This is a genomic window from Rhizobium sp. PRIMUS64 (assembly GCF_023006465.1).
GTDB classification, from domain to species: Bacteria; Pseudomonadota; Alphaproteobacteria; order Rhizobiales; family Rhizobiaceae; genus Rhizobium; species Rhizobium leguminosarum.
In genome coordinates, this window is record NZ_JALBGX010000051.1 from 1 (window position 1) to 46,507 (window position 46,507).

General features: G+C 61.4%; 48 protein-coding genes, 3 pseudogenes and 1 riboswitch. Of the genes and pseudogenes, 34 read left to right on the forward strand and 17 right to left on the reverse strand.

Annotation, left to right across the window (positions count from 1 at the left end):
- Together MOV76_RS20190 and MOV76_RS20195 are read left to right on the forward strand one after the other, a co-directional pair.
- Positions 1-660, forward strand: a 660-nt coding sequence (locus MOV76_RS20190) for a helix-turn-helix transcriptional regulator (protein WP_247265147.1), incomplete at its 5' end; no start/stop codon positions are given.
- Between the two features lie 286 nt (positions 661-946).
- Positions 947-2,488 (forward strand): Ig-like domain-containing protein, encoded by a 1,542-nt coding sequence (locus MOV76_RS20195; RefSeq protein ID WP_247265148.1) that lies wholly within the window; start codon positions 947-949, stop codon positions 2,486-2,488.
- A gap of 59 nt (positions 2,489-2,547) precedes the next feature.
- On the opposite strand, the pseudogene MOV76_RS20200 reads toward MOV76_RS20195, so the two are convergent.
- Positions 2,548-2,757, reverse strand: a pseudogene (locus MOV76_RS20200) (cell division protein FtsZ); the annotation flags it as partial.
- Positions 2,758-2,961: 204 nt separating this feature from the next.
- On the opposite strand from MOV76_RS20200, the gene MOV76_RS20205 reads away from it, so the two are divergent.
- Positions 2,962-3,240: a hypothetical protein gene (locus MOV76_RS20205; protein WP_018074348.1), complete on the forward strand. Its 279-nt coding sequence runs from the start codon at positions 2,962-2,964 to the stop codon at positions 3,238-3,240.
- Between the two features lie 103 nt (positions 3,241-3,343).
- Here MOV76_RS20205 and ftsZ read toward each other — a convergent pair whose 3' ends face one another.
- A complete protein-coding gene (gene ftsZ, locus MOV76_RS20210) occupies positions 3,344-4,363 on the reverse strand; it encodes a cell division protein FtsZ (protein ID WP_012758070.1) in 1,020 nt (339 codons plus the stop codon).
- A 244-nt stretch (positions 4,364-4,607) separates the two neighbouring features.
- On the opposite strand from ftsZ, the gene MOV76_RS40360 reads away from it, so the two are divergent.
- The 4 genes and pseudogenes from MOV76_RS40360 to MOV76_RS20225 all read left to right on the forward strand — a co-directional run bounded on the left by MOV76_RS40360 (position 4,608) and on the right by MOV76_RS20225 (position 8,209).
- On the forward strand, positions 4,608-4,907 hold the full coding sequence (locus MOV76_RS40360) for a DUF6966 domain-containing protein (RefSeq protein WP_408987998.1): 300 nt from the start codon (positions 4,608-4,610) through the stop codon (positions 4,905-4,907).
- Between the two features lie 248 nt (positions 4,908-5,155).
- Complete coding sequence (locus MOV76_RS20215) at positions 5,156-6,829, forward strand: hypothetical protein (RefSeq protein ID WP_247265149.1); 1,674 nt, start codon at positions 5,156-5,158, stop codon at positions 6,827-6,829.
- Between the two features lie 91 nt (positions 6,830-6,920).
- Positions 6,921-7,167: pseudogene (locus MOV76_RS20220) on the forward strand (hypothetical protein); the annotation flags it as partial.
- A gap of 250 nt (positions 7,168-7,417) precedes the next feature.
- Entirely contained in the window at positions 7,418-8,209 is a 792-nt protein-coding gene (locus MOV76_RS20225; protein ID WP_247265150.1) for an HNH endonuclease, read from the forward strand.
- Positions 8,210-8,280: 71 nt separating this feature from the next.
- On the opposite strand, the gene MOV76_RS20230 is transcribed toward MOV76_RS20225, so the two are convergent.
- Both MOV76_RS20230 and MOV76_RS20235 read right to left on the reverse strand, forming a co-directional pair.
- Positions 8,281-9,651: a HAMP domain-containing sensor histidine kinase gene (locus MOV76_RS20230; protein WP_247265151.1), complete on the reverse strand. Its 1,371-nt coding sequence runs from the start codon at positions 9,649-9,651 to the stop codon at positions 8,281-8,283.
- Positions 9,648-10,316 carry a response regulator transcription factor gene (locus MOV76_RS20235; RefSeq protein WP_247265152.1) on the reverse strand — a complete coding sequence of 223 codons (669 nt, stop codon included), beginning with the start codon at positions 10,314-10,316 and terminating at the stop codon, positions 9,648-9,650. The genes MOV76_RS20230 and MOV76_RS20235 overlap by 4 nt, the downstream gene beginning before the upstream one ends.
- Before the next feature lie 145 nt (positions 10,317-10,461).
- On the opposite strand from MOV76_RS20235, the gene MOV76_RS20240 reads away from it, so the two are divergent.
- Both MOV76_RS20240 and MOV76_RS20245 read left to right on the forward strand, forming a co-directional pair.
- Positions 10,462-10,950, forward strand: a complete 489-nt coding sequence (locus MOV76_RS20240) for a hypothetical protein (protein ID WP_247265153.1) — start codon at positions 10,462-10,464, stop codon at positions 10,948-10,950.
- A 69-nt stretch (positions 10,951-11,019) separates the two neighbouring features.
- Positions 11,020-11,433, forward strand: a complete 414-nt coding sequence (locus tag MOV76_RS20245) for a hypothetical protein (RefSeq protein WP_247265154.1) — start codon at positions 11,020-11,022, stop codon at positions 11,431-11,433.
- Positions 11,434-11,553: 120 nt separating this feature from the next.
- Here the strand turns inward: MOV76_RS20245 and MOV76_RS20250 are convergent, their stop codons facing one another.
- The 3 genes from MOV76_RS20250 to MOV76_RS20260 form a co-directional block, all read right to left on the reverse strand.
- Positions 11,554-12,540: an aldo/keto reductase gene (locus MOV76_RS20250; RefSeq protein ID WP_247265155.1), complete on the reverse strand. Its 987-nt coding sequence runs from the start codon at positions 12,538-12,540 to the stop codon at positions 11,554-11,556.
- 178 nt (positions 12,541-12,718) lie between these two features.
- On the reverse strand, positions 12,719-13,255 hold the full coding sequence (locus MOV76_RS20255; protein ID WP_115157284.1) for an AAA family ATPase: 537 nt from the start codon (positions 13,253-13,255) through the stop codon (positions 12,719-12,721).
- Between the two features lie 107 nt (positions 13,256-13,362).
- On the reverse strand, positions 13,363-15,375 hold the full coding sequence (locus MOV76_RS20260) for a BTAD domain-containing putative transcriptional regulator (RefSeq protein WP_247265156.1): 2,013 nt from the start codon (positions 15,373-15,375) through the stop codon (positions 13,363-13,365).
- Positions 15,376-15,551: 176 nt separating this feature from the next.
- Between MOV76_RS20260 and MOV76_RS40125 the strand changes: the two genes are divergently transcribed.
- The 3 genes from MOV76_RS40125 to MOV76_RS20275 all read left to right on the forward strand — a co-directional run bounded on the left by MOV76_RS40125 (position 15,552) and on the right by MOV76_RS20275 (position 17,014).
- Positions 15,552-15,794, forward strand: a complete 243-nt coding sequence (locus MOV76_RS40125; protein ID WP_309506269.1) for a DUF1127 domain-containing protein — start codon at positions 15,552-15,554, stop codon at positions 15,792-15,794.
- 311 nt (positions 15,795-16,105) lie between these two features.
- Positions 16,106-16,486, forward strand: a complete 381-nt coding sequence (locus MOV76_RS20270; protein WP_047621174.1) for a VOC family protein — start codon at positions 16,106-16,108, stop codon at positions 16,484-16,486.
- A gap of 45 nt (positions 16,487-16,531) precedes the next feature.
- Positions 16,532-17,014 carry a cupin domain-containing protein gene (locus MOV76_RS20275; RefSeq protein ID WP_193443610.1) on the forward strand — a complete coding sequence of 161 codons (483 nt, stop codon included), beginning with the start codon at positions 16,532-16,534 and terminating at the stop codon, positions 17,012-17,014.
- 107 nt (positions 17,015-17,121) lie between these two features.
- Here the strand turns inward: MOV76_RS20275 and MOV76_RS20280 are convergent, their stop codons facing one another.
- The 3 genes from MOV76_RS20280 to MOV76_RS20290 all read right to left on the reverse strand — a co-directional run bounded on the left by MOV76_RS20280 (position 17,122) and on the right by MOV76_RS20290 (position 20,061).
- Positions 17,122-17,466 (reverse strand): response regulator, encoded by a 345-nt coding sequence (locus MOV76_RS20280; RefSeq protein ID WP_018242640.1) that lies wholly within the window; start codon positions 17,464-17,466, stop codon positions 17,122-17,124.
- Position 17,467: 1 nt separating this feature from the next.
- Entirely contained in the window at positions 17,468-18,940 is a 1,473-nt protein-coding gene (locus MOV76_RS20285; RefSeq protein WP_247265158.1) for a sensor histidine kinase, read from the reverse strand.
- A gap of 125 nt (positions 18,941-19,065) precedes the next feature.
- Positions 19,066-20,061, reverse strand: a complete 996-nt coding sequence (locus MOV76_RS20290; RefSeq protein ID WP_247265166.1) for an AraC family transcriptional regulator — start codon at positions 20,059-20,061, stop codon at positions 19,066-19,068.
- A 90-nt stretch (positions 20,062-20,151) separates the two neighbouring features.
- Here MOV76_RS20290 and MOV76_RS20295 point away from each other — a divergent pair, with 90 nt between their 5' ends.
- Together MOV76_RS20295 and blh are read left to right on the forward strand one after the other, a co-directional pair.
- A complete protein-coding gene (locus tag MOV76_RS20295) occupies positions 20,152-20,520 on the forward strand; it encodes a DsrE family protein (protein ID WP_018242638.1) in 369 nt (122 codons plus the stop codon).
- Positions 20,521-20,702: 182 nt separating this feature from the next.
- Complete coding sequence (gene blh / locus MOV76_RS20300) at positions 20,703-21,983, forward strand: bifunctional sulfur transferase/dioxygenase Blh (protein WP_247265159.1); 1,281 nt, start codon at positions 20,703-20,705, stop codon at positions 21,981-21,983.
- A gap of 64 nt (positions 21,984-22,047) precedes the next feature.
- Here the strand turns inward: blh and MOV76_RS20305 are convergent, their stop codons facing one another.
- A complete protein-coding gene (locus MOV76_RS20305) occupies positions 22,048-22,650 on the reverse strand; it encodes a tetratricopeptide repeat protein (protein WP_020572879.1) in 603 nt (200 codons plus the stop codon).
- A 221-nt stretch (positions 22,651-22,871) separates the two neighbouring features.
- A riboswitch (cobalamin riboswitch) is annotated at positions 22,872-23,127 on the forward strand.
- A gap of 177 nt (positions 23,128-23,304) precedes the next feature.
- Here MOV76_RS20305 and MOV76_RS20310 point away from each other — a divergent pair.
- The 4 genes from MOV76_RS20310 (at position 23,305) to MOV76_RS20325 (ending at position 26,781) form a co-directional block, all read left to right on the forward strand.
- A complete protein-coding gene (locus MOV76_RS20310) occupies positions 23,305-24,321 on the forward strand; it encodes an ABC transporter substrate-binding protein (RefSeq protein WP_130729168.1) in 1,017 nt (338 codons plus the stop codon).
- Positions 24,322-24,326: 5 nt separating this feature from the next.
- Positions 24,327-25,358, forward strand: coding sequence for an iron ABC transporter permease (locus tag MOV76_RS20315; RefSeq protein WP_205936565.1), 1,032 nt, complete (start codon positions 24,327-24,329; stop codon positions 25,356-25,358).
- Complete coding sequence (locus MOV76_RS20320; protein WP_130729167.1) at positions 25,355-26,119, forward strand: ABC transporter ATP-binding protein; 765 nt, start codon at positions 25,355-25,357, stop codon at positions 26,117-26,119. The genes MOV76_RS20315 and MOV76_RS20320 overlap by 4 nt, the downstream gene beginning before the upstream one ends.
- Before the next feature lie 98 nt (positions 26,120-26,217).
- Positions 26,218-26,781 carry a hypothetical protein gene (locus tag MOV76_RS20325; protein ID WP_018242633.1) on the forward strand — a complete coding sequence of 188 codons (564 nt, stop codon included), beginning with the start codon at positions 26,218-26,220 and terminating at the stop codon, positions 26,779-26,781.
- On the opposite strand, the pseudogene MOV76_RS20330 reads toward MOV76_RS20325, so the two are convergent.
- Positions 26,778-27,268: pseudogene (locus tag MOV76_RS20330) on the reverse strand (HIT family protein). The gene MOV76_RS20325 and the pseudogene MOV76_RS20330 sit on opposite strands and share 4 nt — an antisense overlap.
- Positions 27,269-27,489: 221 nt before the next feature.
- On the opposite strand from MOV76_RS20330, the gene MOV76_RS20335 reads away from it, so the two are divergent.
- Positions 27,490-28,413 carry an MYG1 family protein gene (locus tag MOV76_RS20335; protein WP_018447112.1) on the forward strand — a complete coding sequence of 308 codons (924 nt, stop codon included), beginning with the start codon at positions 27,490-27,492 and terminating at the stop codon, positions 28,411-28,413.
- A gap of 131 nt (positions 28,414-28,544) precedes the next feature.
- Here MOV76_RS20335 and MOV76_RS20340 read toward each other — a convergent pair whose 3' ends face one another.
- Positions 28,545-29,189, reverse strand: coding sequence for a LysE family translocator (locus MOV76_RS20340; RefSeq protein ID WP_018447113.1), 645 nt, complete (start codon positions 29,187-29,189; stop codon positions 28,545-28,547).
- Positions 29,190-29,456: 267 nt separating this feature from the next.
- Here MOV76_RS20340 and MOV76_RS20345 point away from each other — a divergent pair, with 267 nt between their 5' ends.
- The 7 genes from MOV76_RS20345 (at position 29,457) to modA (ending at position 35,274) form a co-directional block, all read left to right on the forward strand.
- Positions 29,457-29,846, forward strand: a complete 390-nt coding sequence (locus MOV76_RS20345) for a cytochrome c family protein (protein WP_018242629.1) — start codon at positions 29,457-29,459, stop codon at positions 29,844-29,846.
- Positions 29,847-29,994: 148 nt separating this feature from the next.
- Positions 29,995-30,813 carry a cytochrome c oxidase subunit II gene (locus tag MOV76_RS20350; RefSeq protein WP_018242628.1) on the forward strand — a complete coding sequence of 273 codons (819 nt, stop codon included), beginning with the start codon at positions 29,995-29,997 and terminating at the stop codon, positions 30,811-30,813.
- Between the two features lie 58 nt (positions 30,814-30,871).
- Positions 30,872-32,665, forward strand: a complete 1,794-nt coding sequence (gene ctaD, locus MOV76_RS20355) for a cytochrome c oxidase subunit I (protein WP_018447114.1) — start codon at positions 30,872-30,874, stop codon at positions 32,663-32,665.
- On the forward strand, positions 32,662-33,381 hold the full coding sequence (locus MOV76_RS20360) for a cytochrome c oxidase subunit 3 (protein WP_247265160.1): 720 nt from the start codon (positions 32,662-32,664) through the stop codon (positions 33,379-33,381). Before ctaD ends, MOV76_RS20360 begins: the two co-directional genes overlap by 4 nt.
- 11 nt (positions 33,382-33,392) lie before the next feature.
- Positions 33,393-34,112 (forward strand): heme-copper oxidase subunit III family protein, encoded by a 720-nt coding sequence (locus tag MOV76_RS20365; RefSeq protein WP_018242625.1) that lies wholly within the window; start codon positions 33,393-33,395, stop codon positions 34,110-34,112.
- Between the two features lie 25 nt (positions 34,113-34,137).
- Complete coding sequence (locus MOV76_RS20370) at positions 34,138-34,503, forward strand: cytochrome C oxidase subunit IV family protein (protein WP_018242624.1); 366 nt, start codon at positions 34,138-34,140, stop codon at positions 34,501-34,503.
- A 42-nt stretch (positions 34,504-34,545) separates the two neighbouring features.
- Positions 34,546-35,274, forward strand: a complete 729-nt coding sequence (gene modA, locus MOV76_RS20375; protein WP_247265161.1) for a molybdate ABC transporter substrate-binding protein — start codon at positions 34,546-34,548, stop codon at positions 35,272-35,274.
- Between the two features lie 158 nt (positions 35,275-35,432).
- Here modA and MOV76_RS20380 read toward each other — a convergent pair whose 3' ends face one another.
- Positions 35,433-36,470 carry an AraC family transcriptional regulator gene (locus MOV76_RS20380; RefSeq protein ID WP_047621154.1) on the reverse strand — a complete coding sequence of 346 codons (1,038 nt, stop codon included), beginning with the start codon at positions 36,468-36,470 and terminating at the stop codon, positions 35,433-35,435.
- 121 nt (positions 36,471-36,591) lie between these two features.
- Between MOV76_RS20380 and MOV76_RS20385 the strand changes: the two genes are divergently transcribed.
- The 5 genes from MOV76_RS20385 to MOV76_RS20405 all read left to right on the forward strand — a co-directional run bounded on the left by MOV76_RS20385 (position 36,592) and on the right by MOV76_RS20405 (position 41,794).
- Positions 36,592-38,043, forward strand: a complete 1,452-nt coding sequence (locus MOV76_RS20385; protein WP_247265162.1) for an APC family permease — start codon at positions 36,592-36,594, stop codon at positions 38,041-38,043.
- The gene (locus MOV76_RS20390) at positions 38,040-38,213 is read left to right on the forward strand and encodes a hypothetical protein (protein ID WP_165419709.1); all 174 of its coding nucleotides are present in this window, start codon (positions 38,040-38,042) and stop codon (positions 38,211-38,213) included. Before MOV76_RS20385 ends, MOV76_RS20390 begins: the two co-directional genes overlap by 4 nt.
- A 76-nt stretch (positions 38,214-38,289) precedes the next feature.
- Entirely contained in the window at positions 38,290-40,278 is a 1,989-nt protein-coding gene (locus MOV76_RS20395) for a primary-amine oxidase (protein WP_247265163.1), read from the forward strand.
- A gap of 75 nt (positions 40,279-40,353) precedes the next feature.
- A complete protein-coding gene (locus tag MOV76_RS20400) occupies positions 40,354-41,139 on the forward strand; it encodes an ATP-grasp domain-containing protein (protein WP_130652659.1) in 786 nt (261 codons plus the stop codon).
- 73 nt (positions 41,140-41,212) lie between these two features.
- On the forward strand, positions 41,213-41,794 hold the full coding sequence (locus MOV76_RS20405) for a dienelactone hydrolase family protein (RefSeq protein ID WP_018447120.1): 582 nt from the start codon (positions 41,213-41,215) through the stop codon (positions 41,792-41,794).
- Between the two features lie 94 nt (positions 41,795-41,888).
- Here MOV76_RS20405 and MOV76_RS20410 read toward each other — a convergent pair whose 3' ends face one another.
- Positions 41,889-42,263, reverse strand: coding sequence for a VOC family protein (locus MOV76_RS20410; RefSeq protein WP_247265164.1), 375 nt, complete (start codon positions 42,261-42,263; stop codon positions 41,889-41,891).
- Positions 42,264-42,271: 8 nt separating this feature from the next.
- A complete protein-coding gene (locus tag MOV76_RS20415; RefSeq protein ID WP_018242615.1) occupies positions 42,272-42,448 on the reverse strand; it encodes a hypothetical protein in 177 nt (58 codons plus the stop codon).
- 263 nt (positions 42,449-42,711) lie between these two features.
- On the opposite strand from MOV76_RS20415, the gene MOV76_RS20420 reads away from it, so the two are divergent.
- Both MOV76_RS20420 and MOV76_RS20425 read left to right on the forward strand, forming a co-directional pair.
- Positions 42,712-43,692 (forward strand): SDR family oxidoreductase, encoded by a 981-nt coding sequence (locus MOV76_RS20420; protein ID WP_113543563.1) that lies wholly within the window; start codon positions 42,712-42,714, stop codon positions 43,690-43,692.
- Between the two features lie 263 nt (positions 43,693-43,955).
- Positions 43,956-45,008: an AraC family transcriptional regulator gene (locus tag MOV76_RS20425; protein ID WP_113543564.1), complete on the forward strand. Its 1,053-nt coding sequence runs from the start codon at positions 43,956-43,958 to the stop codon at positions 45,006-45,008.
- Positions 45,009-45,037: 29 nt separating this feature from the next.
- Here the strand turns inward: MOV76_RS20425 and MOV76_RS20430 are convergent, their stop codons facing one another.
- On the reverse strand, positions 45,038-45,448 hold the full coding sequence (locus MOV76_RS20430) for a DUF4260 domain-containing protein (RefSeq protein WP_047621145.1): 411 nt from the start codon (positions 45,446-45,448) through the stop codon (positions 45,038-45,040).
- A 552-nt stretch (positions 45,449-46,000) separates the two neighbouring features.
- Between MOV76_RS20430 and MOV76_RS20435 the strand changes: the two genes are divergently transcribed.
- Positions 46,001-46,507: biotin/lipoyl-binding protein (locus tag MOV76_RS20435; protein WP_247265165.1), on the forward strand; the 507-nt coding region annotated here is incomplete at its 3' end.

Genomic DNA, 46,507 nt, shown 5'->3' on the forward strand with positions numbered 1-46,507 from the left:
ACCTGGCTGGAGCAGGGGCGCGGCGGTGCGCCGTCTGCCGACGTGCTCGACCGGATCTCGCGCGCGCTGATGCTGACCGATGTCGAGCGCGAGCATCTCTTCCTCATCGGCCTCGGCCGCCCGCCCGAGGTGCGTTACCACAGGCAAGAGGGCGTGACGCCGAGGTTGCAGGGCGTGCTCGATGCGCTGGACCCGAGCCCGGCGCTGATCCGCACTGCGATCTGGGACGTCGTCGGCTGGAACCGGGCGGCAACCGTGCTTCTGACCGATTACGGCGCGCTGCCACCTGAGGAGCGCAACGTGCTCCGCTTCATCTTCCTCGATCCGCGCGTGCGCGCCGCCCAATACGACTGGGAAAGTGTTGCCCGTTTCGTCGTCGCCGCCTTCCGCGTGGATGCGGCCCGCGCGGGTGCCGCGGCCGAGGTCGAGCCCCTCGTCGACGAACTCTGCCGCAAGAGCCCCGAATTCCTGGCGATGTGGCGCGACAACGACGTGCGCAGCCACGGTGAGGGCGCCAAACACATCAAACACCCCATCCTCGGCCCACTCGCTTTCGAATATTCCGTTTTCCAGGTGGATGGCCGGCCGGATCTCAGCATGGTGGTGTACAACCCGGCGACGGCGGAGGATACGGCGAAGATCAAGGGGTTGGTGGGCTGAGGCGAGGGCAATTGGTCGATCGATGATATTGCGATCTTCATCGCCTCAGTCCCGACAAATCTGCAGTCATTCTGTGGATAGGCGCGCCCAAGATTTGAGCCGCGCGGATGGGGGATTTCAATGAATTCATATCTGCCGCGGTCTTGGGCGCCGCTTCGGGCTTGCTAGCATGACAAAGCTGTGAAAGCCTAAAATACCACTCCTGCTAGAAAATTTATTGACCGACCCGGTTTCAGCTGCTTTCCTCCCGATAGACCAAGGCGAATGGAGCTTGAAGGAGATATCCATGGCAGTGCTTGCAAAACCTGTGGCGGTCGATGATGTCAGGAGCGCTTCCGAGAATGATGTGATCTCAGGCAATCTGCTGGATAATGATCTGGCAGGGGGCTCCGGCAACATGTTTCTCAACTTCTTCGACGGCGAGAGGGTGCTTGCCAAGAAGGATGGTGCGATTACCGATATCGAGGGTGAATACGGCACGTTCCACGTCAAGGCAGACGGCTCTTACACCTATACGCTGAACGAGGCGGCCAAGGCGGGCTTCGTTGACGGAATGACGCTGACGGAGACGATCGGCTACAAAATCTCCGACGGCGCCGGCAATACCGATGTCGGCCATTTCACGCTCGACATTCACGGGGTCACGAGCCCGCCGGTCGCGGTCGACGACGCCTTCTCGTTCCGCGAAGGAAGCGAGATGGCCGGCAACGTGCTTGCCAATGATCACGCTGGAGAGGCGGGCACGCTTTTCCTGCGTTCGGTCGAGGGCACGAGCATTCCTGCCGGTCAGGGGCAAGGGCAGACAACCGACGTGGCGGGTGAATTCGGCACCTTCCATTTCGCAGGAGATGGAAGCTTCACCTACGATCTCGATCCGGCCGTAAAGGCGGGCCTCAACGACGGCGAGCATATCACGGAGAAACTCCAATATTACAAGGTCTCCGACGGCGCCGGTCACGCGGATGCCGGCGTGATCACGCTGACCGTCGACGGCGTGACGGACGGGAAGTCGTTGAACACCAATCATGTCGAGGCCCAGGCGGATGTGGTGCGCCCCTTCCTGGACCATTACGAACTCCAGGGGGTCGCGATCGATCCGCTAACCGGCAAGTATTACGTCAGTTCCGGCCATGGTTTCCCAGATGGTTCCATGGTGAGCATTTACGACAACGCAGCCGCATTTGAAGCCGACAACGCCAGCGGCGCCATCTCTCTCGGCGACTATGACAAGGGCGAATATGACATCGGCGGAACCTATTTTTCGGTCCGCGGCGGCGAGATCATCGGAAGAACCAACGAGGCGAGAGGCGAGGAGGACCCTTTCCCCGATCAGACCTATCTCGCAAAGTGGGATGCCGCCGACGGATCGCTCGATCAGAAGGGCGACCCGATTCCCGGCCTTATCGGTAAGAACGGGGCGGGTACGTTCGACTGGGGTGGATACACGGCCGTCAATACGATGCAGGATTCGACCGGCATTTACGTCGTCGGCCGCATCGATGATGCTACCTGGCAGGTCTCCAAGATCGATCCCGACACGCTCAACCCGATCGAATCCAAGACCTTCGCGGCCGGCGGGCTCGGCTACGGCTTTGCCGTCGACGGCACGTTCTTCTTCGGCGATTCCTCCAGCAGCGAGCATATCGGGACGGCCTTCGACTTTGAAACCGGGGTCAAGACAGCGGTCGACGTCAACATCGCCATACCGGGAGACGACTTGATCACCAACGTGGTCTATGATTCAGCGGCGGATAATCTCTACATCACCAACACCGGGATCGACGAAATCTCCGTGGTGCACAATATCTCGGACGTCCTGTTCATCTAGCGCATCAGCCCGAAAATCGGAATCGATTTTCGGAAAGCACGATGCGAGGATTGAAAGTGTTAGAGCGTCCTTTGTGCGTCCGAAAGCAAGCACGGCGTTCTATTCCTTACCGCTCGAATGCCGACCCCGCCCGTTCTCTTCACGGCGGGGCCTTTAACGGCGGCGTGAGGCGCGGATGCGGGCAGCGGGCTGCCTTCCAGGCCGGTCGCTACCACTGAGACGCGGAACTTGCCGTCGAGGCTGCGGTCGAAGATCGCCCCGACGTATGCAGTCTTGTCGTTGCGGACAAGGCCGCTCTCCTGCCAGTACGAGGCGTCTCCGGCTGTCCTGGCAGCAAGAGCGGCGGGCCGTGCGGAACATGGATGGCGGCCGACGCCTTCAGCCGGCCGCGTGGACCGGTCTCGGCCGATGATTTGGAACCATGATCCCGCCGTACTGTTTAACAGGAAGGCGCGGAAGCGCCGATAACGGGGATGCCGATTGCCGGCCAACCCGGTAATGACGATCGGCCTTTCGGTTCGCCTATGGAGGAGCACGACATGCAAACGACCCGATCGAAAGAACTGGCGGACGAATACCTGCGGCTTGGCGGCAAACGGCTGGCCAAAATCGATGACAATATCGTCAAGATCCGCCACTGGGATGATGACACGCCGGAGGCCGAGGCCTTCTGGCAGAAGCACATTGAGCCGTTGGATGACAAGCGCCGCGTAGAGGTCGAAACGCACCTTCCGACGATCAACGACCGGTGATCGCGGCGATTTCGCCGGAGCGCAGGACATTGAAGCACGACAGCGCCGCGCGTCTGAAAAGACGCGGCAGGCTGTCGTGCTCGGATATGTCGCGCCGCTGCGCTTACTGCAGCGTGCGCGTCTGGATCTGTTCGGCGGCGTGAGGCGCGGATGCGGGCAGGGGGCTGCCTTCCAGACCGGTCGCTACCACCGAGACGCGGAACTTGCCGTCGAGGCTGCGGTCGAAGATCGCGCCGACGACGATATCGGCGTCTTCCTGCACTTCGTCACGAATGCGGCTTGCCGCCTCATCCACTTCGAACAGCGTCATATCCGAACCGCCGGAGATCGAGATCAGTACGCCCCTGGCGCCCCGCATCGAGATATCGTCGAGAAGCGGGTTGGCAATTGCCGCTTCCGCCGCCTTCATTGCGCGGCTTTCACCGGAGGCTTCGCCAGTGCCCATCATGGCGCGGCCCATGCCTGACATGACCGACTTCACGTCGGCAAAATCTAGGTTGATCAGGCCTTCCTTGACGATCAGGTCGGTAATGCAGCCGACGCCCGCATACAGCACGCGGTCGGCGGTCATGAAAGCATCGGCGAACGTCGTTTTTGCATCAGCAATTCGGAAGAGGTTTTGATTGGGAATAACGATGACCGTATCGGCCGCCTGGCGAAGCGCCTCGATGCCGATTTCCGCCATCCGCATGCGGCGGTTGCCTTCAAAGGTAAAGGGCTTGGTGACGACGCCAACCGTCAGGATGCCTGCGGCACGCGCAGCGCGGGCGATGACAGGTGCAGCACCCGTGCCCGTGCCGCCGCCCATGCCGGCGGTGACGAAGCACATGTGCGAGCCGGCCAGGTGATCCATGATCTCATCGAGCGACTCTTCGGCAGCCGCATGGCCGACCTCCGGCAACGAACCGGCGCCGAGACCCTCCGTCACATTCGCGCCAAGCTGGATGCGGCGCGTCGCCTTGGAGGTGGCCAGCACCTGAGCGTCCGTGTTCGCAGCGACGAATTCGACGCCCGCCAGCTTTTCCGCGATCATATTGTTGATCGCATTGCCACCACCGCCGCCGACGCCAATGACTGTAATATGCGGCCGTAGTCCAGAAATGCCGCTCTTGGCGTCCGTCATCGCGCTCTCCTTTGATGCTTCGTTCATGCCCACCCTCGTTTGCGGACGGCGAATCGTCCGTCCACGATACGCGAGCAACAAGGCAGAGGCGAGGCGAAAGACGTTCAGCGAGAGCGGCGATGATCGGCATCGCTTCAGCCATAGGTCGCGAAGAGCAGGCTTCAGAAGCGGCTGTTGCGATGGCAACCAAAGAAGGGACGCCCGTTATCTTTTGCTGCAATGAGATTTAGCGTTAAAAGACGGCATGCAATTACATCACGATGTCGCCAGATTCGCTGCCGTTCTCAGGAAGCTTGCACTGTTGCTTGCGGCCAACGACGCTGTCTTTTGGGCGAGCCATGTCGAGACATGTCTGCGGGCTGTCGAAAACTCTGACACCTGGGGATTGCGCCGTTTCAGGGAGATGTTTGGCGGCACGGGTTCTCTGAATGACCTCGTTGTGCAACGCGACGGTAGCCCGCTTCTGCAGGAGAACGATGAACTTCGTGCCCTCCTTGACGAGGCTTGGATTCTGGCGGACGAGCTTGCCAGAAGGGAGTTATAGCGCTTCGCTTGCGGTTACAGGGCTTGCAGCCTCCGCCATTCGCTCCGCTTCGGTGCCTCTTCGGATGATCGGGTCTCCGAACTCCCTCGCGTCGACCGTTTCCCCCAATGTTTCAAGGGAGTACGCCCTCAAGGGATACTGAAAATTTGAGCCTTGCCGTTCATGGTCCAGGCGTGAGTCTCTGATAGGGTTTCTCCCAACCTGCTATGGGAAGCGGCGATATCCCGGTCATTGCGGGTGGAGAACAGATGCGTAGATATTTCCCGATCTCGCTTGTCGGCCTTGTGGTGACGGGGGGCGTCTTCGTGCTTCAGGCCATACCGTTCACAGGCATCTTTCTGATGTTCGCGTTCGCCATGGCCTGGTCGATCGTGCTGGTTAATGCCAGCATGATCGGCGTTGCCATCGAGGCGGTTGTCGGGCGCGTGTCGCGTCTGTGGCTATTGCTGCCGCTGATCTTTTACGGAGGATACTGGACGGCTGCGGCGCTCGATCATTTCGCCTTGCGTGATCTCGCCAGCCGCACGGATTCCGCCAATGCGCAGGTCGTGACCGGATTTGATCCCGCTCGCCAGGCGCTGGTCTTCGCGAAAGGCGGGGCGTGGGATGGGGCGTGGCTAACCCAGAATTTCGCCCTACCGGTCGCTTACTCCGTCAATCCCAACTTTCCAGAGGGATATCTGTCCGATCGGATGATCGACAGCGCGGTTTGCGCCAAAGTCCGCGCCACACGCGCGCTGCAGTCGGCCTTCGTACAAGCGCTCGATTTCCATGACGGCGAAGCACTTGACGACAGGCGCACGGAAAATCGTTTCTGCAATCTATCCATGCCGGAAAAGCCACAGCTGCCCATCGTCACCGTCAGTCAGGAGGAGACGAAGGAATTCGAGAAAAGCCTACCGGTGAGACGGATCACGACGACGATCACCATGCCGGACGGTCGACGCTTCCAGCTTCTCGGAGGTACGGCTGCACCGCTCAGCTGGATACCCATGCCGATCATCGGATGCTTTCTCAACTCCGGAGCGCCGAGATGGGACTGCAGCGCGCAATTCACGCGAAACGGATTCACGTCCATCTTCTCGGGCGATAGCCCATACAAGGGCGATTCCACGGCGCTCGCCCGGGCTCTCGGCCTCAAGCCCGTGGCGGTCGAGAACCGGGTGGGAAGCGATAGCGCTGTCATCCTGGCGAAGATCGCTGCGACAGAGGAGGCGACCCTGGCGCGCCAGATTGCCAATGTCGACGCCATGATCGCCGATCCGGCCGCCAAGGTCACCGAATGGCAGGTCGATGTCCTCATCAATAGCACCGACGCGCTTACCTCCCGTGCCGACGCGATCATGACGGGCATTGAGCGGGCAGCCGCGACGACAGGGCGATTGCGTTCTTCGGCACGGGAGAGCGGCCGTATTCTGGCCCGCCTGGCAGCCGCCCTGCCGCCGGACAAATTCGTGGAACTCGGCCCCCGTCTTCTGTCGGTTTATGCTGCTGCCGACAACGACCACTGGCTTTGGGAGGCGGAGCCGCTCTTGCGCCGGCTCGGCGATCTCGGCCCCGGCGCTTTGCCCTACCTCGCCAATCCGCGCGCATCTCTGCCTTCGGTCAATGGCGCAGGCGTCGAAGGCCTGTGCCGGGTCGGCTCATCAGGGCGTGCTGTTGCCGAACCTGTCCTGCTCGCGCTGTGGGCGAAGCCCAATCTCGGCTACGACAGACTTGGCGATTTGTTCGCTGCAATGCGGCGCATGGGAATCACGCCGCCGCCTCTGGTCGATGACAAGCGCAAACTCTTCCCGAGGCTGCAGGCCGACTGGGCCGATGTCTCGCCATCGTCGCCGCCTCGGGTCTGCGCAACCCGCGCGGAACGCGGCGCCCGGCAACAGGAAAAGAACGGCGGCGTCCGGCGGAATAACCTTTACTGACAAGCCGTTCGAGAATTGGCAAGCGCGCCTTTTCCGCAAGGTCTGGTTGTTTGACAACGTTCACCCTCAGCACGCCATTTCCGACCTTTTCATTGGGGGATCGACGGACCGAACCCGCGAGAGCGGTGTGGGAGCCTGCAGCGGCGGCGCGCTTCGAGATCAGCGAAAACGGGGCAAATTTCCACGACTTCGCGCGGCTCTTCCGCGACCATCTGAAATGCCCCGATGCCTTGTTTCTGGATGGCGGGCGAGGGGTGGGGATCTACAATTCCGAGATGGGCCGTAACGACTGGTCCTGGCATGGTGGGTATGGACCTATGTTTGGCGTGGTGGAATGACGGCAGTTGCGGGAATGCGGCTTGTCCCCGAAACGGCCGGCTGGCGGATGCGACGGTCAGTAGGGCTGGCTCTGGGCTCTTTTCGAAGAAGAGGATCGATGGTCCCTAAAATCGACGGGAGTCAATGGGACGATTTGGATAGCGGGTGCACAGTTTATTTTGAGAGTACAGTAAAGGCCGTTTTGCACGAAGCAACAATTATGAGAATCGTCTGATAAGTTGTATTGCTTCCGGCATGCGCTCTTTGGTAATGCGGAAGCAGAATTACTATCTGGACGGAAGATGTGTCTTTTGCCGAAAAGCGTTTACGCAGGCAGAACTCACCGACGAGCACATCATCCCCGAAGCTATCAATGGCTCCTTGGTGATACGCTACGGTTCCTGCAAAGAATGCGCTACGCGCTCCAATCAAGAATACGAGAACCAAGCGCTCAATGTCGACCTTAAAGTCCCCAGGTTGCTATTAGGTCTCCGTGGCAAGTCGAAAGGTAGCGGACCGCGCGACGCGCGACATATGCCTGAGGTCTTTGCAGGCGATTCGGTGATGGGCGAGGAGGGAAAACGCCTTGATTTCCCGATCGAGGACTACCCGAAACATTTCTCGCTAGTGCAGTTTAGTCAGGCGGGGCTCTTAGTTGGAATCGATCGAGGGGCTACTCTTGTTGATCCACGGCTGGCGTTCTTCAGCTTAGGGGGCAACGGTCTCGAAAATGTCAGGACTAGGGTTCCGTTTATCAATGGTCCGTTCGCAATGATGATTGCAAAAATTGGCTATTGCTATGCGATGGCCGAATACGGCGATGATTATTTCGATGCCACGGATATCCGCGCGCTTTTGATGGGAACGCGTGATGACGTTTACAACTTTGTTGGCAACGCAGAGAATCCCGAAAGGTTATCGACATGGCATCTTCACGGTCTGTATTTCCGTCGCAGGGCTGAATGGTTGACGGTCTTGGTTCACCTATTTGCTTCCTGTCACTCGCAGCAAGGCACGAATATTTGTAATCCGTACGAGGTCGTAGTCGGGAGAGCGTTGTGACAAATGATGAGAACCCAAAAGACGCTGATCACTCCGCGGCACTTTCACCTTCTATCGAACCAGCCCAAGCCCTACCGCGCCAATCGCACCGCCACCGGCAAACACAGCACACATCGCAACCCCACCGCCTCATTCGCCCCCAGCACCAGAGACCCACCATAAAGCCCCGCAAGCTCGTTGACGATGCTGAGGCCAAAGCCGTTGCCGGGGACGCGTTCGTCTTCGCGAACGCCCGGCAGGAGGACGGCGGTGAGGCGGTCCGCGGGGATGCCGGGGCCGTCGTCCTCGATCGTGATGCGGGCGGTCGGGCCGTCGCGGCGGGCGCGGAGGGTGACGCGGGAGGCGGCCCATTTGAAGGCGTTGTCGATCAGGTTACCGAGCATTTCCTCGACATCGCTTTCGTCGCAGGCGACCCGCAGGCCTTGGGCGATATCGGTGTCGAAGGCGATCTTGCGTTCGGCGTGGATCTGGCCGATCGCCCGGTGCAGATCGGCGACCGATGCCGCCATCTCAGTGCTGGCGACATTGTCCGACGAGGCCATCACCCGGCGGGCGGCGGCGAGGTGGTGCTTGATCCTGTTGTCGATCCGGGCCGCGAGGCTGCGCAATCCGCCTTGCGGATCGTTTTTCTCGTCGAGCGCCAGCAGCAGGCTCGCCACCGGTGTCTTGAGGCCATGGGCAAGGTTGGCGAACTGCATGCGTGTTGCCGCCAGCCGCTCTTCGTTGGCCGCCAGCAGCGTGTTGGTTTTCAGTGAGAGCGGCGTAAGCTCGACGGTCGCCTCATCGGGCAGGCGGGCGCGTTCGCCCCGGTTTATGGCATCGATATTGGCCGCCATGGATTTCAGGGGGCGCAGGCCGAAGCGGATCTGCCAGAGCGTACCGGCCATCAGCACGAGGCCGAGCAGCAGCATGCAGGGCACAAGCCAGAAGAGCGCGCGGAGCGCCGGGCCGACGAGGGCGATCATCGGCGCCGTCGCGGTGATCGTCAGCGTCATGCCGTCGACGCTGCGGATGGCCTGGCGCAGGTAGAGCGGCCCTCTTCCCCGATCACCGCCCCTGCCTGATGTCGGCATGCCCATCAGCACATGGCGCAGGTCCTGCCGTGGCGGCGGTGCGTCTATCGTGCCGTTCATCAGCGAGCGGGAGGTCAGGCGTTGCCGCCCGTCGTCGATCTGCCAGTACCAGCCTGAGGAGGGGCGATCGAAAGGCGGCGCATCGAGCGGCGTGGAGAGGGCGATCTTTCCCTCAGCGTCGCGCGTCACCGCTCCGGCAAGGGCGCCGATCTGGATGTCCAAACGCTGGTCGACCTGCTCGCGCACCACCGTTTTCAGCGCCAGCCAGAGCACGATGGCGGCCACAGCGAGCGCCAGCGTCACGAAGATGCCGGAAAACATCAGCAGCCGGCCGGCGATCGATCTTGGCTTGAGGGACGGGGCCTTCATGGCGCCACTGCCGCCGTCAGCATATAGCCGCGGCCGCGCACCGTCTCGATCCGATCGGCCCCGAGCTTCTTGCGCAGGCGGGCGATGATGACCTCGATGGAATTGGAGTCGACTTCGGCACCGCCGTCATAGACGCGCTCGGTGAGTTCGCGCCGGTCGACGATCATCTCCTTGCGCAACATCAGACAGGAGAGCACCCGCCATTCCAGCGCCGTCAGCTTCAGCGGTAGTCCGTCGAGCTCGAAGGTGCCGAGCTGCGCATCGAAGACCAGTGCGCCGCAGACGAGCCGCGAGGCGGCATGGCCGGACGCCCGGCGCACCAGGGCGCGCAGGCGCAGCACCAGTTCCTCCACCTTGAACGGTTTGGCGAGGAAATCGTCGGCGCCGGCCTTGAAGCTCGAGACCTTATCCGGCCAGCCGTCGCGGGCCGTCAGCACCAGAACCGGCAGGTTGCGTTCGCCCTCGCGCCAGCCCTTCAGCACGCTGACGCCATCGATCTTCGGCAGGCCGAGGTCGAGGATTGCGACATCGAAGAGTTCGGTCAGCCCCGCATGGAGGGCGTCCTCGCCGTTGCGCGCGATATCGACGACGAAGTTTTCCGATCGCAGCACGGCGGCGATCCGGCCGCTGAGGTCTTCGTCATCTTCGACGAGCAGTACGCGCATGGGGCAGGGCTTTCATCGAAGGGTATCTCTGGGGACGGGCCAAAACTATCGGGCCGAGCTTAACTCAATCTGAACGGAGAGGTTCAGGCAGGCGAGGGGGTGTGGCGGTTAGATTGCCGCCATTACTGAAGCAAGGAGCAGATATATGCCTGATGAAGACCAGGACAACGGACATCCCGAAGGCGCCGCCACGCCTATGCCGCCAGGATACCGCCGGCGCCGGCTGGCGATCCCCGTGATCGCGGCCGCCGTGGCGCTTGTCATCGGTGCTGCCGGGGGCGCCGGCGCCGTGAAGATGATGCGTCCCACGCCTGAAATGGCGCCGCTGACGCCCGTGGCGATTTCGGCCATGCCGGCCACCAGCCTCGTCACCATCAAGGGCAAGGTCGCCGAGATCTACGGCAACAAGTTTGTGCTGCAGGACGACAGCGGCAGGGCGCTTGTTGAAACGGGCCGGGCCGGCGAGGGTCGCGCTCTCGTCACCCCCGATGAAGCCGTCACCGTGCAGGGTCGCTTCGACGATGGCTTCGTGCATGCAAGCTACCTCGTTCGCCAGGACGGACGAACCGAAGCGCTGCGACCGCCGAAAGGTCCGCCGCACAGACGGTTTGCCGATTTCGATCACAGGCCCTGACGGGCGTGAACCAAAGCCGCGCTGCGGTGTTTACAGACACGCCTCATAACTCCGAAAGGAAAGCTTCTCATGCAACGACTTCTCCTATCAGGCCTTGCCCTTGCCGCACTGGCTGGCACCGCCTTCGCCCAACAGCCGCCCGCTCCGCCATCCGCCGGAACTCCACCGGCAGCGGCCGAACCCGGCTCGCCGCCTCCGCCGCCATCTCCGTCTGCCTCTGATGACGATGAGCAGATGACGGACCGGCCGGATGTGCGGCCGGGAGATCGCCCCGATTACCGCTGGCATGGTCGGAGAGGCGACATGGGCTTCCGTGGTTTCCGCGGTCATCGCCCGCCGCCACCACCGCCGTCCAAGGCAGCCCATTTCCGGATTGAAGACGGGAATACCCAGATCGATCTCAAATGCGCCGAGGATGAACCGATGAAGGCCTGCGCCGATCTGCTGCTCCAGGTGATGGACCGCCTGCAGAGCCAGGACTGATCATCCGCGCCTGAGGCGGGTGCCACACGATGATGCAACCGTCCGCGATTTCTCGCGGGCGTTTTTGCGGGTTTCTCGAAGACGTCAGCGACTGGGGGCCAACGGGCATTGGCCTTCGGCTCACCGCGTGACGCGGGCTGCCGATGTTGCGGAGTAGCGATCGCCGTGGACCTCGATGCCTGAGAAGACCGCGTCGATCTCGGCCAGTTCCTCCGATGTGAAGGTGATGTCGGCGGCGGCGATATTCTCTTCCAGCCGGTGCAGCTTGGTGGTGCCGGGAATGGGGACGATCCAGGGCTTGCGCGCCATCAGCCAGGCGATGGCGATCTGGGCCGCAGTCGCGTTCCTGCGAGCGGCGATCGCCTCGATCGCATCGACCACCGGCTGGTTCGCCTTGCGGTTTTCGGCCGAAAGGCGCGGATTGGTCTTGCGGTGGTCGTTGCCGCCTTCGAAACTGGTGTTCTCGTCCATCTTGCCGGTGAGGAAGCCGCGGCCGAGCGGGCTATAGGGCACGAAGCCGATGCCGAGTTCTTCGAGGATGGGCAGGATTTCCCGTTCCGGGTTACGCCACCACAGCGAATATTCGCTTTGCAACACGGTGACGGGCTGCACGGCATGGGCGCGGCGGATAGAGTCGGCATCGGCTTCGGAGAGGCCGAAATGCAGCACTTTGCCGGCGTCGATCAGATCCTTGACCGTGCCTGCCACCTCTTCGATCGGCACGTCGGGGTCGACCCGATGCTGGTAGAAGATATCGATGCGATCGGTGCGTAGCCGCGTGAGGGCCTCTTCGACGACCACACGGATGCGCTCCGGCCGGCTATCCAGGCCCACATCAGGCCGGCCATCCCTGAAGCCGAATTTCGTCGCGATCACCACCTCATCACGGATCGGCGCCAGCGCCTCGCCGACGAGATCTTCGCAGGTGAACGGCCCGTAGGCCTCTGCCGTGTCGAAGAAGGTCACGCCCCGCTCATGCGCCGCCCGCAAGAGCGCAATGGCATCGCCACGCTCCATCGCAGGTCCGCGATGATAGTTCAGCCCCATGCAGCCGAAACCGATCGCCGAAACGTCAGGGCCTCTTTGGCCGAGCTTGCGTTTGATCATGCGGATGTCCTCCTCAGGTTTGATCGTAACCTAAGGGCAAAGGCTGGTATCGATTAGCCGGTGATATCGGCATGGGCTTATGAGTTGGGTTCATGAATGTCGCCCGACGAACTGGAAAGCGGCGAATTGCAAAAGGGCGGGCGAGGGCTGGTTTGCGCTGAAGGCCGATGGCGTGACGTCATGACGCCAGCCGGAAGGCTCCGCTTTGCACGGCTTCGATAACCGCGCCCAGCGTCTCTTTCCTGCCTTGCCCATCCGTCGACAGAACATGTCGCTCAAACGCACCCAGCGATGAGAACTGTCGATGGAGCTCTGCAATAGGGCCGGGATCGGTCAGCGTATCGCCGCCACGCTCCCGGCAGCACCGGATGGCGACATCGAGCGGCGGACGCAGAATCACGTAGTGGAGGGGTGTCGCGATTTTCCGGAACGGTTCCAGGAACCACGGCCCGACAATGCCGTCCACGACGACGAAGTAGCCTCCGCCGGCATAGCCCGCCGCGGCCTTCGTCAACACGTCGACGACAACGATGTTCTGTTCATGAGCTTCCGGCAGATAGGGCGGGATCACGCCGTTCTTGATGAAATGCCAGAAGTCGTCGGAATGAAGATGGACCTTCGGCGAGCCGGGCTCGCTGGCGAGCGCCTCGGCCGTCGTGGTTTTTCCGGAGCCCGGCGGCCCGGTGAGAATGAGAACTTCACCCGTGTGATCCATCGCGCGGCAATTTCGCACGAAGCAGCATCGTTTCGCAATTAGCCGATAGGGGGTGGGTAATAGCCCGGTATGCCCCCTTCGTTCCGAGGACGCCGCTGAAGCGGCAGCTACTCCGGCAGTCCCGCCATCCTGAGAGCCTCGATATATCGATTGCGATCGTCCGGTCGCCGGAATGGTGGCAGCACGTCGGCGAGATTGGAAAGCCGGAGGGCGGGGTCCATCAGGCACAGGCGAGTGATCGTTTCCCCGGCTTGCGCAAGCCGTCCGGCCATGGCCTGGCCCGCCGCCATCACGCGCATGGCGCTCGGGTAGTTCGGCTGGTGCCGTAGCGATTTTCCCGCCCAAGCGGCGGCGTCGTCATAATGGCCAGCGCAAAAATGCGCGAGGCCGGTGTTGAATTGCCAGGCGAACAAGCGCGGATCCAAAGGGCTGAGGCGCATGGCAAGAGCTGCGTGTTCGACGGCCTTATCGGGCTCGCCCAGGCAGGCCTTCACCCAGCTGCTGACGCCGAGCGCAGCGGCCAGGTTCGGGTTGAGAAAGACTGCGCGATCGATGCAGGCCGCACTGTCGTCAAGGTCACCGCCGACATAACCGATGACATATCCGCCGTAAGTGAGCGCAACCGCATCGTCCCAGCCGAGTTCGACCGCTCTGCGGGCCAGCCGGGTGGCTTCGGCGGTTTCCTCTGCGGGATTGAGCATCCAGCCGTTGCTCTTTCGGGTGGCGTAGCAGCGCGCCGCTCGGGCATGGGCTATGGCGAATTCCGGGTCACGCTCGATCGCCTTCATGAAAAGCCGTAGGGCCTCGTCGATGACCGATCTGTTGGTGATCGTCCGGTCGAAGGCCGCCAGGCCGCGGAGATAGTAGTCGTAGGCGTCGAGGCTCTCGGTCGGCTTGCGTTTGGCGCGCTCGATCTCAGCCTCCTCCACTTTCGGCGTTATGGCGCCGACGATGCTCGAGGCGACCTGATCCTGGAGATCGAAGACATTCGCCAGGGTTCCGTCAAAACGATCGGCCCAAAGATGTGTACCGGTCGACGTATCGATGAGCTGCCCGGCAATGCGCAGGCGGTCACCCGTCCGGCGCACACTTCCTTCGACCACATAGCGTACGTCCAGCTCGCGTCCGACCTGCTTTATGTCGACCGCCTGACCTTTGTAGGTGAAGCTCGAATTCCGTGCGATGACATAGAGGTGGCGGAATTGAGCAAGCGCGATGGTGATGTCCTCGACGATGCCGTCGGCAAAATATTCTTGCTCCGCATCACAGCTCAGGTTCTGAAACGGCAATACGGCAACCGACGGCCGGTCGGGATGTTTCGCCGGGGCTGGGAAGACCTGCGGCTGTAAGGCCACGTCGAGGCTGGGTGCCGTCCGCTGATGTTCGGATCCCTGGCGCGATTGCAGCGAAGCGGCCAGGGAAAAGGTCTCTGCCTCGGGTTCTGCCTGAAGATGCTTCTTCAAGAACGCCCGACAGGCTTCGAACTGGCGCAGGGCCGCGTTTTCGTGACCCCTGAGAGCGTGGATCCGCATCAGCGCCCGATGGGCGGCCTCCATGGTCGGGTCCACAGCCAGCAGCCTCTCGGCGAGCCCTTCGCAAGCCGATTCTTCCGCGGAGCCCGGCTCGGAGAACGCGAGGCTCAACCGCTCCACCAGCTGCAGCGCCTTGCGTTTATAGGTGCTCCGATAGGGTCCAAACCACTCATCCAGCCCGTCCGGAATGGCCTCGCCTGCGAGCACCTCGCCGCGGTAGAGATCGGCGGCGAAGGCGAGATCGGCCGTCCGGCCCGCCTCCAGTTTACGGTCGAAGATCGAAATGTCGGTTTCATCAGGACCTGTTATCAGCGCAACGGTCTCCTGATCCCCGTCGATGTAGACGGTGGCATCTCCCCCACTCGGGAACGATCGTCTGATATCCACCAGCGCCTGCCGCAGGCTATTGCGGGACTGCTCACTGCCTCGTCCCGGCCAGAAGGCTTCGGAAAGCAGTTCTCTGCGATGGCCACGGCGGCCTGCAAGCGCCAGGGCAGCAAAAAGAAGTGACGTCTTGCGCGTGGTGAAGCGGATTTGCCGGTGCTCCCGGGACATCACTTCAAGACCACCCAGCAACCTGATGCGCAAAGACCGTCTCCCAGATTTCGACCGCCACCGCAGAATAGCATTTCGGCAGATAGATTTAACACCGATTTAGCGGCGGCTTGTCGAAGTTTTCCTGGCCGTTCACGCTGAACCGAACAGCCGGAATACGCCCGCGTGTCAGGCTCCCATCTGCAAATCTCACACATGGGAGACTGAAAATGGCTCACACGGAAACTCACGCCGGCATCAGCGCGCCGAAAGGACAGTTGTTCGGGTTCAGGCCCAACAGCGTCGCAATGATCATCACTGCCCTGAGGAAGTGGCAGCGGAGCGTCGCAAGACGGAATGCATTGGCAGACATGACGCCCGACCAACTGAGGGACATCGGTCATCCCCGGGCCAATCGACCCGTGCTCGAAATCAAAGCGGGGCTGATGACGAAGTTGATGTCGATGCGATAATCGGAACGTTCCACCGTGCGGACGCGTCGGCTGTCGGTCGACAAGGCGAGGATCCAAGGCGCAAGCTTTGAAGGCAATCATTGATTCCTCCGAGGATGTAATGCCGATCGATTTTCAGCATGCACAGCCCCGTCAATGATTGGCGGGTTTTTTTGCTGTTCGGCGGCAGGTGAGCTGTGGGTGTGGGCGAGTCCGCTCTGTCGGGGCAGGGACCACTGATCTGGCATTCCCCCTTCGCCATCAGAGTCGTCTGTTTTCCCGCCGCGGCGATTTCGACTATGATGGGACGAGGGAACGATAGGGGGCACGGCATGATCGATCATATCACCATCGCAGTGAGTGACCTTGAGAAGAGCAAGCTGTTCTATGAACGCGCTTTCGGCCCTCTGGGTTATCGTCTCTCCTTCGGAAAGGAGGGCGTGTTCTGGGCCTTCGATGTCGGTGGCAGCCTGTTCGAAATCCAGCGCACCGAAGACAAGCCGCCTCTGACGCGTGTGCACGTTGCCTTCCGGGTTCGGAGCAGGGCGGAGGTCGAGGCGTTTTATCGGGCCGCGCTCGACGCCGGCGCCCGGGACAATGGCGCGCCTGGCCCGCGGCCGGAATATGAAGAGAACTATTATGCCTGCTTTGTTCTCGATCCCGACGGATACAATATCGAAGCGATGCTCAATGAGCCGGCGCCGCAAGGGTGAGGCGCAGGGCTCCGCCCAAAAACTGCAATCGAGGGGGAGGCGGATATGTCGAGTTTCAGGAACGCCGTCGTCTCTTTGCCCGGCAAGGAGCGCGTGGCGAGGACGCCCTTTGGCGCGAGGATCGTCATCCATGCCACGGCCGCCGAGACCGGCGGCGCGTTCGGGATGTGGGAAACCTTCACACCGCCCGGTCATGGCCCGGCCCCGCACACGCATACGCGGGAGACGGAAGTCTTTCGGGTCATCCGCGGGCTCTATCGATTCCAATGCGGCGACGAGGCGTTCGACGCGCCTGTGGGAACCGTCGTCGTTCTGCCGCCACATGTGCCGCACAGCTGGCGAAACATAGGCGACGAACCCGGCCAGATGTTCGGCACGGTCACGCCAGGCGGCTGCGAGCAATTGTTCATCGATATCGAGGCTTTTGGTGCTGATACGCCCGAGAAAATCGCGGTGATCGAAGCGCGACTGGGGATCATCAACGACATCACGCTTGCCCTCGGATTGACAGGCCTGCAACCGCGCTGATCGTCCATCAGGGTGTCGATCGGATCCAGTTCAGACCTGCGCCATCGCCCGCCACAACAAGTCTCATTGGAGCGGCTCTTTGACTTGGGCATCGGCCCTCTTGCATCTCAGCCTTCAGTTTCGATGACAGCGGCAAGATCGGCAGTTGTGAACGGCTTGGTCAGCACCGGTCGGCCGGCAAAGGCGGGATCGATACCCGCTGGCCCATATCCGGTCGCGAAGGCAAACGGGATACCGCGCTGCTGAAGGACTGCCGCCACCGGGAATGACTGATGCCCGGCGAGGTTCACATCGAGAATGACGAAATCAAGATTACCGTCGCCGGCAACCTCCAGCGCCGTGGGCAATCGCGCGGCTGTCGCGACCACTTCGTGACCGAGGTCCATGAGCATGTCCTCGATCATCATGGCGATGGTCATTTCATCTTCAACGACAAGGACGCGCTTGGCCATGTCATTCATTCCGCAGACGATCTGCGGGAGCGTCGAGACGGAAGGAAAAACCCGTTTCGGCGAACGAGATATCCACACTGCCTCCGGTCTCCGCGGCAAGGCCGCGCTGGATGAGGACCGTGCCGAATCCCTTCCTTTTCGGCTGCTCGACACGCGGTCCGCCATGTTCGTCCCAGTCTATGCGGTAGCGTTGCGTTCCGTCGTCGATGATTTGGAGGGAGCATTTGACACTGACGGCGCCGCCATCATTCGACCATGCGCCATGACGGACAGCGTTTGTGCCGAGTTCGTGAAAGGCCATGGTCAGCGCCAGGGCCGTTTTTGCGGAAACCCGGATATCGTCTCCGGTCAGCTTCCATCGCTCGCCGTCCGGCCGATGCGGAACGGTCGCCTGGTCGAGCGTCTGTTTCAACGACGCGCTGCTCCACAGTTCGCCTGTCAACAGATCATTGGCACGGCCGAGCGACACCAGCCGCGCCGTGAAACTGTCCAGTGCACGAGGGATGTCTTCAGCATCGCGGAAGGTGCGGTACGCAAAAGCCTGCACCATCGCCAGATTGTTCTTAACGCGATGGTTGAGCTCATGAACGATAAGTTCCAGCTGTTGCTGCTTGCGTCGCCGCTCGGTGATATCGGTCGCGGCCCCAAACCATTCGACGATAGCGCCGCCGTCATTCAAAACTGGAACCGCTCGTGACAGCACCCAGCCGGTACTGCCGTCGGCCCGCCGGACGCGATGCTCACATTCGAAAACACCCTTGCTTGTGATGGCCTCGTCGATCACCGCCTGGATCGCGGGAATGTCCTCGGGAAACAGATAGGCCTCCTGCCACGCGACAGTTGGATTGGCCGTGTCTGCGAGAACATTGCGACCGTCGAGCTGCTGCATCTCCTTCCAGTCGGCGCTCATACGGTAGACGATGTCGGTCGTCGCAGTCGTGAACGCCCTGAACCTCTCTTCGCTCTCGCGCAGCCGACGCTGGGCAAGGACGCTTTTCGTGGTTTCGACGACGATCGCGATGACGCCGGCGGGTTTTCCGCTTTCGTCGAGGACGGGCGAATAGTCGAGGTTCATCCAGGCAGGAGCCGGACTGCCGTGGCGCAACAACGTCAACTCCTGATTCTCGTAGGCGAGTGTTTTCCCTGACAGTCCGACCTTCATCACATTGTCATTAAAGTCGGCAATTTCGCTCCAGCCCTCGCGGACCTTCGAACCGAGAAGATCCGGATGACGGCTGCCTGCGAACACGGAGTAGGCGTCGTTATAGATCATCACGCCGTCTTCGCCCCAGAGAAGAACGATTGGCACGGGTGAAAGCAAGAGCATATTGGTGGCCGTCTTCAGACTTTGCGGCCAGAGGTCGAGAGGACCGAGCGGCGTTTTGCTCCAGTCGCGGGTCTGGATCAGCCGGCCAATTTCTCCGCCACCGACAGGAAAGCGAGCTGTAAGTGGCTGAGGGGATTCGGAATCCAAGGCTCGCTCCAAATTTTGATGGTGTTTCTAATTAGCGCATCCCTTGATTTTTTCCACCCATGGATGTCGTGGCTTCTCCCTACCAACCTCTCTTGAGCATCGGCGCTTATTGAGCCGATCACCCTCTACGCCCGCGCCATCGCCCGCCAGGCGGCCGGCGGGGTGGAGAAGGCGCGGGAGAAGGCGCGGTTGAAGGCGGCTTCGGTGGCATAGCCGGCCTCGTAAGCTATCGCAGCGATCGGCTGGCTTGTGGTGGCGAGCGCCACGCTTGCGAGGTAGAGCCGCCAGTCCCTGATATAGCGGATCGGCGAGGTCGAGAGCACCGTCTGGAAGCGATCGGCGAGGGCGCTGCGCGAGAGGCCGGAGGCCGCCGCCAGTTGCTCCAGCGACCAGTCGCGTTTGGGATCGTCATGAATGAGGGAGAGGCAGCGCGAGAGCGCGGGGTCGCCGAGCGCTGCCAGCCAGCCGACGGAACGCGACTCGGCCATCATGATCTGATGGCGCAGGATCTCGATGAAGATGATTTCGGTCAGCCGCGGCAGCATCGAGACGCCGCCGGCGCGCGGCCTGTCGACCTCCTCGACCATCTGGCGGATGGTGGCGCGCAGCCAGTCGCCGTCATTGGCGGCCCGCGTTCTGACATGGATGAGCCTGGGCAGCGCCTGACGCAGCGGGGCAAAGCTCAGCCCGTCCCATTGCAGATAGCCGCAGAGCAGCCGCACGCCTTGCACCGCCTCGCCGTAGCGCAGCACGGGAATCTCACGCCACGGCTTTTGCGGCAGGTCGCGGGTCGGCAGCACCAGCTTGCCGTCTCCTCCCGCGCCGAGCTGATGGCCGGTGGCGAAGGGAAAGACCAGCACGTCGCCCGCCTCGAGATCGGTCTCTTCACCTTCCGTCTTGAGCCAGCAGTGGCCCTCCACAACGATGTGAAACGGCATCGTGCCCGAAGCCTTCGCCGAAAGGCTCGCCAAGGCCGGCGTGGCATCGGTCTGCCAGTCGCCCGTCGGCATGAAGCAGAACTGCAGTGATCCCGACAGGCGGATCGTCGACAGCAGCGCCGACAGCACGTCGTCACGCGCGACACCCGCAGCGCCTGGATTTTCGGACAAGGCTTCACGCATTCCGGCCAAATACGCGCCCCGCGCACCCTCCTATCATCAGCTCGTTCAAACCGGGTGAACGCTGTTCACCCTGACAAACGGGAGAATACTATGCAAACCCAAAGCGACAAACTGGTCGTGCTCGTCACCAAAGGCATCGAATCCGAACTTTCCTCCGTCGCCTTCACCATTGCCAATGGCGGCATCACCGCCGGGCTGAAGGTCTCGGTGTTCCTCACCAGCACCGGGATCGACCTGGTGCGCAAGGGCGGCCAGCGCATGACGCATGTGCCGCCGCTCGATCCGCTGTCGAGCCTGATCGAGAATTTCCAGCAGCGCGGCGGCACGATCTGGGCTTGCCCGCCCTGTGTGACCTCGCGCGGTTATACGCAGGAAGACTTGCTCGACGGCGTCGTCATCGTCGGTGCCAGCGCCATGCATGCCGAGATCAAGGAAGGTGCTGCGACGCTGTCGTTTTGACGATACTCGGCCGGGATGGGCGGGAGTTTGGGCGGCGTCTCCCGCCGGTTTCTTCAGGCTTTGCGGATCGGCGACAGGTGCTGAGAAATACCAAGCGCCTATTCTTGCATTCGGCAATATACTTGTGAGATTGTATCGATATACGTGCGATAATGCCTGGTGCGGGCAGCGCGGGGGCTTCGATGACATCCGTGAGGGTCAATGAGCTGATATCGGTGGCGGGGCAGCCCGACGCCGCAGGTTTTGCCGCCTTCGCGGCTGATGGCTTTGCCGCCATCATCAATGCCCGGCCGGATGGCGAGGAGCCGGGGCAGCCGGGCAATACCTCGGAAAAGGCTTCCGCCGCCGCCGCCGGGCTCGCCTATAGCTTCGTGCCGGTGAAGGGGACCGAGATCACCGAGGCCGACATCCGTGCCTTCCAGGCAGCGATGGCCGAGGCCAAGGGACCGGTCGTCGCCCATTGCAAGAGCGGCACGCGGGCGTTGACGCTCTACGCGCTGGGCGAGGTGCTCGACGGGCGGATGAAGCCCGGGGATGTCGAGGCCTTCGGTCAAAACCTCGGCTTCGATCTTGCCGGCGCGCGCCGCTTTCTGGAAAAGCGGGCAGGGCAGGCGGCTCATGTGAAGGCCTTCTTCGAGCCTCGCACCTGCAGTGTGCAATATGTCGTTTCCGATCCGGCGACGAAACGCTGCGCCATCATCGACCCGGTGCTCGATTTCGACGAGATGTCGGGGGCGACGGGAACGGCCAATGCCGACGCCATCCTCGCTCACATCGAAAGTGAAGGGCTGACGGTCGAGTGGATCCTCGACACGCATCCGCATGCCGATCACTTCTCCGCCGCGGATTATCTGCATGAGAAGACCGGCGCACCGACGGCGATCGGCGCCCATGTCACCGAAGTGCAGATGCTCTGGAAGGAGATCTACAACTGGCCGGCGCTTAAAACCGACGGCTCGCAATGGGACCGGCTGTTTGCCGATGGCGACACGTTCGAGATCGGCGCGCTCAAGGCCCGCGTGATGTTTTCGCCCGGGCACACACTCGCCTCAGTGACCTATGTGATCGGCGACGCCGCCTTCGTGCACGACACGGTGTTCACGCCGGATTCCGGCACAGCGCGAACCGATTTTCCGGGCGGCAGCGCTAGCTCCCTCTGGCACTCGATCCAGGCCATCCTATTGCTGCCCGAGGAGACCCGGCTCTTTTCCGGCCACGACTACCAGCCCGGCGGCCGCCACCCGCGCTGGGAAAGCACGGTGACCGCCCAGAAAAGCGCCAATCCTCATATCGCAGGCATCGACGAGGCTGGCTTCGTTGCGCTGCGCCAGGCGCGCGACCGCACGCTGCCGAAGCCGAAGCTGATGTTGCATGCGCTGCAGGTCAATATCCGCGGCGGGCGGTTGCCCGAGCCGGAGGAGAACGGCCGGCGGTATTTGAAGATACCGCTGGATGCGTTGTAGGGGCGGAGTGAATAGAACGGCGACGGCGTCTGGACGATTGCGCCGCCGGACAAAGGGCTGAGTATCAGGAACGACCTTTGCCATCGAGCAATTCTGATACTGGAAGCGGCAGGTCTGGATGTGCACGACATAAATCGAGCAGATCTTCTCTTGCATCAGGGTAATCCTGAAGCGCTGCGCGACGGTACCATTTGAAAGCCTCTGTCAGATTGATCTCGCAGCCCACGCCGTGCTCTTTCATTTGGGCTAGCCTGTATTGCGCACCGGCATGATCCTGGTTTGCGGCCTGGCCGTACCATCTTACGGCGTCTGTTGGATCGATATCGCAACCGTCGCCGTCCTCTCTCATCAAGCCCAATAAATACTGTGCGTCGGCATGGCCTTGACTGGCGGCTCTATCAAGCCACTCGACGCCTTCCGGCGCGCTCTGTGCAACGCCGTCCCCCATGAGATACAGGCCAGCCAGGAGGAATTGCGCATCGACATGACCTTGTTCGCCCGCTTTCCGAAGCCATCTCGCGCCTTCGGCTTTATCCCCGGTGACACCTTCACCTCGTGCGGTCATATGGCCTAATTCAAATTGTGCTTGTGCATCGCCTTGCTCGGCTGCTTGGCGAATTGCGTCTATCCTGGCTGCGGCGAGATCGGTGCTATCCGGATTGCTCATTGCTACATCAGACCTCGTTGAAATCGGTGGCGCCAAAGCTATGTCGGGGGCCCGCCTTCCGCAATCCGTCGTGACGCACGCCGACTGATGACCCGACGCCAGCGCCGCAGACGATAGCTTTTGCGCGAGGGTGCTGGCGAGTTTTGCTTCGAGGTCTCGCAATTTGCCGCGGTGGGCCGGCACGATCCTCCGCAATAATCATTGACGTTAGGCAGGTCTGCGACGTAACTGGGTTCGACGGTTCCCTGAAGATGACTCCAAGGGGATTAATAGGGAACACGGTGAGGACGACCCAGTAGGGACCGAGACCGTGGCTGCCCCCGCAACTGTAAGCGGATTGTCGATCATCTCAGGAGTGGCCAGCGACTGGCCATCTCTGAAGGGCCTATGGCCCTGCCACTGCGGATATCGCGGGAAGGCGGATGTAACGACGGATATCCGCAAGCCAGGAGACCTGCCGTCAATCACGATCCAATCAACCGGGCGGGGATGCCCGGACAAGGAACAGATATGATTGACCTGCTGAACCTTCGCCGAATTCCGGCATGCATCCGTCTCGATTGGGCCTCCTGCGGCTAGGGCACGCCTAAGCGTGCTTTCGGTCCGCGCACATGCGCGGAACGGCCGTGATTTTTTCCTTCATCGAGGTTTTCCATGCGCCAGATTCTCGCCGCCATGACATATGCCTTCGGGCTTGCCGGCCTTGCGGCACCAAGCCTTGCCGCGACGCACTACCCCCTGACCGTCAGTAATTGCGGCCAGCAGGTGACTTTTCAGAAGGCGCCCGCCAGGATCGTTTCGATCGGCCAGGGTATGACCGAAATTCTTTTCTCGCTCGGCCTTGCCGACAAGATCGCCGGGACGGCCGTCTGGGTCGGTCCAGTCCTGCCGCAATATGCCGAGGCCAACAGCAAGATAAAGCGGCTTGCCGACAACGATCCGAGCTTCGAATCCGTCGTCGGGCAGGAGCCCGACCTAGTGGCGGCCGAGTTCGAATGGCATGTCGGCGCGCAGGGCTCCGTCGGCAAGCGGGAACAGTTCAAGGATCTCGGGATCAATACCTATCTCGCGCCGGCCGATTGCATCGCCAAGGTCAACACAGATGGCGGCGACGGCGTGCGTGGGGAATTGTTCACGATGGACCTGATCTACCGGGAAATCGCCGAGCTCTCGGAGATTTTCGACGTGAAGGACCGCGGCGATGCGCTGATTTCGGCGCTGAAGAAGCGCGAGGCGGATGCTGTCGCGTCGATATCGGGCGCATCGGGCAAGAACCTGCCCGTCGTCTTCTGGTTCTCCAGCAAAGAGGTCAGCGGCGACGCCTTCATCGCCGGCAAGAACAGCGCGCCCGCCTATATCCTGAAGACGATCGGTGCGAAGAACGTCGTCACCACGGAAGAGGAATGGCCGCTGGTGGGTTGGGAAACCATCACCCAGGCGAACCCTGCCGTCATCGTGCTCGCGACCATGGACCGCCGCCGTTATGCGGCTGACGATCCTAAGGTCAAGGTCGATTTTCTTGAGAGCGACCCTGTGACCAAGGAGCTCGACGCGGTCAAAAACAAGCACTTCGTGATGATGGACGCGCAGTCGATGAACCCGACGATCCGCACGATCGATGGCATCGAGACATTGGCGAACGGCATCAAGTCCTTCGGCCTGGCGCAGTGAAGGCAATGTCGGTCAGGCAACAGGGATGGTGGGCGCTTGCCGCGCTCACCATTGCCGCACTTCTCCTGCTCGGGCTGATGATCAGCCTTGCCGTTTCCATCGGCGAGATCGCAATTCCCGTTGCGACCACGGCGGAGGCGGTCTCGAACCGGCTGTTCGGAACGAATTTCGAGATCAGCCGCATCCACCAGGGCATCGTCTGGGATTATCGTCTGAGCCGCGCGCTCGTCGCGGCCAGCGCCGGCGCATCGCTCTCGCTCTCCGGTGCGATCCTGCAGGCGCTGCTGCGCAATCCGCTGGCCGAACCCTATGTGCTCGGCATCTCCGCCGGCGCCTCGACGGGCGCCGTCTGCGTGATGATCCTCGGCTTCGGCTACGGTATTCTCGGCCTCTCGAGCGGCGCCTTCATCGGTGCGGTGATCGCCTTTCTGCTGGTCGGCTTCCTGGCAACGGGTGCGGGAGGAAGCGGCGAGCGCATCATCCTTTGCGGCGTCGCCGGTTCGCAGCTCTTCAATGCGCTGACCTCCTACATCGTGACGACATCGGCGAATGCCGAGCAGGCGCGCGGCATCCTGTTCTGGCTTTTGGGTTCGCTCAGTGGCGTGCGCTGGCCCGATGTCTATCTGTCGGTGCCGATCGCGCTTGCCGGCTTCATCATCTGCATGGCCCATGTGCGGGCGCTGGACGCCTTCGCTTTCGGCACGGATGCTGCCGCCTCGCTCGGCATTGCCGTACGCCGCGTCCAAATCGTGCTGTTCGGCATGACGGCGGCGATGACGGCAAGCGTCGTTAGCATGGTGGGTTCGATCGGCTTCGTTGGCCTCGTCATCCCTCACGCCGCCCGCTTCCTCGTCGGGCCGGGGCATGGGCGGCTGCTGCCGGCAACAGCGCTCGGCGGTGCGATTTACATGGTCGGCGCCGATATTGTTTCGCGCGTCATCATTCCGCAGCAAATCCTGCCGATCGGCGTCGTCACCGCGCTTTTCGGCGCGCCGGCCTTCGCCATCATCCTCTATCGCGTGCGAGGGAATGCATGAGTATCAGCGTCGACGAGGTAAGCTTTGCCGCCGGCGATACCGTCATCGTCAACGGCGTCAGCCTAACGGTGGAAAGGGGCAAGGTGTTCGGCCTGCTTGGGCCGAACGGTTCCGGCAAATCGAGCCTTCTCAGATTGATTTGCCGGCTGCGCAAGGTTCGCAGCGGCGTCATCCGGCTGGGTGATGACGATATATCCTCGCTGTCGCGCGCAGCGCTTGCGCGGCGCGTCGCCTTCGTCGAGCAGCAGACGACGACGGATACGCAATTGACGGTGCGCGACGTGGTGCGGCTCGGCCGCACGCCGCATCGCGGGCTGTTGTCGTCCTGGGGCGCCGGAGACGACGCAGCCGTCGACGAGGCCCTGTCGCGGACGGGCATGCGGGAGAGGGCGGGCCAGCTCTGGCAGACGCTGTCGGGCGGTGAGCGCCAGCGCGTCCATATTGCCAGATCGCTGGCGCAGGCGCCGAGCGAACTGATGCTCGACGAGCCGACCAACCATCTCGATATCCAGCATCAGCTCGACATTCTCTCGCTGATCTCGAAGCTCGGCATCACCTGCATCGTCGCGCTGCACGATCTCAATCTGGCGGCGATGTTCTGCGACAGGCTGGCGGTGCTTCAGAAAGGCGAGGTCGTCGCCTCGGGGGCGCCGGAGGAGGTGCTGACGGAGGATATGATCGGCCGGGTCTTCGGCGTTCGCGCCCATGTCCAGAAATCGGCCGTGCACGGCCGGCATCATATCCAATACGTCATGGATTGAGGAATGGCGGGGAATTTCGATCTCAAGAGGAGGTATGGCCTCGCTAGCCTTTTTCCCGGACTGGCGTATTATTTCCTGCGGTCGAATGGAGTTTCGAGATGCTCGAACGAAATCAGCTTCCCCTGCGCCCTGTCGCACCCGGCTTCGCTGTCGCCTGGGTCGTCGTCATTTCAGGTGCGAGCGTCGCTCTCAGCCTGCTTTTCGCCTGCATAACGCCCTTCGTGGCCTTGGCGGCGGTATCGGCTGTCATTCTTCCCCGGCGGATGGCGGTGACGGCGGTTCTGCTGGCCTGGCTCGCCAACCAGATGGTCGGATATCTCGTGCTCGGTTATCCCCAGACCTGGGACAGTTATGCCTGGGGTCTGGCGATCGGTATCGCGGCATTTGCGTGCCTGGCTACGGCGCTCGGGGTACTTCGTCTGTCGACAGATCTTACCGTTACGATGGCCGGCGCCTTCCTGGCCGGGTTCGTTGCCTATGAAGGCGCGCTGTTTGCTGCAACGGCGGTGCTTCCGTCAGGTGAGGGCGCGTTTTCGGCAGCGGTGGTGGCGAATGTTCTGCTAATCAATTCTCTCGCGGCGATCGGGCTCATCTGCCTGCATGCCGGCGCGGCGGCCAGCCGGGCGCTTGTCGCAAGACAGCCGGGAACGGTGTTGTCTTAGGCTTCAGGCGCCGAAAACCGCATTGTCTCCCGCAGCAGCTCGATGGCCTCTGAGACCGATGGCCCTTTGACCGGTGGCGGCTCTGCGCGTTCGCAGAACTCGCGCCAGACAAACAGCGTCAGTTCCGCGCCACCCGTTGCGGTTTCCCCTGGCCCCTCTGCGAAATTCTCGAGCAGACGATAGCGAGCGTCCTTCCAGAACAACTCCTCCACCCAGTCATATATCGGGATCACATGAAAATGGATCGGGTAACCAGGCGAGTGCCCGTATCGGCCGATATAGACGCGCTGAGCATTCAATTCAAAGCACTCTGAGCTCTTGCCAGCAAAGGGCCGAATTCAGCCAAAGCATCTTCGGACAAATCCGACAGATCGTTGGTGTCGGTCTTGGAGCTGATCATGAGGTAACCGGGAAGGGCAGAATTGATGCGGTGGTTCACAAACCATCCTGCCGTCTCGGCGACGTGAAAGTGCTGGGGAATCTCCACGGACTTACTCCTGATGCACCCTTCAGGGGCTTCGATGAATCCCGCTAGAGGCCGGTATCGCGGTGACGTCAGAAAGGACGCTGTAACACATTGGATTGCTGCATCATTTTATTCTTAAATCGACTCCGATTTAAGGTATGGGTTGAGATAGCAGCCGGCAACGGTTATTTGGTGCCGACCTGCAAGCGGACTCTCCGCGAACGACAAGGCGCATAGCTCCCATGATCCCCGATTTCCTCGTCACCCATTCCGGTGGCTTTCATGCCGACGAATTGCTGTCGAGCGTCATCCTGACCCGGCTTTTCCCGCAGGCGCGGATCGTCCGCAGCCGGGCGCCGGAGTGGATCACGCCGGGCGAAGACCGGATCATCTATGATGTCGGCGGAGCCTATGACCCCGCTGCGGGGATGTTCGATCACCACCAGCGCGGCGCGCCGCTGCGCGACGATGGCCAGCCCTACAGCTCGTTCGGCCTGATCTGGAAGCATTACGGCCGTGATTATCTCACGGCCTTCGGCCTTCCCCAAGCACATGTGGAAGCGATGCATGGCTCTTTCGACGCCAGCTTCGTGCTGCCGGTCGATCTGACTGATAATGGCGCGCTCAGCCCCTCGGGGCCGTTGGCCGGGTTGACGCTGCCGGCGCTGCTGGAGACCCTGAAACCGGTTTTCGACGAAGCGGACCCTGAGGCCGATAACCGCGCCTTCCACGCGGCCCTTGCCATTGCCCGCAGTTTCGTTGAGGCCAGGATCGCCCAGAGTGCCGCAAAATTGCGGGCCGAGGCGATTGTGCATCGGGCAATCGAAGCTGCGGGGCAGGGGCGTGTTTTGGAATTGCCGAGGGGCATGCCTTTCCGTCCCGCCATCGTCAAGGCGAGCGCCGATCACCTGCTGTTCGTCGTTCATCCGCGCGAAAAGGACTGGTGCGTGACCGGCATCCGGCGCGCCGAGGAGGGGTTCGAGCTCAGGGCTGATCTGCCGGCGGCCTGGGCCGGGCTCACCAATGGCGCACTGGAGGCGGTTTGCGGCATAGAGGGCGCAAGCTTCTGCCACAACGGCCGCTTCATCGCCGCCGCCAGGACCCGCGAGGCGGTGCTTGCCATGGCCGATTTGGCGGTAAAGGAGGCGCTTTCAATCGGGGCGTAGTTAAATGGCGGCGGTTGAGGTTGCGCGAGGCCAGTATCATATCCAGTCCCGGCGGCAGGTCGCTGATCCTGTTGCCGCCCTCCGGACGTTCGCCCAGCCTTTCTGTGACGAAGGCGGTTTGCCCGTCTTCGCTATCCGGCCTGCAATGTCGCCATCTTGGCGCCGAAGCCGATGAAGACCACGCCTGTCGCGGCTTTCAGCCAGCGCTGGAAGCGCTGGTTGCGCGCAGCTCTGGCGAGCCTCGCAAAGAGCAGGACCATCGAGCCGAACCAGATGACGTTGAGGCTGGCATGGACGGTGACCAGAAGGAAAGCCTCGCCGATCGCGGCCCGGCCATTGGCATCGTGATAGATGAACTGCGGGAAGACCGCGAGGTAGAACATCGACACTTTCGGATTCAGGGCGTTGGTGAGGAACCCCTCGAGGAAGGCGCGGGGGAGATGCCTTACCTTACGGGAAGGGGCCACTGACGTTACGGAAGCATAACCGCGCCAAGCACCGACCAGCGCCTTGATACCGATCCAGCAGAGATAGGCGGCGCCAATCAATTTGACGACGAGGAAGGCCTGCGCCGACTGCGCCAGCAGCAGGGAGATGCCACAGATCGACAGGGTGCCGTGCACATAGAAGGCGGCGACGAAGCCGGCAATATTGGCGAAACCGGCGCCACGCCCCGAGGCCGGCACCGTCTTGGCGATGAGGATGCCGTTGGGCCCGGGGGAGATGATCAGCAGCGCGGTGACGAAAGCAAAAGACAGAATTTCAGCAATCGACATTGCGCGCCTTTCCTGGGCTGGTTTCGAGGGCGGCCTTGAAGCCGACGGTCAAGTATGTCGTCGCCGATACCGCCGTCAATATCCAATCCTCGAGGGTGACGGACCCGCCCGGGAGGACTGGACCAGGCCTGGCCCGCGTCCCAATTGTGGAAGCGATTGACTTGCTATCGTGAAGGACTAAGCTTTACGCCATACAACCACCACTCACACGCGAGAGATAACGGAGGGTGTGAGTGGCTGGCAACCTTGAGGAGGATGAGGTTTGCCATGGATTACCGTGTTGTTCTGCTGATCGGCGCATTCGTGATTGCTCTTTTCCCTGGTAACGCCGGGGCGCAGGAGGGCGATGCGACGGCGGGTGCCACCGTTTTCAAGAAATGCGCGACCTGTCATGTCGCCGATACCGATACGAACAAGGTCGGCCCGTCGCTGAACAAGCTGTTCGGCAGAAAGGCCGGGACGCATCCGAATTTTGCCTATTCGGCCGGAATGAAGGCTGCCGGCGAGGGCGGTCTCGTCTGGGACGAGACAGTGCTGCGCGACTATCTCCACAATCCGAAAGCGAAGGTGAAGGGCACGAAAATGGCCTTCGTCGGCGTGAAGGACGACAAGGAGATCACCGATCTCATCGCCTATCTCAAGCAGTATTCCCAATGATGGGCAGCAATACTCCAAACGACGGTTCGCGGCCGGCGGCGCATGCCTAAATTGCCGTAATTGCCGATATTTTCTATCTGTGCGATAATAAAACAGACTTTTTTGCGGAATGCGGTTTCACGGGTCGACTGCTCAGGGAGGAGCGGAAATGGCTGTCGTGCTGATCCTCGTCCTGATTGTCGTCGGCTCCGTGCTGTTCCATGTGCTGAGCCCGTGGTGGTGGACGCCGATCGCGTCCAACTGGACCTATATCGACAGCACCCTCGTCATCACCTTCTGGATCACCGGCATCGTCTTCGTGGCGGTGGTTTCGTTCATGGCCTATTGTGTCTTCCGCTTCCGGCACAAGCCGGGCAACAAGGCGCATTATGAGCCCGAGAACCGCAGGCTGGAATTGCTGCTGGGAGGAGGAACGGCGCTCGGCGTCGCGGCGATGCTGGCACCCGGCCTCATCGTCTGGAACCAGTTCATCACGGTGCCTGCCGATGCCGCATCGGTTGAGGTCGTCAGCCAGCAGTGGCTATGGAGCTTCCGGCTGCCCGGAGCCGACGGAAAGCTCGGCCGCGCCGAGACGCGCGACGTCACCCCGGAAAATCCGCTCGGCCTCGACAAGAATGACGCAAGCGGTCTCGACGACGTTATCATCGAGGGCGGCGAGCTGCATCTGCCGATCGGCAAGCCGGTGCACATATTGCTGCGCTCCGTCGATGTGCTCCACGATTTCTATGTGCCGGAATTCCGCGCCAAGATGGACATGATCCCCGGCATGATCACCTATTTCTGGTTCACGCCAACGCGGACGGGGACCTTCGAGATTCTCTGCGCCGAACTCTGCGGCGTCGGCCATCCGCAAATGCGCGGCACCGTCGTCGTTGACGAGGATGCGGACTACCAGACCTGGCTCGGGCAGCAGCAGACATTCACCCAGTTGACGGCGTCATCGGAAGCGTTGCCGCCGGCAAACTGAACCGGTCAGGCGGCGTGCCGGTTCAAGGAACCGGCGGGGAAAAGGGAGGAGAGAGATCATGGTCGAGATTCCATCCGGAAGCATTCCATCCGGTAGTGCTGGCGCCATCCCCTCCGCCGAAGTCGAGGATGTCGAGCTTTATCATCCACATAGCTGGTGGACGAAATATGTGTTCAGCCAGGATGCCAAGATCATCGCCGTGCAATATTCGATCACCGCCATCGCAATCGGCCTGGTGGCGCTGGTGCTCTCCTGGCTGATGCGGATTCAGCTCGCCTTTCCCGGCTATTTCGCCTTCATCGATGCCGATCACTATTACCAATTCATCACCATGCACGGCATGATCATGGTGATCTATCTCCTGACTGCGCTCTTCCTCGGCGGCTTCGGCAATTATCTCATTCCGCTGATGGTCGGCGCGCGCGATATGGTCTTCCCTTACGCGAACATGCTGAGCTACTGGATCTATCTGCTTGCGGTGCTGATCCTCGCCGCCGGCTTTTTCGCGCCTGGCGGCCCGACGGGGGCGGGCTGGACGCTTTATCCGCCGCAATCGGTTCTGTCAGGCACGCCTGGCGGCAAGGACTGGGGCATCCTCTTGATGCTCTCCTCGCTGATCGTCTTCATCATCGGCTTCACGATGGGCGGGCTGAACTATGTGGTGACCGTGCTGCAGGGGCGGGCGCGCGGCATGACGCTGATGCGGATGCCGCTCACCGTCTGGGGCATCTTCACCGCGACCGTGATGGCGCTGCTTGCCTTTCCCGCGCTCTTCGTCGCCTGCGTCATGATGATGTTCGATCGCGTGCTCGGCACCAGCTTCTTCATGCCCGCCATCGTCGAAATGGGCACGCAGCTGCAGCACGGCGGCGGCAGCCCAATTCTCTTCCAGCACCTGTTCTGGTTCTTCGGGCATCCGGAGGTCTATATCGTCGCACTCCCGGCCTTCGGCATCGTTTCGGATCTGATCAGCACGCATGCGCGCAAGAACATCTTCGGTTATCGCATGATGGTCTGGGCGATCGTCATCATCGGGGCGCTGAGCTTCGTCGTCTGGGCGCACCACATGTATGTCAGCGGCATGAACCCGGCCTTCGGCTTCTTCTTCGCCACCACGACGCTGATCATCGCCGTCCCGACGGCGATCAAGGTCTACAACTGGGTGCTGACGCTCTGGCGCGGCGACATCCACCTGACGCTGCCGATGCTTTTTGCGCTCGCCTTCATCGTCACCTTCGTCAATGGTGGTCTGACCGGCCTCTTCCTTGGCAACGTCGTCGTCGACGTGCCGCTGTCGGATACGATGTTCGTCGTCGCGCATTTCCACATGGTCATGGGTGTGGCGCCGATCCTCGTCATCTTCGGGGCGATCTATCACTGGTATCCGAAGGTCACGGGACGCATGCTGAACGACGTGCTCGGCCATATCCACTTCTGGATCACCTTCCTCGGCACCTATGCGATCTTCTTTCCGATGCACTATCTCGGCCTGCTCGGCGTGCCGCGTCGCTACTTCGAGATGGGAGAGACGGCCTTCGTTCCGCCTTCGGCCCATACTCTGAACATCTTCATCACCGTCATGGCGCTGATCGTCGGGGCCGGGCAGATGGTCTTCCTGTTCAATCTGGTCTGGAGCCTTTTCCGGGGCAGGGAGTCCGGTGGCAATCCATGGCGGGCAACGACGCTCGAATGGCAGACGCCGCAGACGCCGCCCGCGCATGGCAACTGGGGTAAGGATCTGCCTGTCGTCTACCGCTGGGCCTATGACTACAGCGTGCCGGGGGCGGCCGAGGATTTCATTCCGCAGAATGTGCCGTCAGGCGGCGGCGTAACCCGGGAGATCCACGCATGAACGTCATCCTGGTCTTCCTTGCCGCCATCGGCGCCATCATCTTCTGGTGGCTGGCAGGGCAACGGCTGAGCTCGAAGCCCTGGCTGGAAACCGGGTCAGTACAGCTGCCGGCTCATGACGGCGTCGACCGGCAACAGTCGCCCGCGCCGGCAGTGAAAATCGGTCTCTTCGTGTTTCTCGGCGTCGTCGGCGCCGTCTTCAGTCTTGCCGTCAGCGCCTATTTCATGCGCATGGCGTCCGCCGATTGGTGGGCAATGCCGGTTCCGCGCCTCCTCTGGGTGAACACCGCAGCACTCGCCTTGAGCAGCGCCGCGCTGCAATGGGCCAAACGAGAAGCGGGGCATGGCCGCATGGAAAACCTGCGGCCGGCGCTTGCCGCCGCGTTTGTCCTTGCCGTCGCTTTTCTCGTCGGACAGGTCCAGGCATGGCGGGAGCTGGTATCAGCCGGCTACGTGCTTGCCGACAATCCTTCCAACAGCTTCTTCTATATGCTGACTGGCCTGCACGGCCTGCATATCCTCGGCGGGCTTGCCGTGCTTTCGCACACGACGGTCAGGGCATTCTCTACCGACATTGCGCCGGAGAGGCTGCGCCTCAGCGTCGATCTTTCCGCCATTTATTCGCATTTCATGCTCGCCGTCTGGCTCTTGCTCTTCGCGCTCTTTGCTGGCTGGGCGAATGATTTCGTCGATCTCTGCCGCACACTTCTGAACTAGGAGATTTGCAGATGGCACAGACTATCGGGATACACGGTGAGCCAGACGTAAGGCCCGCCGGCCTGCGCGGTGTCGCCGCCGATTTCAGTTCGGATCAGCGCGCCTTCAAGACCGCCTCCTGGGGCAAGGCGATGATGTGGATCTTTCTGCTCAGCGACACCTTCGTCTTCGGCTGCTTCCTGATCGCCTATATGACCGCCCGCATGTCGACGCCCGTTCCATGGCCCAATCCGAGCGAGGTCTTCGCGCTGCATATCGGCGGCCAGGACGTGCCGCTGATCCTGATTGCGATCATGACCTTCGTGCTGATCTCCAGCAGTGGCACCATGGCGATGGCGGTCAATTTCGGCTATCGCCGCGACCGCCGCACGACGGCGATCCTGATGCTGCTGACGGCCGTTCTGGGCGCATGTTTCGTCGGCATGCAGGCCTTCGAATGGACGAAGCTGATCACCGAAGGCGTGCGCCCCTGGGAGAACCCGTGGGGAGCGGCACAGTTCGGATCGACCTTCTTCATGATCACCGGCTTTCACGGCACCCACGTGACGATCGGCGTCATCTTCCTCCTCATCGTCGCCCGCAAGGTCTGGCGGGGCGATTTCGACCAGGAACGGCGCGGCTTTTTCACCAGCCGGAAAGGCCGCTACGAGGCCGTCGAGATCATGGGCCTCTACTGGCACTTCGTCGACCTGGTCTGGGTCTTCATCTTCGCGTTTTTTTATCTGTGGTAGGGCTCATATCTGTGGTGAGGTCGTCATGAGCGAAACAACGGCGCATGCACAAAGCCAAACGGTGCACGCACAAGCACACACCGGACAGCAGCACCCGATCCGGCTCTATCTCCTGGTCTGGGGCCTGCTCTTCGTGCTCAGCGCAGCGTCCTACATGGTCGATTATCTCGGCGTCCAGAGCTACTTGAGGTGGACGCTGATCCTGCTGTTCATGATGCTGAAGGCCGGTCTGATCGTCGCCGTCTTCATGCACATGGCCTGGGAACGGCTGGCGCTCGTCTACGCCATCCTGCTGCCGCCGCTGCTGGTGCTGGTTTTCGTGGCGCTGATGGTATCGGAAGCGGACTACACGATCTTCACCCGGCTCGCCTTCTTTGGGGCTGGGCCGTAGGGTCTGTTGGACAGGATCGATAGATCGGAGCGGACTTCGGCCATGACCCAGGAAATCCGGCTCTTTGGCCCTATTGCGGTTCGACCCGCCGTCCTTGCTCTCATATCCCAGTTCGAAAAGGCCACTGGATTCACAGTTGCGGTCAAGTGGGAGCTCAATCCTGTCGTCAAAAAGCAGATTGAAGCCGGGGGATCTTTTGACCTCGTCATCACCAATCCGAACCTGATCGAGGATCTCACCGCCTTGGGAAAAGTCAAGGCGGGGAGCGAGGTCGCATTCGGCCGGATAGCAATGGGGGTGGCGGCCAAGGCGGGCGGTCGGCCGCTCGACATTGGGTCGGTGGAAGCATTCAAACATGTGTTGAAGAGCGCCAGATCGATCGCCTACGCCAGTGAAGGAAGCAGCGGCGGCTACTTCTCCGGTTTGCTGGAACGCTTGGGAATAGCCGATGAGGTGAAGCCCAAGCTGGTGGCCATATCAGGAGGGCAGACAGCGCCGTCCGTAGGCCGTGGGGAGGCCGAGTTGGGCGTCGTTCCCGTGACTTCGATTATCGCCGCCGCTCCCGAGGTCATGCTTGTCGGTCGGTTTCCGGCAGAACTCCAAAGTTACATCGACTTCGCCATTGGCATCAGCGCCGATTCAACGGACGCAGAAGCTGCCAGGCAGCTGTCGGAATTTCTGACCTCGACAGCCGCTGATGACACCTTGGCGGCAAAGGGCGTCGAGCGCCGCCATCGAGCAGGCGCAACGCCCAAGGGAGCCTCACCCTGAGTTGCCCCGGCGTTAGATACAATGGCGCAAGAAGCGACGCTGCGGCGCGTCCTTCGAGGCGATCCTGCGGATCGCACCTCAGGAATGAGGGGCGTTGGAGATTGCCGCGCTTTGGCGTGGGCAGCAATCGGGCGATCTCCGTTGCCGTGCATCTTCGATCAACGTCTCGAAGATAGGTGGTTTCCTTTCTTCTCCCAGGACCGCAGCGCACGCCAGAGCACTGTGTTGTCTGCATAACCCAACACACGCGCAATCTCGGACATCGGTGCGACTTGTTGGTCGCCGAGATAATGGGCGGCGAGTGTCTGGCGGTGCTGGCGAACGAGATCGCGAAGCGACACGCCTTCCTCCGACAGTCGGCGCTGCAGGCTTCGCGGCGACATCTTCAGTTCGGCGGCGAGGGTTGCGACCGTGATCGGCCTTTGGCCGAGATAGATGCTGATCAGAGCCTGGACCTTTTCCGTGACGACATCACCGGCCGCTGGCTCGTTGACCAGATCGCCGATATGCCGCTCCAGGATTTCGATCAGGCTTTTGTCTTCCGAACGGTACACACGATCGGCATCCGCCTTGTTCATGACGATCCGGTTGCCGGATTGGCCGAACAGGATGGGCGCGCCATAGATGCGTTCCAGCACGCTGGCGTCGCGCGGGGCCTGGTGCTCAAGCTGGATTTCGATCGGCCGCCAGCCACGGCGGAAGCACGACCGGACGAGCTGACACGAGGCGGCAATCGTGAATTCGCTGTCCTGCCGGCGTGGCCACATGCTGGGATCGACGATCCGGTAGGTCCAGACAAAATCGCCATTCTCCTCGAACACGCCGGAACTGGTCGCGCCCTGGACCGCGTTGACATATTTCGACAGCCGTTCGAAAGCGCTGCGAATGGTCGGCGAGAGCGCAAAGAGCATGCCGATAGGGCCGATGTCGGCGGGCTTGAATCCGGTGCCCATGCGGGCTCCCAGTGCCGGTTCGCCGGTTATGGTCGCCGCATCCTCGAACAGCGCGACATAACGCGCCATGGGCAGGACAGCATAGGGGTCTTCCAGTTGCGAGCGCAGAATGCCGTGCGAAGCCAGAAGAAGGTCGGTTTTCCCGGATCTTTTATCGATTTGTTGCACCAGCGGGATCAAAACGGAGGCTCGAATTGAAGCAACTGCGGGCATGCGGCTGATCAAATGCGATGCAACTGCCATTTTCAGCGTCTCCGGTGACCTTCGTGGCGCGAATTATCGATTCATTGGCATAAACTGCAATTTCGGGGCCAGATCGCCGCGCTTACCTTCTTCGCAACAGACAAGCAAAGAGGGGTTCTCCATGACACTGGAAGCAAGCATACCCGCACCATCATCGCCGGAGCGTCGTCTGGCCAAGGACTCGGTCGGCCTCGCCCACATCGTGTTCTTCGTCGTTGCTGCGGCCGCGCCGCTCACGGCCGTCGTCGGCGCTTCGCCGGCCGCCTTCGCTTTTGGCAATGGCGCAGGGGTCCCCGGCGCTTTCGTGCTTGCCGGCCTGCTCTACCTGCTCTTCTCGGTCGGCTTCACCGCCATGAGCCGGCATGTGGGCGGGGCAGGAGCCTTCTACACCTATATCACCCATGGCATCGGCAAGCCGGCTGGCGTGGGTGGCGCCTTCATGGCGCTGGTCACCTATAGCGCGGTTCAGATCGCCATTTATGGCCTGTTCGGTTTCTTCATGGCCAATGCCATAGCGCCGCTTGGGCTGGTCCTGCCCTGGTGGGCTTGGGCCTTCGCAGCACTCGTCGTCGTGCTGGTCTGCGGTCAGCGTAACATCGCCTTCTCAGGCGCGATCCTCGGCGTCTGCATGATTGCCGAAATCGCCATATTGCTGGTTCTGGATCTTGCCATCGTCTTTTCAGGCGGCGGACCAGAAGGCATCAGCTTCTCCTCCTTTGCGCCATCGTCGGTCTTCGCGCCCGGTCTTGGTGTGGCGCTGGTCTTCGTCATCGGTTCCTTCATCGGCTTCGAAGCTACGGCCATTTTCGGCGAGGAAGCCGAAGATCCGGAAAAGACCATTCCCCGCGCCACCTATGTTGCCGTGCTGCTCATCACCCTCTTCTATGCTTTCTCCACCTGGGCAATCGTGCAATTCTACGGTCCGGGCAAGGTGCAAGCCTCTGCGGCTGCCAGCCTTGACAGCTTCTACTTCACCGCCGCCAATTCCGTGCTTGGCGCATGGTCGAGCCAGGCGATGAACGTGCTGCTGATCACCAGCCTGTTTGCCTGCATCCTGTCCTTCCACAATACGCTCAACCGCTATTTCTTCGCCCTTGGCCGTGAAGGCCTGGCCGCACAGGTGCTTGGCAAGGTTCACGCCAGGCATGGCTCACCCTATGCTGCAGGTCTGCTGCAAAGCCTGATCGCGGCCGTCGTCCTTGGCCTGTTCGTGATCTTCGGCGCGGATCCCTACACCGTCGTGTTCTCGTGGATGGCGGCGCTTGCGGGTATCGGTATCCTGCTGGTGCAGGTGCTTGTCTCGGTCGCGATCATCATGTTCTTCCGCAAGACGCCGAACAGCTACAGCGCCTGGACCACAATGACCGCTCCGACACTCGCGCTCCTCGGCCTCATTGGTTCTCTGGTGCTGGTCAGTTCCAATCTTTCACTCCTTTCCGGCAGCGAAAGCCTGATCGTCAAGGCTTTCCCCTATGCCATGGTGCTGGTGGGCATTCTTGGCGCGCTGTTTGCGATCCGGATCAAGAGATCCAAGCCCGCTCTCTACGCCTCGCTCGGAAAGGTCTTCGAATGAGTGCCGTTGCTGAATTTGCACCCGTCGATCGCCTTCTAGTTCTCGCGGTCGCGATCCTTGCCGGCGCAACATTGCTGGTTGCCGTCGAGGCCCACGCCTTCTGCTCGGTGTTCTGCATTCATGCAAACCAGATGATGATCGATACGCAGATCTGTTCCGGTCGATCCTGATCACCGCAGCTTGCGACGCGCCATGGTGCGTCGTCTCTCCCGAAACCAAGAGGCCCCGAAACCAAGAGGTATTTCAATGGACGCCGTTGTCGCAGTCCCCCATCCGCTCGATCCCCTGAGCCTCGCTGAGATCGCTTCTGCCGTTGCCATACTCAAGGATAGGCAGACACTCGCACCCACCTTCCGCTTTCCGATAACCCGGCTGGAGGAGCCGACCAAGGCGGATCTTGCCGCCCAACGCTTGGGCGACAGGCTGCCGCGCCTCGCCTTCATCCTGGCAATCGACATCAGCAATGGCGAAACCTTCGAGGGCATCGTCGACCTGACTACCGGCACGGTGTGCTCCTATATCCGGCTGCCTCTCGATGAACTGCCCTATGGCCAGCCGCCGATCATGCTGTGCGAATTCGAAACCGTTGAAGGCACCGTCAAATCCGATCCGCGCTGGATCGCTGCCGTCAAGAAACGCGGCATTACCGACGAGGATATTCCGCTCATCCAGATCGATCCTTTTTCCTCGGGCTATTTTGGCCGCGAGTTCGAGAAGGGAAAGCGCATCGTCCGCGCGGTGTCCTATTGGCGCGAGGATATCCGTGACAACGGCTACGCGCATCCGATCGAGGGCGTGGTGGCTGTGGTCGATCTGATCACCAACCGAGTGGTCGATCTCGTCGACGACGAGAAGATCATTCCGGTCCCGAGGAGGAAGCGCAATTATGGCCGCGAAACCTTCCCGGAACCGCGGCCCGATCTCAAGCCGCTGAATATCGTTCAGCCGCAAGGGCCGAGCTTTACTGTCGACGGCTGGAAAGTCGAATGGCAGAACTGGAGTTTCCGTGTCGGTTTCACCCCGCGCGAGGGCCTCGTTCTGCATGAACTCGGCATCAAGGATCAGGGTAGGCTTCGGCCAGTCGTCTTTCGCGCCAGTGTCACTGAAATGGTCGTGCCTTACGCCGACCCGACCGCGAACCACTATTGGAAGAGCGCCTTCGATGCCGGCGAATATGGCCTCGGACGCCTGGCCAATTGCCTCGAACTCGGCTGCGACTGCCTCGGCCATATTCACTATTTCGACGTGCCGGCGGCGGATGATTTCGGCCAGCCCTTCACCATGAAGAACGCCATCTGCATGCATGAGGAAGATTACGGCATCCTCTGGAAGCATTACGAATTCCGCAACGGTATTTTCGAAGTGCGCCGTTCGCGCCGCCTCGTCATCTCCTTCTTCGCAACCGTCGGCAACTACGATTACGGCTTCTACTGGTATCTCTACCAGGACGGCACGATCCAACTCGAAGCCAAGCTCACCGGCATCATCCAGACGGCGGCGGTCGCGACCGGCGAAACCTATCCATGGGGCGGCATGGTCGATGACAATCTCGGCGGTCCGACCCACCAGCATTTCTTCAATGCGCGCCTGCACATGGATGTCGACGGCGGCGACAATACCGTGACCGAACATGAGTTCGTGCCGCGTCCCTGGGGTGAAGACAATCGCTATGGCAATGTCTTCGATACCAGGACCCGTGTGCTGAAGCGCGAACTCGACTCCCCGGCCCTCGCCAATGGCGAGACCGGCCGTTACTGGAAAGTCTCCAACCCCAACATCCAGAACAGTGTCGGCAAGGCGCCGGGCTACAAGATTGTCGTCATGCCGTCGCCTGTCATGCTTGCCCAGCCGGATTCGACCGTTGCCCAGCGCGGCGGCTTCGCCAAGAAGCACATCTGGGTCACCGCCTTCGATGCCAGGGAAAAATATGCGAGCGGCGATTACCCAAACGTGCACGCCGGCGGCGACGGTCTGCCGGGTTATGTCAAGCAGAACCGTAATATCGAGAATGCCGATGTCGTGCTCTGGCATTCCTTTGGCCATACCCATGTCTGCAAGCCCGAAGATTTTCCGATCATGCCCGTGGAATATGCCGGCTTCACGTTGAAACCGAACGGCTTCTTCGCATCCAACATCGCCATGGACCTGCCGCCGGAAGGAAACGGCCAAAGTGTCGACAGTCGCCTGCAGCCTTCGCCCGACGACATCGGAAACGGTTCCTGCTGCCACACATAGCTGTAATACTACGGCTGTTCCTTTTTAAATTGCTTTTTGATAGTCCGACGGATTGTAAGAAAGGCAGGGAACAGAATGCAGTGGCTTCTCCAGCAGTTCGAAGATACCAACAAGCTGGCCGAGGCGCTCGACCAGCTCGGAATCTCCTACACATGGCACAAGGTCGTACCGTTTGTCGGCGAGCTCATCCCCGAGCCGGTCGTTGCTGATCCGGGTTCAGTGGTCATGTTCGGCTCCTACACGCTGTGGAAGAACGCCGAGGCGAACGGTTACCGGCCGGGTGTTTTTAAACTGCGTCCTTTTGTTCACGAACAGGCGTGGCACCCTTACCTCCTCAACGGTGCTGATGCGCTGTTCCTGACACTCCAGGATGTCCCCCAGCGTCTGGCGGATGACGGCAGGGACTGGTTCCTGCGCCCGGTCGACGACAGCAAGGAGGAGCCCGGAAATGTTAAATCGACCGGCGAGATCATCCGTATGGCAGAGAGGGTGCTGGCGCTCGACGAAGATGAAATCCCCAAGGGTTCACTTCGTCACGACACGCTGCTGATGCTCACCGAGCCCGTTCGCATCCTGCGCGAATGGCGTCTCTGGGTCGTCGACGGTCGGATCGTCACCTATTCGCTCTACAAAGACGGATCGCGTGTCGTCCATCGCCACGAGATTGATGACGATGCGCTGGACTTCGGGCAGCGCATGGTCGACATCAACGCCGGCTACTCCCAAGCTTATGTCATCGATGTCTGTCGGACGGAAGAGGGACTGAAGCTGCTCGAGACGAACTGTCTCAATGCCGCCGGGTTCTACGCCGCAGATCTCGTGAAGCTGGCGAGGGCGATCGACGGCCTGGCCCGCACCTGACGTCTTTCCGGCGAGGGAATGACGCTGTAGAGTTGCAGAATGTTTGCCCGACTATCCCACCCGGAGGCTCCGTATGGCTGAGGTCCTGTTGTTTCACCACGCACAAGGGCTGACCCCGGGTGTGCGCGCGTTCGCCGATGACATCAGGGCAGCCGGCCATATCGTGCACACGCCTGACCTGTTTAACGGACGCACATTCCCGAGCATCGAAGAGGGTCTCGCCTACATCGGGGAGATCGGATTCGACGAAGTCAGGGAGCGGGGTGTCCGGGTCGCCGACGAATTGCCGCCCGGGCTCGTCTATGCTGGGTTCTCGTTCGGCGTGCTGCCGGCGCAGAAGCTGGCGCAGACACGCCCCGGCGCCCGAGGGGCGTTGCTCTTCTATTCCTGCCTGCCGATCAGCGGCGAGTGGGCCTTCGGACCCTGGCCGGACGGCGTCGCGGTGCAGATCCACGGCATGGACAACGATCCGATCTTCACAGGTGAGGGCGACATCGACGCCGCCCGCGAGATCGTCGCGAAGGTCGAAGACGCGGAGCTTTTCCTGTACCCAGGCGATCAGCACTACTTTGCCGATAGCTCGCTGCCGTCCTATGACGCCGATGCGACCGCGCTGCTCACCCTCCGCGTGATCGAGTTCCTGAATCGCGTCTGATCCAGACATTCCGCGAGAGATCCGGTTTGGCTCCGGCAAGCCGTCCTGAGATGGGTGCCGTTCATCCTGCGTCGCGGCTTCGGCGCGGCGCGGACTATTCGGACGCCACGCAGAAATTGTTGCCTTCGGGATCATTCAAGACCGTGTAGCCATCTGCTTCCCGGACGAAGGTCGCTCCGAGGGATAAAAGCCGTTCTACCTCCCTGGCCCGATCGGGGGTGGCAATATCGAAATGAAGCCGGTTGCGGGCGGGACGTTCCCCCTGGCGGAGGTGGAAGCAAAGGCGGGTTCCGGGACCTTCGACCATCACGGCCGGGTCAGTTTCTGGCGTCAGTCCGAGAGCGGCCAGGCGGGCCAGTTCGTCGTCGTCATATGGCATCACTTCGTAGCCATCGAGCGCCTCCGCCCAGAACTGGGCGACACGCGAGGGAATGTCGCAATCAATGACAATTTCTTTCAGCCTTGCCATGGAGCTCTTCAAGAATTGTTCGGCCGGCGATGGCAAACGCGTTCAACGACCGCACCGCCGACTGCCGGCAGCAATGCAAAAAGCACGAGCTGCGGTGTCTCCGTCAGCCCCAACAGGCCAGACATGAGGAAGGCGACCAGCAAACCTGCCAGCGCCCCGGCTGCATAGGGCAGATAATCTTTCAAGAGAGCCTCGGTCTTGTGCTGATATCAAACATTAGCTGCGTCATTCGCTTGAGATAGAGATCTTTGCGTTATCGGCAATGGTTGGCTGCGGTCGAACCTCACGCCGACCGATCGGCCTATGCGGAATGTCACAATGTTGGTAGGGGGCAGATCGATCAAACGATGTGACCCGGTGCGCCTGATTTTGCAGGAGACGACCATTTTCTTTCGCGCTATGAAGACTGACCGCATATCCCGCCACATCCGACACCGAGGTCCTTCCCATGGCTTTGAAAATCCTTTTCGTTGGCGGTACCGGCCAGATTTCATATCCGTGCGTCGAGCGCGCTGTGGCCCAGGGTCACCATGTCAGCGTCTACAACCGCAGTTTGAGAGGCGACCCATTGCCTGCGGGGGTTACCTCGATCGTCGGCGATCTCGCGGCACCCGCCTATGTGGACTTGTCCAAAGCCAATTATGACGTTGTCTGCCAGTTCATTGCCTTTACACCCGATCAGATTGCGCGCGATATCGATGTGTTTGCGGGGCACTGTGGCCAGTACATCTTCATCTCTTCGGCCTCGGTCTATGAAAAGCCACCGCGCCACTACGTGATTACCGAGCAGACACCGGCGATCAACCCCTACTGGCGCTATAGCCAGGACAAGATTGCCTGCGAGACGCTGCTCAAGAATTCCCAGAATCTCGCCTGGACCATCGTCCGTCCCAGTCACACCGTTCGCACGGGCCTGCCCATCATGATGGGCGACAGCGATGTCATGGCGAGACGCATGCTGGATGGTGAGCCCACCATCGTGGCGGGCGATGGCCATACGCCCTGGACGCTGACCCGCTCGGTCGATTTTGCGGTGCCCTTTGTCGGACTTTTCGGCAAGCCAGCGGCGCTGAACGAGATCTTCCATATCACCTCCGACCGCGCCCACATCTGGAACGATATTCAAACGGCGATCGCCAGATTGCTTGATGTCGAGGCCAGGATCGTACACGTGCCGACAGACACCTTGGTCCGCTACAATCCGGAGTGGGTTGGACCCCTCCGGGGCGACAAGGCGTGGTCGGCAATCTTTGACAATTCAAAGGTCAAAAGCGTGGCAGGCGACTTCAACTGCGCCGAGAGCCTTGATGAAATTCTGGCGGAGCCGATCATGCATCTCAAGCAGCGCCTGGCCAAGAACCGCCCGCCAAGGGGCGATCTTGATGCTTTGGTCGATCGGATTTGCGCTGCGCAAAGCGCTCTCGGCTAGGCAGGTCTCGTAGAGCAACTTTCCGAAAGACACGGCGCAGGCGGTCGTGCCTGCGCTGATCACCCGGACTTGCAATGTCGCCGATCTCGACAGCCTGTCGGGTTGGCTGGAAAACAACCATGCAGACCTCAACGGCGGATTGAGATTTGTGGCCGGCGGCCCAAACGATCGGACGAGGTATCACGGCAGGCATTCACAAAAAATCCCAGCCTAAAACGCGTCCTAAAACATGATGGAGGTCGCGCCGGGTGAGGATCTCGGCAATGATGGCCATCTATTCGCCACTCCGATCCTACCAGGCCATGCTGTTCGTTCCGCTTCCCTTCGTCGTTGCCATTCTGCTGCTTGTCCTCTTCGTCACCGTCCTGCGGCGCGACGAGGAGACGCAGCCCAACCGGCCGTTTCTGGCACTGATCCTGCTCGCCGTGCTGCAATCTGTCCTCTCCGGGCTGCGCTGGGGCTACGGGGTGCAGGCTGTGGGCGTGATCGCGCCCGTCACCGCGGCGATGGTGCCGCCGCTTGCCTATGCCGGGGTTTCCAGGCTGGTGAGGACGAGTTGGCGGCCGCTGGCGGTGCGGATTGCGCTGCATGCCGTGCCCGCTGCCGTCATCCTCTTGTTGATGGTGGTCTGGCGGGATGTGATCGATATTGCGCTGGTGCTTGTTTTCGTCGGTTATGCCCTGGCGATCCTGCTTCTGATGCGGCCGGGCGCGGATGCGCTTCGGCTTGCGCCCTTCGAGGGAGCGGTGCCGGCCTATCGGGCAATCATCTTCGCGGCGGTGGCCCTGTGCCTGTCGGCCTCGGTCGATATCTTCGTCTTTCTCGATTTCACATGGGCGCATGGCGAGCATGCGCTGACGCTGATCAGCGTCAGCAACCTCGCCATCCTCGTCATCCTCGGCATTGCGGCCGCCGCTGCCAGCCGAAGCCGGGCGCCGGCCGAGACGATGGAGGCGGCGCTGAAGCCCGAAACGACCGAGGACAAGGAGACGATCGCCACGGTCGATGCGCTGATGGAGGCAAAGAGGCTCTATCGCGACGCCAATCTCAATCTCGACCGGCTGGCCCGCAAGGCCGGCATTCCCGCCCGCCAGATCTCGACCGCGATCAACCGGGCGATGGACAAGAACGTCTCGCAATATGTCAATGATTACAGGATCGGCGAGGCCTGCCGGCTGCTTGCCGCAACCCAGAAATCGGTGACCGAGGTGATGTTCGAGGTCGGCTTCCAGACGAAGTCCAACTTCAACCGCGAATTCCGCCGCGTCACTGATATGACGCCGATTGCGTGGCGGGAGAAGAAGGCGGAGCGGTGAGGAGCAGCCCCGACGGGCTTTGGTCCTCGTCAGTTTCGCTTGCCTATAACGCCCAGATGGGTGTGACTGAAGGCGGATGCGTATTTCAATCCATAACCCAGGCTTCGGTCAAAGCCCGCATGAGCCGTCAGAATGAGGGCGATCTGCCACAGCAGGTCGATGCCCAGCAGCCAGCCCGCGCCGGCGAGTAGTATGGCCGAGATGTAGCTGTGAACCGTATTGTAGACGATCGCTCCCAGCCGGGCATGGAGAGCATAGGCCGCGAAGCTGAGGTCCGGCGTGAAGAACAGAATGGCATAGAGCCAGGGGTTGCCGCCAGAGACGAAATAGACCGTTGTCGCGCCCGCCATGATCGCGAAAGCCTCGAGCCGCAGCACCTCACGCACGCCGCCGGTCACCGATCCTGCCGAAGGAGAGATGATGTTCGCTGCCTGGTTCATTGGTCTTGTTCCTTCATGACAATTGTCGCCGCACTGCCGGCGCCCTCTGATGCGGGGATTTTTTAGCATGAACACTGCGGGCGCCAAATTCGCGATCGATGAATAAGCGCCATACATGTTTGCAACGTTGGTTCGGTAGGCACTGACGTTTTCGAATGCCGAAATCCGCATTCGTCTGGACCGTCATTGCCGCACAATTCCGCAATTATGAACGACGTGCCGAGGGATGAGCGAGGAATAGGGCGCTGCCACACATACCTTCTCTCCGGCGGGGAGAAAGGGCTGGCACGCGAATGAAGGGGTGAGCAGTGGATCTACGAATGCTCGGCGCGTGAGCCAAGGGCAATGAGGGGCGTGCCGTGTGGCGCGCTCGTCCGACCCTTAGGGACCATCGAGAGGGGTCTCAACCCGTCCCACGGACCCCCGCTGGAGAGAAGAGGGGAGCAAGTCTCAGATCCGACAATTGCCGCCACCGCGTACACAATCACGATCGAGGACTGTCTGGAACGTGTTCGAGGTCGCGATTTCAGCCGGGTCGGCGATGCTTGCGGCATGAACACGACATCAGAACATGACCGAGACCTTGCCGCCAAGCTGAGATCGCTTTCGATCGAGCCCGCGGCCTTCAAGACGGAGCCGCCGGAGCCCCGTGTCCGGCGGCGTGTGATCCCTCGAGCAATGCTGGCCCTTGCTGCGACTGCATCGCTGGCGGTGGTTCCCTTCTATCGGTCGGAGCCGCTGGAGCGCATCGAGACCATGCTTGCAGGCTTCGCGAACAGCGACCCTAGGATATCCGTTCGTGATGCGGAGGCGCCGGCCGAGGGCGGCGCTGCTGCCGAGCGCGGACGGGCGTTGCCTGCCGATGAAGCAGCGAGCCCGGCCTTGCCAATCCGGGAAGTCACCGGCTCCGGCTACGTCGTGGCACCCGATATCGCCACCGTCTTTTCCAAATATGAGGGCCGGATCATCGCGGTCGAAGTCGAGGCGGGCGGCAGGGTCGCGGCGGGGCAGGTGCTGCTGCGGCTCGATGATGCGGGCGCCCGCTTTGCGCTTCAGGGG

Bases quoted from the DNA above. Each gene is read 5' to 3' on its own strand.
- MOV76_RS20275 (WP_193443610.1), top strand. From the start codon at position 16,532: ATGTCGAGTTTCAGGAACGCCGTCGTCTCTTTGCCCGGCAAGGAGCGC.
- MOV76_RS20305 (WP_020572879.1), bottom strand. From the start codon at position 22,650: ATGAGCAATCCGGATAGCACCGATCTCGCCGCAGCCAGGATAGACGCA.
- MOV76_RS20325 (WP_018242633.1), top strand. From the start codon at position 26,218: ATGCTCGAACGAAATCAGCTTCCCCTGCGCCCTGTCGCACCCGGCTTC.
- MOV76_RS20290 (WP_247265166.1), bottom strand. From the start codon at position 20,061: ATGCGTGAAGCCTTGTCCGAAAATCCAGGCGCTGCGGGTGTCGCGCGT.
- MOV76_RS20335 (WP_018447112.1), top strand. From the start codon at position 27,490: ATGATCCCCGATTTCCTCGTCACCCATTCCGGTGGCTTTCATGCCGAC.
- MOV76_RS20310 (WP_130729168.1), top strand. From the start codon at position 23,305: ATGCGCCAGATTCTCGCCGCCATGACATATGCCTTCGGGCTTGCCGGC.
- MOV76_RS20345 (WP_018242629.1), top strand. From the start codon at position 29,457: ATGGATTACCGTGTTGTTCTGCTGATCGGCGCATTCGTGATTGCTCTT.
- modA (WP_247265161.1), top strand. From the start codon at position 34,546: ATGACCCAGGAAATCCGGCTCTTTGGCCCTATTGCGGTTCGACCCGCC.
- MOV76_RS20250 (WP_247265155.1), bottom strand. From the start codon at position 12,540: ATGATCAAACGCAAGCTCGGCCAAAGAGGCCCTGACGTTTCGGCGATC.
- MOV76_RS20365 (WP_018242625.1), top strand. From the start codon at position 33,393: ATGGCACAGACTATCGGGATACACGGTGAGCCAGACGTAAGGCCCGCC.
- MOV76_RS20390 (WP_165419709.1), top strand. From the start codon at position 38,040: ATGAGTGCCGTTGCTGAATTTGCACCCGTCGATCGCCTTCTAGTTCTC.
- MOV76_RS20270 (WP_047621174.1), top strand. From the start codon at position 16,106: ATGATCGATCATATCACCATCGCAGTGAGTGACCTTGAGAAGAGCAAG.
- MOV76_RS20430 (WP_047621145.1), bottom strand. From the start codon at position 45,448: ATGAACCAGGCAGCGAACATCATCTCTCCTTCGGCAGGATCGGTGACC.
- MOV76_RS20195 (WP_247265148.1), top strand. From the start codon at position 947: ATGGCAGTGCTTGCAAAACCTGTGGCGGTCGATGATGTCAGGAGCGCT.
- blh (WP_247265159.1), top strand. From the start codon at position 20,703: ATGACATCCGTGAGGGTCAATGAGCTGATATCGGTGGCGGGGCAGCCC.
- MOV76_RS20230 (WP_247265151.1), bottom strand. From the start codon at position 9,651: ATGAAGGCCCCGTCCCTCAAGCCAAGATCGATCGCCGGCCGGCTGCTG.
- MOV76_RS20235 (WP_247265152.1), bottom strand. From the start codon at position 10,316: ATGCGCGTACTGCTCGTCGAAGATGACGAAGACCTCAGCGGCCGGATC.
- MOV76_RS20255 (WP_115157284.1), bottom strand. From the start codon at position 13,255: ATGGATCACACGGGTGAAGTTCTCATTCTCACCGGGCCGCCGGGCTCC.
- MOV76_RS20295 (WP_018242638.1), top strand. From the start codon at position 20,152: ATGCAAACCCAAAGCGACAAACTGGTCGTGCTCGTCACCAAAGGCATC.
- MOV76_RS20320 (WP_130729167.1), top strand. From the start codon at position 25,355: ATGAGTATCAGCGTCGACGAGGTAAGCTTTGCCGCCGGCGATACCGTC.
- MOV76_RS20425 (WP_113543564.1), top strand. From the start codon at position 43,956: ATGATGGCCATCTATTCGCCACTCCGATCCTACCAGGCCATGCTGTTC.
- MOV76_RS20420 (WP_113543563.1), top strand. From the start codon at position 42,712: ATGGCTTTGAAAATCCTTTTCGTTGGCGGTACCGGCCAGATTTCATAT.
- MOV76_RS20225 (WP_247265150.1), top strand. From the start codon at position 7,418: ATGCGGAAGCAGAATTACTATCTGGACGGAAGATGTGTCTTTTGCCGA.
- ftsZ (WP_012758070.1), bottom strand. From the start codon at position 4,363: ATGACGGACGCCAAGAGCGGCATTTCTGGACTACGGCCGCATATTACA.
- MOV76_RS20370 (WP_018242624.1), top strand. From the start codon at position 34,138: ATGAGCGAAACAACGGCGCATGCACAAAGCCAAACGGTGCACGCACAA.
- MOV76_RS20315 (WP_205936565.1), top strand. From the start codon at position 24,327: ATGTCGGTCAGGCAACAGGGATGGTGGGCGCTTGCCGCGCTCACCATT.
- MOV76_RS20280 (WP_018242640.1), bottom strand. From the start codon at position 17,466: ATGGCCAAGCGCGTCCTTGTCGTTGAAGATGAAATGACCATCGCCATG.
- MOV76_RS20240 (WP_247265153.1), top strand. From the start codon at position 10,462: ATGCCTGATGAAGACCAGGACAACGGACATCCCGAAGGCGCCGCCACG.
- MOV76_RS20410 (WP_247265164.1), bottom strand. From the start codon at position 42,263: ATGGCAAGGCTGAAAGAAATTGTCATTGATTGCGACATTCCCTCGCGT.
- MOV76_RS20405 (WP_018447120.1), top strand. From the start codon at position 41,213: ATGGCTGAGGTCCTGTTGTTTCACCACGCACAAGGGCTGACCCCGGGT.
- MOV76_RS20395 (WP_247265163.1), top strand. From the start codon at position 38,290: ATGGACGCCGTTGTCGCAGTCCCCCATCCGCTCGATCCCCTGAGCCTC.
- MOV76_RS20245 (WP_247265154.1), top strand. From the start codon at position 11,020: ATGCAACGACTTCTCCTATCAGGCCTTGCCCTTGCCGCACTGGCTGGC.
- MOV76_RS20360 (WP_247265160.1), top strand. From the start codon at position 32,662: ATGAACGTCATCCTGGTCTTCCTTGCCGCCATCGGCGCCATCATCTTC.
- MOV76_RS20340 (WP_018447113.1), bottom strand. From the start codon at position 29,189: ATGTCGATTGCTGAAATTCTGTCTTTTGCTTTCGTCACCGCGCTGCTG.
- MOV76_RS20400 (WP_130652659.1), top strand. From the start codon at position 40,354: ATGCAGTGGCTTCTCCAGCAGTTCGAAGATACCAACAAGCTGGCCGAG.
- MOV76_RS20350 (WP_018242628.1), top strand. From the start codon at position 29,995: ATGGCTGTCGTGCTGATCCTCGTCCTGATTGTCGTCGGCTCCGTGCTG.
- MOV76_RS20380 (WP_047621154.1), bottom strand. From the start codon at position 36,470: ATGGCAGTTGCATCGCATTTGATCAGCCGCATGCCCGCAGTTGCTTCA.
- MOV76_RS20215 (WP_247265149.1), top strand. From the start codon at position 5,156: ATGCGTAGATATTTCCCGATCTCGCTTGTCGGCCTTGTGGTGACGGGG.
- MOV76_RS20205 (WP_018074348.1), top strand. From the start codon at position 2,962: ATGCCGATTGCCGGCCAACCCGGTAATGACGATCGGCCTTTCGGTTCG.
- ctaD (WP_018447114.1), top strand. From the start codon at position 30,872: ATGGTCGAGATTCCATCCGGAAGCATTCCATCCGGTAGTGCTGGCGCC.
- MOV76_RS20385 (WP_247265162.1), top strand. From the start codon at position 36,592: ATGACACTGGAAGCAAGCATACCCGCACCATCATCGCCGGAGCGTCGT.
- MOV76_RS40360 (WP_408987998.1), top strand. From the start codon at position 4,608: ATGCAATTACATCACGATGTCGCCAGATTCGCTGCCGTTCTCAGGAAG.
- MOV76_RS40125 (WP_309506269.1), top strand. From the start codon at position 15,552: ATGGCTCACACGGAAACTCACGCCGGCATCAGCGCGCCGAAAGGACAG.